Source organism: Candidatus Hydrogenedentota bacterium (assembly GCA_012730045.1).
Taxonomy (GTDB): Bacteria; Hydrogenedentota; Hydrogenedentia; order Hydrogenedentales; family CAITNO01; genus JAAYBR01.
The window spans coordinates 57,672-114,428 of record JAAYBR010000143.1 but is presented as its reverse complement, the minus strand read 5'-3'; the positions used below and the strand labels follow the sequence as shown (position 1 = coordinate 114,428).

The following is a 56,757-nucleotide window of genomic DNA, read 5'->3' as shown; positions in this document are numbered from 1 at the left end:
GACGGCCTCGACGGCCCGGCCGCCGACCTCGCGCAGCTCTTTCAGGTCGTCCCCGACCAGCTGCACCTCGATGGCCGTGTTGAAACTGAAAAGGCTCGGGAGGGTGAACGTGACCTGCTCCTCGACCCCCGCCGCCATGACCCGGCCGCGGAGCTCCTCCACAATCCGGTCCTGCAGCGCCGCCGTCTCCTCCGGGTTTCGGAGCAGCACGTTGAAGACCGCGATGTTCTCCCCCCGGTTGGACTCGGTGCTGGATTTCTCCCGGCCGATCTCCACCGTCACGGTCTCGACCTCCGGGGCCGAGCGCAGTATCTCCTCGTACACCCGGGCGCGCTGGTTCATGTCCTCCAGGCGCGTGCCCGCGCGCGCCTCCACCCGCACACCGAACTCGCCCTGCTTCATGGGGGGGATCAGCTCGCTGCCCAGCCGGCTGGCGACCGTGCCCGCGTGGATGGCAACCCCGAGCGTGAGCAGGAGGATGACGGCGCTGTACTGGAGCATGTGGCGGATCGTCACCCGGTACAGGGCGAGCATGCCCCGGAACCCCCACTCCCACAGCGTGAGAAAGGGCCAGAGCGCCGTCATGACGACAAGCCGGACCGCCGCCATCACCACCAGCAGCGCCAGGGCCGACACGTGCAGCGCGGAGGAGAAGACCACGTAGGAGAGGGCCAGCGCGAACTGGCAGGCGAAGAGCAGCAGCGACAGGGGCAGAAGCAGCAGCCCGGCGGCGCACACCAGCCAGGACGCCGCGAAATGCCCGAAGCCCCTCCAGGCGAGAAGGGCGGTGAACGGCGCGGCAGCGCGGCGCAGGGAAACCCCGACGGTGTCCCGCCAGATGGCCGCGACGCCGCGGCCCGCGTCCAGGAGCCCCAGGGGAATCACCGCCGCCAGCGCCGCCGGGCGGGACCAGCCGCGCCGGTCGCGGGCTTCGCGCCACGCGCGGACGGTCCACACCACCTGCCGGGTCGCCTCGAGATTCATGCGGCGGCGCGAGGCGAGCAGGGGAACCAGGTACAGGGCCGTGAGCAGGGAGGCCAGCAGGGAGTAGGTGACCGTGAGCGCGAGGTCGCGGAAAAGCTGCCCCGCGATACCTTCGACAAAGGTGATCGGCAGGAAGACGCACACGGTGGTCATGGTGGACGAGAACACGGCGCCCGCCACCTCGCGGGTGCCCCGCTCGGAGGCGTCCAGTATGCCGTCGCCCTCCTCGCGGCACCGGAAGATGCTCTCCAGCACGACGATCGAGTTGTCCACCAGCATGCCCACGCCCAGGGCCAGGCCGCCCAGGGACATGATGTTCAGGGAGACGTTCTGGATGAACATTGGCACAAAGGTCGCCACCACGGAGATGGGGATCGCGATGCCGATGATGAGCGTGGACTTGGCCTCGCGCAGGAACAGGAACAGGATGGCGAGGGCCAGCAGACCGCCCAGCCACGTGGCCCCCTGCACCTCCTCGATGGAGGCCACGATGAAGCGCGACTGGTCGCTCATGACGGAAAGGCGCACCTCGCCCGGCAGGCGCGCCAGCAGGTTCCGTTTCCCCTTCATGGACTCCTTCAGCCGCTCCGCGTCGTTGCTCCCGACCAGGGATTCGCGCGCCTGCCGCTGCACCCGGTCCATCGCCTCCCGGACCGCCTGCACCGCGCGCTCGCTGACGCTGAGCTTCCGGGAAATGTTGAAGAGGTCCTTCACCCGGTTGCACACGCGCACCGTGTTCGCGTCACCCTCCTTGAATATCTCGACGGCGACCGCCTCGCGGCCGTTGACATGCACGATGGTCTCGCGGTCCTTCGCGCCCATGAACACCTGCGCGAGGTCCGAAAGGCGGAACTGGCCGCCCGGCGTGGGCACCAGGCTCGCGGCGATGTCCTCCACGGACTCGAACTCGTTGTTCGTCCGGACCATGTACTCCGTCTTCCCCTCGCGGAGCTGGCCCCCGGAAAGATTGATGTTCTGCTGGGCGAGGCTCGTGACCACGGTGTCCAGGGACACGCCGAGCCCCTTGATCTTCTCGGCGTCCACCAGGACCTGGATCTCCTCCTTCTGCCCGCCCTTGATCGCCGCCTGGGCGATGCCGGACTCCGCCTCCAGATCCGCCTTGAGATGGCGCTCCGCGGCGTCGCGGATGCCCGTCAGGGTCCGCGCCTCCTCCTGCGCGTCCGAAAAGGTGCGGTCCGGAACGATGGCGAAGCGCATGACGGGGTCGCGCGAGGGGTCGTAGCGGAGGATGACGGGCTTCTTCGTCACCTCCTTTGGCGGCTCGAACACGTCCAGCCGGTCCCGAACGTCCGTCTGGGCGATGGTCATGTCGGTGCCCCAGGAGAACTCCAGGAGAATCTCCGAAAGGCCCGGCTTGGAGATGCTGCTGATCTCGACCAGGCCGCCCACGATGCTGAGCATCTCCTCCAGCGGCCGCGTGACGAGCTTCTCCACATCCTCCGGCGCCGCCCCCTCGTACTCCGTCCGGACCGTGAGGCTCGGGTAGGAGATGTTCGGCATCAGGTTGATCGGGAGCTGCTGGTAGGAGCGCAGGCCGAACACGGCGATGGTGAGGAAGATCATCACCATGGTCACCGGGCGGCGGATGGCGATGCGGTAGTTGGTGCTGGGGGTCTCTTCGGGGTGGGTCATTGCCGCCTTCCGCCGCCGTCAACCCGCCGGAGCCGGGTGACCGGTCTGTCTTGCACGCCGTGTCCGCCTGGGCGGGATTAGTTCTGACTCTCCTTGCGGGCCTTCTCCTCCTCCGCCCTCTTGCGCGCCGCCTCCAGCGCGTCGCCCACCTCCATGTCCTTCCGCGACTCAATCTCCCGGGCCGCGGTGGTGACCGAGATCTCCGCGTCCGGCTTCAGCGCGTGCTGCCCCATCACCACCACCAGGGACTCGTCGGACACGCCGGAGAGGATCTGCACCACCTCGCTGTCCTCCAGCCCCTTCTCCACCTCCACCCGGCGCGCCACATGCGCGGACTCCGCGCCCGCCTCCGCCGCCGGGGGTTCGGCGACCATGAGGAAACTGCGGGCGTTCTCCTCCACAATCGCGTCCTTGGGGACGACCAGCGCGTCCTTGATGGTCTGCATCACCAGCCGCACCCTCGCGAAGGCGGAGTCGCGCAGGCGCGCGCGGTCGGCCTCCCCGAACTCCAGCACCACCTTGACCGTGCCGCTCAGGGGGTCCATGCTCGGGTTGATGCGCCGTATGGAGGCCCTCAGCTCCTCGCCCTCCAGGGAGTCCACCCGCACGAGCGCCTCCTGGCCGACGGCCAGCTTGGCCAGCTCCTTCTCCGGCACGCTGATCGGCAGGGCGTAGGAGTCGGGGTCCATGATGGTGAACGCCGGCATTCCCGGCGAGACCAGCATGCCCTCCTGGAGCGAGCGCCGCGTGATGATGCCGCCGATGGGCGCCCTCACCGTCTGATGCGCCAGGCGCGCCTCGTTCATCTCCAGCGCCGCCTGCGCCTGCTCATAGGCAAAGCGGGCGTTGTCGCGCTCCACCGGGGCGCCGATCCCCTCGGCGAGGCTCTTCTCCGCAATCTCGAAGGTCGTCTTCTGCTGGCGCAGCGTCACCTGCGCCTGCCGCACCTGCGCGGCCAGCTCCGTCTTGTCCAGCTCCGCCAGCACCGCCTCCGCCGCCACCCGGTCGCCCTCCTCGAAAAAGACCCGGTCGCAAATCCCGGCCCCCTTGGCCAGCACCTCCACACGCCGTTCCGCCTGGACCCGGGTGGTCGTCTCGAAGTACGAGGAAATGTCCTTGCGGGCCGGCTTCTGGACCTCCACGGGAACCAGAATCCGCTCCGTCTGCGCCGCGGCCTCGGGCGCGTCCGGCGCCTTGCCCTCCACCGGCGCGGAGCACCCCGCACCCAGCACTCCAAACACCGCAAGGGAGACAAAGGCCAGACGTTCACATGTGCGCATGATGTTCCTATCCGTTCCGTGTGCCGGGCGCTTCCCAGATGTGCGGGCACCGCGTCCAGCCCGCACTCCTGCCCGCAGAAACCAACCCGACTCATCGCCTTGTGACACAATACCCCTTTGACCGCCCAGCGTCACGGGAAAGTTTCGCGGAGCCAAAAAGAACCTGATAATTTGTCCATTATACACATTTTCAGCCGTTCCGTCACAGGGAGCACGGCATTATCCCGCCCACCGCCGCCGTTCCAGCCAATACCCGGCCGTCTGCGCGGCGACGGACAGCCCAATCAGGGCCAAGACCGCCGGCGCCCTCAGGACACCCGCCCGCGCGAGACTGTTCCGAAAGGTCCAAACGCGCAACCGCAAATAGCCTCCCACGGAGGAAACACGCCGGCGAATGTGAAAATTGCCCCGGCCCCGGATGACCTGCCACCGCAGAAACCCGGCCAAGTCCGGCTTCTCCACATGAAAAACACGCTGCCTCTTTTCATACCAAATTGCGCCGCCGCCGTCAACAACACGGCGGGCCAGGACCGTGTCCTCGCCGCCGGCCACGGGAAAAGACTCATCGAAACCGCCCATCTCCCTGAAAAACGCGCTCCGGAACGCCACGTTGCAGCTGCTGAAACTCCTCGCAAAGCCGTCGGCGTCCACCCGCCACACCTTTTCAAACCCCAGAATACCGCCGCCGGGAAACCCCAACGCCGCCACCAGCCCGCCGAAAGCGGTTTTCACGTCCGTGATGGTGTCCCCGACGGACACCGGGGCCCGTTCCAGCCCCTCCAGCGCCCGGGTCAGCGTGTCCCTCTCCAAACGGCAGTCCGTGTCCGTGAAGAAGAGGGCCTCTGCGGCGGCCTCGGCCGCCCCCGCGTTGCGGCAGGCCGCCGGACCGCGCCGCTGGTCCCTGCGCACCAGCCGAAAACGCGCGTCGGGAAACACATAGTCCGGGTCGGGCGATCCATCATCCACCACGATGACCTCGAAATCTGACAGGGACTGCTCCGCCAGCGACGCAAACAGCTGGCCGAGCAGTTCTTCCTGGGGAGCAAACGACGGAACAACAACAGAAATCCGCGGCATGGCGCACCACCTCTGGCGAAAGAGTATACTGTATCGCCGCGTGGCAGTGCCGCCAGCGCCCGGGCGCGCCCGGGGCGCGGCGCAAGAAGGGCTGTCCTTCCGTTTGACTGGACCCGCGTGGTTTTTCTATCCTATCCTTGATTTGCCGCGCCCCATCCGGATCAAGCCGCCGCAACGCGGAGGCGGACCGGACAGCCGGCCACACCTGAAGGAGGTTTTCGATCATGAAGCGGACGCTGATTCCCCTCGTTCTGTGTTGCGCGTTTCTTGCGGGATGCGAGACCATGCCCTGGCAGAAGAACGACGACCTGCCCCCCGTGGAACTGCTTGAAGACTCCCAGCCCGCGCCGGCGGAACCTGCGGCGGCGGATCCCGCCGTGGCGGCGCCCGCCGAGACCGGGCAGTCGCTGGCCATGTCGCCCAACCAGCGGTTCAAGGACGTGCCCCTTCCGGAGAAGGCCAAGGAGGACCTGGACCGCTCGTACATCTACGAGTCCCCGACCCTTCAGATTGGGCGCATGGTCTACACGATCCGCGCGGACCAGAACGAGGTCGCGCAGTTCTACATCAGCCAGTGCCCGGCCAGCGGCTGGAACATGGAGAGTGTCCAGCAGGCCAATGGCAATGCCTACATGCTCTTCAAGCAGCCCGGCAAGCGCCTGGAGGTCACCGTGCAGCCCCTGGGCATGGGGCGCGGCCAGCGCCTGATCCTTCACATGGTTCCCGACGGCGGGGTGTGAGATGAAATGCCTGCTGCTTTCCACGGTCGCGGCGGCGTGCCTCCTGGGCATGCAGGCCTGCCAGACCAGCGGCTTCCCGGTAAGCCTGCCCGGTTTCTCCGCGGGGAAGTCCTCCGAGGAGGAAAAGGTCGCGCGGGTGCTCAAGGATGTCTGCAACGGCATGGAAAGCCAGCGCGTGTACCAGGTTTTGGCCCATGTGTCGCCCAACTATCGCGACAGCGAGGGCCGCGACTACGCGGCCATACGGGAGTATTTGACAACGGTTATGAGCAGTTACCGGGGGTTCCGGATCGTACGCACCCCCCCAAAAATACGGGTTCAGGGAGACCAGGCGCGGGCCGTCGAGTCGTTTGGAACCACCGCCGAGCCCGTCAACGCAAGCCAATATCCGCCGATCAACCTGCAGGGACAGATGGCGGTGTTGCTGGAGAAGTATCAGGGCGCCTGGAAAATTGTGGAGTGGGGGCCCCTCAGCTGACCCGACCCACAGGCGCGAAACCGCAGAGAAATGAGCCGGATTTTCCGCAGGCAGGGGGGTGTCCCCCCCGGACGGAGCGCCCGGTAAACACCGCACAGGAGTGTTGAAGCAGTCATGGCAAGACCCCGGAAGACACAGGCCGCAGAACATGAGGAACTGATCCACACCCCGAAGTCGGAGTGGGAAAAACTTCTGATCCATGTGATCGAAAACCCGTGGATGTACGCCGGAGGCGCGGTCTTCGTGGTGCTGTGCGTCGTCGCGGGGCTGGCGGTCCGCGCCACGTCCAGCGCCGCCGCCGAGAAGACGGACTCCGCCTACGCCGCGGCCCTCACTGAAGAGGACCCCGCCAAGCGCCTGGAACAGCTTGAGGCGTTCGCCCCCGAGGCCGGCCGCTGGACCGCCGAGGCGGTCTATCTCGCCGCGGAAACCGCCGTGGAGGCCGGCCAGCCGGACAAGGCACGGGAGCTGTTTGAGCGCGTGGGCAAGGAGTTCGGAAAATCCCCCTATGCGGGCCGCGCCCTCGACGGGCTGGCCTTTCTCGCCGAAGGCGGGGGCGATTACCAGAAGGCCCTTGAGCTCTACCAGCGCGTTGCCAATGAGTTCCCCGGGGAGTTCCTCGCGCGCCGCAAGCCCTATGACATCGGCCGCATGCAGGAAAAGCTGGGCATGCTGAAGGAGGCCGCCGAGTCCTACGAGCAGCAGCAAAATGCGTTCCCCGACTCCATCGTGGCGGGCAAGGCCGATCAGGCCCTCGCCGCGCTCAAGACGGCCAACCCCGACCTGTTCCCGCCGGAACAGACGGCGGCAGAAGCCGCCGCCCCGGCGGAAACCGCTGCCCCGGCAGAAGCCGCCGCCCCGGCAGAAGCCGCCGCTCCGGCGGCCGAAGCGCCCGCCGCGCCTGCGGAGACCGCCCCCCCGGCCGCGGAAGCGCCCGCCGCACAGTAGTAGCCCCTGCGGGCCGCGTTGGCGTATACTTGCCCCGGCAAGCGGGCCGGACGGTCGCGGCGGGCTTCGGCGCGTCGAGGAAAGTCCGGGCTCCACAGGGCAGGGTGCTTCGTAACGCGAAGGCGGAGCGATCCGACGGAAAGTGGCACAGAAAACATACGGCCTGCGGGTTTCCCGCCGGCAAAGGTGAAAAGGTGCGGTAAGAGCGCACCAGCGTCATGGTGACATGGCGGCTAGCCAAACCCCACCCGGAGCAAGTCCAAATAGGGGACCCATGGTGTGGCCCGCACCGGTCCCGGGTTGGACGCTGGAGGTCCGCGGCGACGCGGATCCAAGAGGAATGACCGTCACGGAGGGCCCCGCGTCCTCCGGACAGAACCCGGCTTACAGGCCCGCTTGCCCTTTTCCCCCGCCGAAGGGGGGGCGGAAAATTGACATAATTCCGCGCGTTTGGTAAACTTCCGGCCCGTTGTGTCCACAGGAAGGCTGACTCAAGTGACCGCAAAGTTGCAGATCCCGGTGCTGTCCATCGGGGACGACGGGTTGGACCTTGACGTCCGCCTCTCCGTGGCCGAGGTTCAGCCCCCGGAAACCGACCCCGTCCCCCTGGACGAGGTTCAGGTCACCGGATGCCTGACCGATCTCGGCGGCGGCGAGTACCTTTTCCGCGGCCGTGTGCGCGGGGAGTACGCGCAGCCCTGCGACCGGTGCCTCGAAGAGGCCCGCGCGGCGCTGGACAGCGCGGTGGCCTGGGTCTATGTGGAGGCCAGGAACGGGGAGGCGCTTTCCGAAATGGGGGGCGATGACGACGACGACGGCGACGGAGCGGAGCGTGAAAAGCTTATGATCGCGGGCCGGGAGGTCAATCTTGCCCCACAGGTGTGGGAGGAGATTGTGCTTTCGGCGCCGCTAAAACTAGTCTGCAAGGATTCGTGTCTCGGGCTTTGCCCCCGTTGCGGGGCAAATCTCAACGGCGGACCCTGCGGGTGTCCGGCCGCCGAGGGCGGCGGGGAACCGCAAAACACCCCGTTGAGCGTGCTGGCCTCCCTGTTTCCCGATCTTGCCGACGACAAAAATCGCAAGGAGTAACCAAGATGCCCGTACCAAAGAGACGCACCGGACAGGCCAAGAAGCGCATGCGGCGTTCCCACCACGCGCTGACCGCCCCGAACGTGATCGAGAATCCGGATTCCGGGGCGCCCGTTCTGCCGCACCGGGTCTGCCTCAAGACCGGTTTCTACAAGGGCCGTGTCGTTATCAAGCCCAAGAACGCCTGACGTTCCCCGTGAGGGACATTCCATGAGAATCGCGCTCGATGCCATGGGCTCGGACAACGCGCCCGATGTCGAGGTGGAAGGCGCCGTTCAGGCCAGCCTGCGCGACGACGTGCATGTCGTGCTGGTGGGCGACGAGGCCCTCCTCACCGAGCGCCTGAAGGCCCACCCGAAACGCGGGCAGATCTCCGTGCACCACGCCGCCGAGGCGATCGGCATGCACGAGTCCCCCGTGTCGGCCGTGCGCAACAAGCGGAACAGCTCCCTCATGGCGGCCATGCGGCTCGCCAAGGAGGGCGAGGTCGCCGCCGTGGTCAGCGCGGGCAACACGGGCGCGGTCATGGTCGGCGCGCGCACGGTCCTCGGCCCCATCAAGGGCGTGGCCCGCTCCGCCATCAGCCAGACCCTGCCCACCGTCGGCGGAAAAGTGGTCATGCTCGACCTCGGCGCGAACGTGGACTGCACCACGCGCCAGCTCTGCGAGTTTGCCGAGATGGGCGTCGCCTACTCCCGGTACGCCCTCGGCATCGAGAATCCCCGCGTCGGCCTGCTCAACATCGGCGAGGAGGGCCAGAAGGGCGGCGCGGTCATGCGCGAGGTCCACCGGAACCTCACCGGCGCGAGGCACCTCAACTTCGTCGGCAACATCGAGCCCCGCGCCCTCTACGAGGGCCGGGCCGACGTGGTCGTCTGCGACGGCGTCATTGGAAACCTCTTCCTGAAGACCAGCGAGGCGGCCGCCCTCTTCATGGGCAGAATGCTGCGCGAGCAGTTTGAGCAGTCCAGCATGAGCAAGCTGGGCGCCATGCTGGCCCACAAGGCCCTGCGCGAGCTCAAGACGCGCGTGGACCCCAATGAGCACCCCGGCGCCCCCCTGCTCGGCATCAACGGCGTGGTCATTATCCTCCACGGCGCCTCCACGGCCCGCGGCGTGGAAAACGCCGTCATCGGCGCCAAGGTCGCCGTGGACAACCAGCTCAACAGCCGCATCCGCGAGAACATCCAGCGCCTGCGCCAGCACGAGATCGAAATGCTGACACGGGAACAACAGGAGGCGGGCGACGACACGCCCTGACCCCCCGAACGGAGGGCGCCGACATGGGCCGTTTTGACGGAAAGAGGGTGCTGGTGACCGGGGGAACCCGCGGCATAGGCCGCGCCTGCGTGGAGGGATTCCTGGCCGAGGGCGGGCGGGTCGCCTTCTGCGGAACCAACCCGGACGCCGTCCGGAACGCCGCCCGCGAGCTGGGGCCGGACGCCGCGGGGCTGGCCTGCGACGTGTCCGATCCGGACGCCGTGAACCGCATGGTGGGGGAGGCCGCCGCCTGGCTGGGCGGACTGGACGCGCTGGTCTGCAACGCCGGCGTGTCCGGGGACGGACTGCTGCCCCGCATGAAAGACCGGGACTGGGACGCCGTGCTCCGGACCAATCTCAACGGCGTCTTCTTCTGCTGCCGCGCCGCCTCGGAGATCATGATCCGCCAGCGGTCCGGACGCATCGTCAATGTCAGCTCCGTGCTCGGGCTGCACGGCCAGGGGGGCATGTCAAGCTACTGCGCCTCCAAGGGGGGCGTCATCGCCTTCACCAAGTCCATCGCCCAGGAACTCGCCCGCCGCAACATCACCGCCAACGTCGTCGCACCGGGACTCACCAGGACCGACATGACCGCCCCGATGTCCGAGGAAAACATCCGCCTGCTGGAAAGCCGGATTCCCCTGGGCCGCGCCGGCCTGCCGGAGGAAATCGCCAGGGCCGTCCTCTTCCTCGCCTCCGACGACGCGTCGTTCATCACGGGCGGGGTTCTCTGCGTGGACGGCGGGCTGGCAATGTAAAGGGGGGGAGCCCCCCGTCATTCGCCCAGCGCCGCCGCAATCCGGTCCACCGCCGTCTGGAGCACCTGCATGCGCGCGTGCCGCTTGTCGTTCCCCTCGATGAGGGTCCACGGGGCCTGCGCGCTTGACGTCTGCTCGATCATGGCGGACACGGCCGCCTCGTAGGCGTCCCACTTCTCCCGGTTGCGCCAGTCCTCCTCCGTGATCTTCCACTGCTTTTCCGGGTCCTCCTGACGGGCCTCGAACCGGCGCAGCTGCTCGTCCCGGCTGATGTGCAGCCAGAACTTCAGGACCACCATGCCGGCCTCCACGAGTTCGGCCTCAAACTCGTTGATCTCCCGGTACGCCCGCTGCCATTCCTCCGGGCGCGCGTAGCCCTCCACCCGCTCCACCAGCACCCGGCCGTACCAGGTGCGGTCAAACACCGTGAAATGCCCCGCCTTCGGCAGGCTGCGCCAGAACCGCCACAGATGATGGTGCGTCTTCTCCACCCCGTCCGGCGCGGCCACGGGGATCACCTCGTACCCCCGGGGATCCAGCTCGCGGGTGAGGCGCTTGATCGCGCCGCCCTTGCCCGCCGCGTCCCACCCCTCAAAGGCCATCACCACCGGCCGCCGCCGCAGATAGCACAGATGCTGCAGGCGGCGCAGCTCCTGCTGAAGTTTCGGAAGGCGCTTTGCATACACCTCCCTGTCGAGGGACTGGTCCGGGTTCACGCGGTCCAGCGGGCCGCTCCGGCGCGGCGGCAGGGCGGGCGCGGACGCCCTGGGCGGCGCGGGGCGCTCCAGGGCATTCTCCAGGGCCGCCGCCAGCGTCTCGGCGACGCGCGTGTTCCGGTGCCGTTCGTCCGTGGCGGCCACCATGGTCCACGGGGCGAAGGGGGTGGAGGTCTCGCGGAGCATGTCCTCGGCCAGGGACAGATACTTGTCGTAGCGCTTGTGCCGTTCCTTCTCGGCCGGCCCCACCTTCCAGGCGAAGGCCGGATCCTTCTTCAGCGCCTTGAACCGGCGCGCCTGCTCGTCGCGGCCGATATGCAGGAAGAACTTCACAATCACCGCCCCGGCGTCCGCGAGCTGGCGCTCAAACACCCGGATTTCCTCATACGCCGCGCGCACCGTTCCCAAATCCGCGCCGCCCTCCAGCGGCTCGTTCCACACCCTGCGGTACCAGCTGTGGTTGTAGACCGCCAGGGCCCCGCGCGCGGGCAGCAGGTTCCAGAAACGCCACATGGGCGGGAACATCCCCTCCAGCGGCGTGGCGGGCCCCACATGGTGCACCTTGAACCCCCGCGGATCCAGGGGCTGCAGAAGCCTCCCCAGTGTGGAACCCTTGCCCGCCGCGTCCCACCCCTCCACCACCACCAGCACCGGCACCCCCGCCTCCCGGAGTCCGCGCTGCATCCGGCCCAGCCGGAGGTCCAGGGCCTCCTGCAGCGACCGGTACTCCTCCTTGTCCAACGAGGCCGAAAGGTTGACCGTCTCCAGCATGGGGCTTGCCCTTCCTCCCGCGCAGCGGGTATGCTAACGGGCGGGTTTTGGCGGCGCGGCCGCCTTCCGCCATCATAGCAGAATCTCCGGCGCGCCGGGGCCGCCACCGGACTCCGCAGCCGCAACACGCCGCAAAAAGGAACACACCCCATGAAGGTTGGCATTATCGGGTTTGCCCGGTCGGGAAAGACCACCGTCTTCAATGCCCTCACCGGGGCAAAGGCCGCCGTGGGCGCCTATGGAAGCCGCGAGGCGAATGTGGCCGTCATCAAGGTGCCCGACGCCCGCGTGGACGCCCTCTCGGAGATTTTCAAGCCGAAGAAGCGGACCTACGCCGAGGTCGAGTTTCTGGACATCGCCCCCAACGAGGCGGCGGGGGAGGAGAAGGCGCTGGACGCGAACGCCCTGACGGTGCTGAAGAATGTGGACGCCCTGGTCCATGTCGTCCGCGCCTTCGCAAACCAGGCCGTCAGCCACCCCATGAACTCCGTGGACGCCGCGCGGGACACACGGGCCATGGAGGATGAGCTGGTCCTCACGGACCTCATCGTCATCGAGCGCCGCATCGAGCGCCTGGAAAAGGAAAACCGCCGGGACCGGGAGCATGAGCTGATGGTGCGCTGCCGGGCGCATCTGGAGGAGGGGCGCCCCCTGCTGACGCTGGAGCTGGACCCGCAGGAGGACTCCCTGCTCCGCAGTTTCACGTTCCTCTCCCGGAAGCCCATGATGCTTCTCGCCAACTACGGCGAGGACGGCATCGGCGCGGAGAACCCCAGCGGCCTGGACTCCATCGCCCGAGACCTCGGGCTGGTGCTGATCGAACTGTGCGGCGCCATGGAAATGGAGGTCTCGCAGCTGCCCGAGGAGGACCGCGCGTCCTTCCGCGAGGAGCTGGGGCTGGGCGGGGAGTCCCGCACGCGCTTCATCCAGACCGCCTACAGCCTCCTCGGCCTCATGAGTTTCCTCACCGCCGGCGAGCCCGAGGTCCGCGCGTGGACCATCCGCAGGGGCACCCACGCCGTGGACGCCGCCGGGGTCATCCATTCGGACATCCAGCGGGGCTTCATCCGGGCGGAGACCGTCGCCTATGACGACTTCATGGCCGCCGGGTCCATGGCCAAAGCCAAGGAGAAGGGAAAGGTGCGGCTGGAAGGCAAGGACTACGTGATACAGGACGGGGACATCCTGCATTTCCGTTTCAACGTGTGAAAACCCAAGGCCGACGGCGTGTCGAAACCCGCCGTCGGCCTGCCACCTAATACCCGCAGACGCCCTCCCGCGTCCACACGCACTAACGCAAGTCCTGTTTCCTGCTCACCCGAGACGCAAAACAACTCACACAACAGTACATGCGCTCCCTAGCAATAAAGACTTGCGCCTTGGTGACCTGCATATTTTGTGCCAACCCCGACACAAGAAAACGATCGGTTCGTTTTTCGCCGCACACATCCAAAAATATCGTTATTTGTCTGTTTGTAAAAATGGCGGCGTGACGTGGCATGATTACCAAGAACAATTATTGTCAAAGCGCGGAGGGGCAACGCCCGTTGAAGGAGGGAAAACCCCAGCAAGAGGGGGGAGGAGAGGGCACCCCTCACAGGCTGCCAGCACCACGCCGGGGGGCAGGGCCAATGTCAGAGGCGGCTCCTAGTCTCTGAGACGCTTCTCCAGGCGGGGATGGTCAGGGGCCCCGGCGGCGAGGGCCGCCTCGTAATGCGTGCGGGCCTCCGCCTCCTCCCCCTCTTTCTCGGACAGCCACCAGGCCAGATTGAAGTGCGCCTCCGCATGGTTGGCGTCGCGTGCCAGGGCCTCCCGCACCATGCCCATGGCCTCCTCCACATTCTTGGCGTGGCCAAGATTGACCGCCATCACGTTCAGGATGTCCGCGCGGTCCGGGGCCATCTGCTGCCCCTGCCGCAGCAGGTCGTTCGCCTCCGCGTGCCGCTTGCGGCACATGGCGTTCCAGCCCAGTGTCAGATACCCGTCCGCCGTCTCCTCCAGCTCCAGCGCCGTCATCACCCCCTCCACCGTGCGGCGGACGTTCCGCTCGAAGGACTCCCGAAGATGGTCCCCGCCGTCCGTGGTCCACTGGCCGATGGCGTTCTCCTTGATGGTAAGCCGCGGCGCGGCGATGTTGGGGGTAAGCCGGTTGGTCGGGTCGCTCAGACGCCGGCTGGCGAGCACGGGGCCGCTGTGCACCGTCACGGTGTCCCGCCAAAGGAGTTTCCCGCCGGGCAGGGCGCGCAGTTCCCCCGCGATGCGCGTGACCAGCGTGCCCTCGGGTCCGAAAACGCCGCAGGACAGGTCGAGGTCGAGCACCTGCGAGTGGCCGGACCGCGCCAGCCCCTCCCAGCGCGCCTTCTTTGCCTCCTGCGGGTTGTTGTAGCCGGCCGCAGTGCCCACGGGGGCCACCCGGCGCGCGCCTTCGCCCAGATGGGCCGCCAGCGCGTCCGCGAGCCGCTGCTCAAACACCGTGCCGGGGCTGTACTCGCCCAGGGCGTCGGAGATGGCCTTCGCATACGCCGCGTCCTGCGCCGCAGAGATGCCGAATCCAAGCACCGTGCCCGCGCTCCCCAGTATCTGGAGGGTTTGGCGCACGGGGGAGGCCGCAACCGTCAGTTCCTCCCGCGGATTGTTGATGGACCAGGCGATCTTCTCCGCCCCCGTCAGGGCGGAGAAGTCCGCCTGACGATCCTTCGCACAGCCCGGGGCCAGGAGAAGGCCGGCGGCGGCAAGGGCGAAAACGCGGATGTTTTTGCGCATGTCATGGTTCCTTCCAGAATCGTCGCGGAGCGGCCGCACCACAGCCTCCGCAATCACCGCCGGTATTCTACCCGGATCGGGGGGCAAACCCATAATGTCCGGCGGCGGATGAACCGGGGGCCGGGTTGCGGCGCGCCTGACAGCCCCGGGCAGGCCCGCCCGGGGATCGCGTTTCCTTCGGCAACCGGAAGAAACCTATTGCGGGAAAGCGGGGCAATACGGTATAGTTAACCGACAACGGGTGCGGCGCACAGGGGCATGTCTTGCAAGTGCCTGTAAACAACGGGGATCGTTATCATGAGCCGGATTTTAATCGTTGACGATGAAGTGGATCTCACCGGGTTGATCCAGACGAAACTGGTCGCCGAGGGGCACCAGGTGTTCGTGATCAACACGGGGGAGGGCGCGTTTGAATACGCCAAGCAGGTCAAGCCGGAAGTCTGCCTGCTGGACATCATGCTGCCCGGCGCGACGGGCTATCAGATATGCCGCCGCATGCGCAAGGACCCGGAACTCTACCGGATCGCCATCCTGATGCTGACGGCGCTGGGCGAGGAGCCGGAGATCATCCACGGGCTGGAGCAGGGCGCGGACGACTATCTCTCCAAGCCCTTCACCCTGGAGCGGCTGATGGACAAGATCGGCTCCCTGGCCGCCCTGCTGACCACGCTGGACTACCGCAACCGCGTCTCGAACCTTCCCGGCACGGACGCCCTCAAGCGCGAGATCAACCACAAGCTCGCGCGCGGAGAGGCCATCGCCTGCGTGTACATGGACATTGTCGGCTTTGAGGGCTACTGCAAGAACCGCGGCCAGGAGAGCCAGGGAGAGGTCATCCAGTCCTTCTCCCGCACCCTGCTCTCCCTCACCCGTTCCCTGGGCATCTACGAGTGCTTCCCCGCCCACATGGGGCGCCAGCATTTCATCGTCCTGCTGAAGCTGGAGGACCGCGACCGCTTCTGCGAGGGGCTGGCCGAGACCTTCGACAAGGAAAGCCGGTCGTTCTACACGCCCGAGGAGCTGAAAAACGGCTACGTCCTCACCACGGACGCCCAGGGCCGCGAGGTCCGCTGCCCCCTGATGGCCCTCTCCATCGGCGTTGCCCACACCCAGTACCGCCAGTTCAAGAGCGCCAAGAAAATCTTCGAGGCCCTCGCCCAGGTCCGCCAGAAGGCCCAGCCCACCGAGGGCAAGAGCGTCATCTTCATGGACCGGCGCAGAACGGAGCGGTAGCCCGCTCCCGGGTCACCGGGGACGGATCAGCAGCTCCTCCCCGGACACCTCCCAGCCGACCTTGTCCGTCGGCCACTGGCGCAGCATGAGGTCCATCACCTCGGCCACGCGCGCCCCCTTGAACACGCAGGGCGACACCGGCACCTCCGCGAAAACGGACTTCGCCGACACCACCACGCCCAGCTGCCGGCTCAGGGGGGTGAGCACGTTCTTCAGGGGCTTCGGACGCGCCGAAAAGGCCGTTTCCGCCGGGTCGCCGCCCGGCTCCGGAAGCACCGCGTCCACCACACGGTCCACCACGGCCCGCTGCTCCGGGGTGAGCGCGTCCGCGTTCAGCAGGAGGGAGGGCGGCGTCACGTTCCGGACGGACCGGAAGAACAGCGCATTCCCGACGGCCTCCACAGCGTAGGCCTCCCGGGGGACCCGCGCGGAAATCCACACCGCCTCCAGGATCCCGGACAGGGGGGCGGGCCCCAGGAACAGCTCGCCGCACCGGGTCTCGGAGAGCTGGTTGTCCGCCACCAACGTGACCCCCAGATTCTGCGAAAGCACCGAAAGCACGTTGTACATCGGGGTCTTTCCCCCAAACGCGACCGTGCCGGTCAGGGCGGCTGTCTCCGGAGGCAGGCTGCCGGACAGGTCGGTCTCCAGCAGGGGGGCATATTCGGACGGCAAAATCACCCAGACGTGGGGGAGGGGAAGAGCCTCGCACTGGACCGCCTCCGCCACACGGCCCGCCAGTTCCCCGTAGGGGGCGTTCTTCACCGAGAACGCCGGGACGGAACGCTCCTCCAAACCGTTGATCAGCACCAGCCCGCCGCCGACCTCCTCGCCAATCCGGCGGACCAAGTCCCCTGCGGGCATCGTCTCCGGCGCGAAGGAGACGGCGGGAAAGGCCGGCTGCGCCGCCGCCGGGCCGCCCTCCTTCGATGGGGGCGCCTTGTCGGCGTTCTTCCCTGAGGAGGCGCAACCCCAGAGGCACGCCAGGACGCAGAGAAGCGCGGCCATCCCGGCCAGAAGCGGAAAAGACGGGTGTCGTGCGGTGTTCATCATGAAAGTCTCTATATCCCGGGGACGCCCCGGAGTTCCCCCCGGCCCGGTCCGGCGCGGAGACCGCAGCCATTCTGACACCCCCCCGGTGTTGCCGTCAACCGCGCCGGGCCGTATAATGGAAGCATGACTTGGCTCCTGTTCATGCTTCTGGCGCAGACTTCCCAGGCGGACGCCCTCTTCGCGGGGGCGGTGCCGCAGGATGTCCCCACGTTTCGCGTGAGCGAGAAGGGCGGGACGCCCCTGTACGCGGGGCTGAAGGTGGACGGTGCCTGGGTGCGCGAGTCCGGCACGGATTTCGCGCCCACCCAGGAAATCGAGGTGTACCCCGACACGCCCTGGGGGGCCCAGGAACCCTACCGCACCCTGGGCCGCCGTTTGGAGATCACCTACGAGACCGGCGCCATGCGCCGTGAGCGCCTCCGCAAGTCGTGGGAAGACCTGGGCTATGTCTTCCGGGAGACCCCCGGCGGATGGCGGCCCATCCTCAAGGACGACGCGGACCACGCGGACCGTGCGCGGGCCCTGGTGGAGGCCGTCCGCAGACAGCCCGCCGCGGCGGCCGAGAGCGGCGCAGGCACCGCGCCCGTCGCGCCACAGGAAGCGGCGCCCGGCGGCGGCAGGGGCCGCATCCTCGCGCAGGGCGCCTTCCTCCTCGCCGTGGGCGGGGTGCTGCTGTGGCTGGTGGTGAAGAAGCTCATCCTCGGGGAAAAGCCTTGGACGCCGGTTCAGTGAGACACTGAAACGGCACGACCCGCCCGCCGGGCGGACAGGAAGCATGCATGCTCTACACAACGTTTGGACAGACCGGAGAGACTGTTTCCCGCCTGGGTTTCGGCGGGATGCGCTTTGAAAGCTCCACCGACCTGGACACCATGGCGGAGGTGGTGGTTCACGCCCACGAGCGGGGCATCACCTATTTCGACACCGCGCCCGTCTACTGCGACGACAAGAGCGAGGAAATTTTCGGCATCGCCCTGAAGCAGATGCGGAAGAGCGGAAAACCGCATTACATCACCTCGAAGACCATGATGGCCAAGCCGGACGACGTGCGCGCCCAGTGCGAGCGCTCCCTGGAGCGCCTGGGCGTGGACGCCATTGACTTCTACCACGTCTGGTGCCTCGTGCAGCCGGAGGACCTGCCCGCCCGCAAGGCCGAGGGCGTGCTGGACGCCTTCCGCAAGCTGAAAGAGGAGGGGCTCATCCGCCACATCAGCGTCTCGACGCACCTCGAACACGACAAGGTGGCTGCCATGCTCGACCAGGGCGAGGGCCTCTTCGAGGGCATGCTCATCGGCCTCAACGCCCTGAACCATTTCCTGCGCTATCCCGGCGCCCGCGCCGCCCACGAGCGCGGCCTGGGCGTCGTCACCATGAACTCCCTCGGCGGCGGCCTCCTCACCCGGCACGCCGACCGCTTTCCCGCCCTAAGACGGCCCGGCGACCCCTCCATGGTGTACGCCGCCCTCCGGTTCAACCTCTCCCTGCCCGCTGTCACGGTGGCCCTGGTCGGCTTCCGCAACAGGCAGGACGTGGACGAGGCGGTGGACGCGGTGGAGCGCGTGTCCCTCCTGTCGGAGGCCGAGGTCGAGGCGACGCAGCTCGCCCTGCGCGACGCCTACCGCGACTTCTGCACCCAGTGCGGCTACTGCGCCGACTGCCCGGCGGACGTGCCGGTGGTCCGCCTCATGGAGGCCTACAACCGCCGCCTCCTCGACGGCCCCCAGGCGGCCCTCGACCAGATGCGCTGGCACTGGTGGACCCCCGACGTGGAGAAGCTGCTGGAGCCCTGTGTCCGCTGCGGCCGCTGCGAGGAGGAATGCACGCAGCAGCTTCCCATTCTCAAGCGTTTTGACGACCTGCTGGCCGACTACCAGGCCGCCCAGAAGTAACCCAATAGACTGACCGAAACACCCCAGACAAAGGAACCCGCCCCATGCATCTCATGGCCAACATGTACCAGGAATCCGGATCGTTTCAGGAGTACTCGCGCCGCTACTTCGCCCGCGTGATGGAGGTATGCGCCTCCGCCGACGCCGACCGCCTCGCCGCCGTCGCGGAACTCCTCGACAACGCCCGCACCAGCGGCAGCGCCCTCTACTTCATCGCCAACGGCGGCAGCGCCGCCACGGCCTCCCACTGGGTCAACGACCTGGTCGTCGGTGCCACCCTGGAGGGCAAGCCCGCCTTCCGCGCCTACTGCCTCACGGACAACGCCTCATCCGTCACCGCCCTTGGCAACGACAGCTGCTTCGAGAACATCTTCGCGAACCAGCTCAAGGTCCTCCTTCGCCCCGGCGACGTGGTCTTCGCCATGTCCGTCAGCGGCAACAGCGAAAACATCATCCGCGGCGTCGCGGCGGCCCGCGAATGCGGCGCGAAGACCGTCGGCATCGCCGGCATGGGCGGCGGCCGCCTCATCGAGGCCGTGGACATCGGCGTCCTGCTGCCCAGCACGGCGGACGAGTACGGCCCCGTCGAGGACGCCTTCGGCGTCATCGAGCACCTGCTCGCCACCTGGCTCACCATGAAGGGCGGCAAGTGGATGCACCACTGAGGCGCGGGGAGGGGCGCACAGCGCTCACCCGAAAGGTCAAGAGTCCCCCTGTGCCATAACCCCGCTGGTGCACAGCGCGAAGCGCCTTGGAGTGCGGCAGCTTGCTGCCGCCTTTCTTCGCGGGGGCTTGCCCGCGCGCGGAGTTTCGGGACGAACCAGGGCAAACCGTTGCCACACGGGTTTCGTGACCGCCCGGTCTGGAAGGCGGCAGCAAGCTGCCGCACTCCAAGGCGCGCTCCGCGCGCGTGTCGGTGCGCCCCCATCCCGTCCATTCCGTCCATCCCGTCCATCCCGTCCATTCCGTCCACTTCGTCCACTCCGTCTACCCTGTCCACCGGCCGGTACTTGTTGCACCCCTGCGGCGGCTTTGCTGTACCATGTGGGCGGAGAACTCTGAACCTCATGGTGCCGCTTATGAAAACTCATTTCGTTGCGTGTGTGCTGGGGCTGGCCGGGGTGCTGTGCGCCGGGGGCGCGCTGGGCCAGACGTCGGTGGTGTCCGGCACGGTGGTCACGCCGGAGGGCGGGCCGGTGGCGGGGGCGCGGGTCTCTGTGGAGCCGGGGCTGGCGGGGGATCTGCTTTCCACCGAGGCGGACGCGTCGGGGGCCTTCCGGTTTGAGGGGGCCTTCTCGGGCGAGACGGGGGTCTTCGCGTTCGCCGAGGGGCGGGCCTTTGGCGGACAGCATCTGAACCTCGCCCTGGGAGAGGAGGTGGGCGGGCTGCGCATCGTGCTGGACCCGCCTGCGGCCGTGTCGGGAAAGGTGACAGACGAGAAGAACGCGCCGCTCGCGGGCGCGCGGATCACCCGCATCGCCCTGACGCACGGGGCGAAGGTCGGCATTCCGCTGTCAAAGCTCGCACCGTTCGGCGTGCGCGAGCCCGTGACGGACAAGGACGGGCGCTTCACCGTGACGGGCCTGCCCGCGGGCGGGCGCGTCGCCCTGAAGGCCGGCCATCCGGACCACGCGCAGGAGGCGGTGGAGGACATCGTGCCCGGGGACACGAATGTGACCGTGCGCCTGTCGCGGGGCATCCTGGTGCGGGGCATGGTGCGCCTGCGGCGCGACCAGTCGCCCGTGTCGGGGGCGCTGGTGCTGGCGCGCAGCGGCCTGCCGCCCCATGACACCTCCCTGGCAACCACCGACGGCTTCGGCGCCTTCACCCTGCGGCTGCGTCCGGGCGCGTATCTTGCGCAGGCGACGGCCAGCGGCCAGTCCACGCCGGGCTGGCAGCTCTTCACCGTGACGGGCGAAACGCCCGAGGTGTCGGTGAACCTGGGCCTCGCGGGCACGGGCACCATCCGCGGCGCCATCGCCGACGCCGCGGGCGGCAAGGGAATCCCGGGCGCGCGCATCCGCCTGGAGAGCCACGGCAACATCGCGGCGGTCGTGCGCTCCGGCGCGGACGGAACGTTTTCGGTGGCGGCGGCGGAGGGGGAGAACACGCTGTTTTTCGAGTCCACGCCGGGCTACCTCCCGCCCGAGCCGCGCGCGGTGCGCGTGGCCGTCGTGGCGGGCGGCGACCTGGAGCTGCCGGGCGTGTGGCTGGCGCCGCTGCCGGTCTTCCGGGTGCAGGTGCTGGACGAGGACGAGGAGACGCCGGTGCCCGGCGCGGTGGTGTCGCTGCTGCGGCCGCGCCAGTTCGGCTGGCTGGCCGCCGACGCCGAAGGCTGGGTCGAAATCCGGATCGGGGGCCTGCCGGAGGACGGCCGCATCTACGGGACCGTGCAGCACCCCCGCGCGCCGAAGGGCGCGGTGTTCGCGCTGGACCGGGCCGCGGCCCGCGACACGGCGGTGAAGCTGCTGCCCCTGGCCTCCCTGAGCGGGCGGCTCGTGGACGGCAAAGGAAAACCCCTGGCGAACACGCTGGTCGGCGCGGCCTTCGCCGACGCGTCCCCCGGCGACCCCCTGCTGCTCTGGCGCACGGCCACGGACAAGAAGGGGGCCTTCCGCTGGAACGCCCTCGTGCCCGGCGTGCCCCAGCGCCTCGCCGTCGCAGGCGCGGGCGATGTGCCCCCCGAAAAGGCGGTGCAGAACCCCGCCCCGGGGGCGGACACAGACCTGGGCGACCTGACCGTGTCGGGCGCGCCCGCCGTCGGCGGGGCGGCCCCCGTCGGGCGGGACGCCCTTGGCGCGTTCCAGAAGGTCTGCGGCCCGGCGGTCGCGGACGACAAACCGCTGGTCGTGGTGTTCTGCGAGGCAGGGGAGGCGCAGGCGGTGGTCGAGGGCCTGCAGAACGCCCTCTCCACCGCGGACCTTCTCAAGAAATGGCAGCCGGCCGTCGTGGTCCGGGGGGGCCACGCCTGCGACAGCAGCGTCGTCTCCGTCCACGCGGGCGGCCCCGGCGAAACGGGCGGCACCGTGCTGTATGACGCGAAAGGCCGGGTGCTTCTCCGCACTTCGGGGTTGCCGCCCCTTTCCAGCCTGACCGCACTGCCCTAGGTATTCGCACCTTGAAGGAATCCCGGATGCGCACACTTCGCGCCCTGTCCATCCTGCTGCCGGCACTGATCGCGGTCCTCTCCCCGCAGGCGATGGCTGGGGTGTCGCTGGGCGGCACCGTCGTTGATGCGGAGCAGAAACCCGTTGAGGGGGCGGATGTCTGGGTCGTCCAGGGGGCCGCGGTGGGGCGCACCCGCACGGAGTCCTCGGGCCGTTTCGGCTTTGCGGACCTGTCCGTGGCCCACACCCAGCTCGTGGTGCGCAAGGAGGGCCTCGCCCTCGGCGGCAGCACGGGCCTGCTGACGGCGGACGAAACCGTGGCCATCACCCTCGGCCCCGCCGCCTCGCTGTCCCTGCGGGTCACAAACCGCGACTTCCTGCCCGTGCCCGGCGCGCGGGTGCGCAGCATGGTGGTGTCGGACCAGTTTGCCGTGCCCGTGGAGCAATTGTCCGAAAACGGCTTCCCGGCCCTCCGCAGTGACGACGGCGGCGAACTGGCCATCCCCGGGCTCCCCCCCGGGGGCTTCGTGAAACTGGTGGCCGCCCACCGCAAATACGCCGACTCCAGCGTGGCCTATCTGCCCGTCCAGGAAAAGCGGCGGGACATCCAGCTCTACGAGGGCACCGCCGTGCGCGGCCGGGTCACAGACCCCAAGGGCGGTGGCGTGCCCCGGGCGTGGGTCTCCGTGCTCCAGACGGGCATCGGGGGCCAGCGTGAGGAGGCGGGCGCCTGGACCGATCCCGAGGGATTCTACGCCCTCCGCGTGGCCGAGGGGGGCTACCTCATCACCGCGCGGCACCCGGACCACGCGTCGCCCCTCCCTGCGGGGCTCGACGTGAAGGGGGAGGAGGTCACGCACGACCTGGCCCTTCCGGAGACCCGCATCCTCTCGGGGCGCGTGCTGCTCCCCGGCAAGAAACCCTGCCCCGGCACCCGCGCCGGGTTCCGCGTGGAGGGCGTCCTCTGCGAGGAGGGCCTCACAGACGACCAGGGGGTGTTCCGCCTGCGCGTGGGCGTGCCGGAGGGCGACCTGCTCATCGCCCCGCCGCCGGGATACCGGACCCGGGCCCTGCCGCGGATTCCCGTGAACCTCGGCGACAAGCAGGAGCTGCGCCTGGAGGACATCCAGCTCGCGGAACTGCCCCGGATCACCGGCACCGTCCAGCCCCCCAGGGACACCGAGAGCGACGGGCGCATCGTGATCACCTCCCTCGACCTGCCCCAGCCCATCCGGCTGCTCGCCGGCCCGGAGGGCGGTTTTGACATCCAGCTCGACTACCAGCCGGAGCAGAACGAGGTGACCTTCCGGGCGGAGCACGCCCTGCGCTTCCTGCGAAAGGATTTCAAGGTGTCGCTGGATGACCCGGCGGCGCGGAAGGTGGTCCTGGAGCCCTTCGAGCCGGACCTCAAAAAGCGCCCGGCCGACGAGGCCCGGAACAACCTCTCCGCCCTCGTGGGCAAGGAGGCGCCGGACATCAAGTGCTCCGACTGGTTCAATACCCAGCCGCTCACCAACGAGTCCCTCAAGGGCAAGATCACCATCCTGGTCTTCTGGGGCGGCTTCGACAACAGCCCCTTCGCCGTGAACCAGCTCGGGGAGCTGCGCGCGCTTCATGACGCCTTCCAGGGCGTGGAGGACGTGCTGGTGCTGGGCATCCACGATGCCAGCAGCACGGCGGACGAGATCAAGGCCTTTCTGGGCCGCCACGACGTCCGCTTCGCCGTCGGCAAGGACGCCGACCCCTTCTTCACCTTCGTGAAGTACGGGATCAACGCCATCCCGCAGGTGGTGCTGCTGGACAAAAAGGGCGTGGTCCGGTATTATCAGCCCGAGTCCCGCCTGTTGGAACTGGTCAAGACACTGCGCCGCGAGTAGGCGGCCTGGAAGGAGAAAAACCATGGGTATTCTCACCGTTGCCGCGTGTTTGCTTGCCGTCGGCCAGACGTCCGCTCCGCATCCGGAGGGGGAACTGGCGGCCCGCATCGCCCTGGTCTTCAACCGGATCACCGTCGTGGACGAGCCGGCCTTTTCGGACGATTTCATTCTGGCGGATGTTCTGGTGGACAAGAGCCGCCCGCGGCGCTTCATGGAGTTCAGCGGCGACGTCTCCGGCCGCTTCCTCAGCGCCCTGGCCATGCTCTCCCGCGGCGGCGAGGACGACGCGCGCCTCCACCGCCTGGTCGCGGAGACGCTGAAACACCAGCGGAAGGACGGCCGTTTCGGCTATGAGAGCCTTTCTTTCAAGGCGGCGGACGTCGGGCCCGACCAGATGGCCCTGCTCTGGGGCAACGGCCGGCTGCTCGTGGGACTCCTGGAGTACGCGCAGCGGTTCCCCGAACAGAAGGAGGCCCTGGAGGCCGCCGAGCGGCTGGGCGTCTTCCTGCTGGCGGTCTTTGACGACTGCGCGAAACCGGAGGTTATGGACCGGCTGCGCGGCAAGGCCGCCAACGGCTTCATCTGCTTCACCCAGCTCAACGAGGGGCTGGAACTGCTGGCCCGCGCCACGGGGAAGGAGGCCTACCGCGACGCCGCGCGGAAGATGGAGCCCATCCTGGAGGGCAGGGGAGACCAGCACACCCACGGCTATCTCACGACCCTGCGCGGCGCGATGATGATTTACGAGACCACCGGCGACGCCGCCATCCTGAAGGCGGTGGAGGCCCGCTATCAGGACCTGTTGGATGCCGGCGCCGTGATGCCCAACGGCGGCATCCTGGAGTACTTCAAGCCCGACTACGACCGCGACGAGGGGTGCTCCGTCGCCGACCTGCTCCGGTTGTCGCTGCAGCTCTGGAAGGCCACGGGGAACGGGGCCTATCTCGAGCGCGCGGAGACCTGCCTCTACAATGCCTTTTACGCCAACCAGTTTGACACGGGCGATTTCGGACACCGCTGCTTCGCCTACAAGGGCTACAAGCCCCATCCCGGGTCCGGCCGCGCCTGGTGGTGCTGCACCATGCACGGCATGCGGGCCTTCCGCGATGTGCTGGATTCGGTCGTCACCGCGGACAAGGGCGGGGACGCGCTGCGCCTGAACCTCTGGGAGGAGGGGCGCTGGTCGGCCGGCGGCTGCACCCTGGCCGTGGCCCGGAAGGCGCACGGAAACGGCGCGGGCGCCTCGTATGAGGTGACGCTGGAAGAGGGCCCGGCGGCGGGCGTGCGCGTCCTGCTGCGCCGTCCCGCATGGGCGGCCGGGTTCTCGGTTTCGCCCGCCCCGGCGGACGGGGACAATGCGGCGGTGCCGCTGAAGCCCGGCGAAAAGGTGACGGTGGCCCTCGAATACGCCTTCCGTTTCGTGAATCCCAAAAACGAGGCGGTGGCCTGCGAGGCTCTCCCGGCGGACAAGCCGGAGCTGCTGGCGCTCTTCCTCGGCCCCTGGCTCATGGGCGTGGACGAGCGGCGCAACCCCATGTTCCACGGCGAGCCCTGGGATGAGAACGTGCTCCTGTTCCCCGAAGAGGCCGCCCTGCGCGCGGCGGCGGGGGAGCTGGAAGGGAAGGGGGCGGCCGCCTCCGGGCCGGTCCTCGGGGTCACGTACAACCACTCCGGGTTCATGGGGGAGTATGCCGTGCCCCTGACCCCCGTCGCCTCGCAGACGGCCCACGACCAGGCCACCTTCTCCTACCGCCACCTGATCCGGCGCGCGCCGTGACGGAAACGGGGGCCGGTCAGGACTCGTCGTCCGTGTAAAATGCCAGCAGGAGCCACAGGAACATCGTGACGGCCAGCAGGCCCATGAAAGCCAGATACACGTGCATGGGACAACCTCCCGGCGCGGCGGGCCGCGCGAAAAACGCCTCGCAAGGATCATAGCATGATGCAGGGAACAAAGGTGAAGATGCTGGCCGCGGCGGCCCTGCTGGCGGTGCTGGCGGCGGGCTGCGGGCGGATTGTGGACAAGGACCGCATCCGCGTGGCGAAGATGGGGGACAAGTACATCACCCGGGGCGACCTGTTCCGGCTGATCCGGGAAATGCCCGACACGGACCGGCCCAAAATCCGGACCCGCGGCGACCTCCTGCGCGTGCTGAACCACCACATTGACCAGCAGATCAAGCTGCCCCTCGGGAAGAAGCTGAAGGAGGAGGGCAAGATTGACGTGGACCGCGAGCAGGCCCGCGAGGTCTATTTTCAGGAACGGGGGGACGAGGCGGACTACCTGCGCGCCATGTGGCAGGCCGAAATCCCCGTCAACAATGAAATCACCCCCCTCATGAAGATTTACGAGCTCACACCGGACCGCCTCCGAAACCTCAAGCAGAACATCGAGGACGGGACCGACGCCGTGGTCGCCCGGCTCCTCGGCGAGAGCGCCGTCCAGTATCTCGCCGTGGAGGCCTTCAAGGAGAAGCGCATCACCATCTCAGACGAGGAGTTCGAACGCGAGTACCGCTTCTCCGGCGAAACCCTCGATGTCTTCGAGGAGATCGCCTTCCGCGCCGTGCGCTTCCCGGCCGCGCTTCCCGACGCGTCCGCCCGGGCCTCGGCGGTCCGCGCCCGCCTGGACGCCGGGGAGGGCTTTGACGCGCTGGTGGACGAATTTCTGCGGCGGGGCGCGGAGGAGAAGGTTGAGTACGTGATCGAATCGGGGATCCAGAACAACCCCGCGCTGGAGCGCTTCCGGGGGTTCTGGGAGGTGGCCTCGGGCACCGCCGTGGACACCGTCATCGGGCCCGTGTACCTGCCCGCCTACCGGCAGGTGGCCACGGACGCCCAGGGCCGCGCACGCGCCATCAACATGCCCGACGCCTACCTGGTCCTCAAGGTGCTGGAATGCAAACCCGCCCGGAAACTGACGCTGGAGGAGGCGAAACCCACCCTCGCCGCGCCCCTCATTATCGGCAAGATGATGCAGATGCTCCGGGACGAGAGCGGCGTGGAAATCTACCAGGAAAGCCTGCCCGACGTGGGCGACACGACCATGCAGGGCACCCAGCTCCTCTAAAGGGGCGGGTCACGCCTCCCTTCGGGCCGGGGGGTCTTCGCCATCCCCCGCCCCCCATGCCGACAGGAGCCCCTCCGCGAAGGCCAGCGCCAGCAGAAGCAGGCACACGGCCATCAGCTCCACGGAGAGCCAGTAGTAGGTCCCGTACTGCTGCTTCCACAGGCCGTAAAAGAAGTAGCCCGACGCCCCCGAAAGCAGCAGCAGCGACGCCCCCAGGGCGTGGGGCGGCGACTCCGCCTTTTCCGCGAAAAACAGCATGGGCACCAGCAGCATGATGTAGTAGTAGTAGGTGGCCGCCGACAGGAAGAACAGGGGCGCGAACCCCAGCATGAGGGCGCGGTGGTCCTTCAGGAAGAAGGCCGCCAGGAACGCCGCCAGCAGCACCGTGGCCTGCGTGTTCCACCAGGTGTGAAGGTGCTCCTGGTACCGCGCCGACCGGAGCTGGGGGGCCCACTGCCGGGGCGGCGTGTCCAGCGCGCGGAACCCCTCCGGCCACTCCGCCATGAGGACGTATTTGTAGCCCACCCGCCACTCGCTCACCCCCTGGTTGTGGTCACCGATCTTCTTCACGTACTCCGGCCAGAGGCCCGTGCCCCGCCAGTGCGCCGCCGATGCCAGCCCGAACCCCGCCGTCACCACCGCGAACACCGCGAAAAAGCGCAGCCACCGCCGGTCCATGCCCCCGGTCCACCATCCCTGGACCGCCGTCATGCCCAGCGTGGCCGCCAGCGCGGCCAGCACCAGCACCGCGAACCCGTTGGCCGCCGCCGCCACCATCCCCGCGCCCGCAGGCCGGAACAGGGCGGCCACCCCGTGTTCGGGGGCCGACAGCCACGGCACCAGCGCCCCCCGGACCCAGAACAGCACGCACACCGCAGCCAGAAACGCCGCCGTCCCTGCGGTCAGGCGGAGAACCGCGCCCCGGCGGCCGGGAAAGCGCCGTCCGACCGCCTCAAACAGGGGGCCGCTCCGGCGTCGGCGGAATTCCCAGGCCTGCTCGGCAAGCTTGACGCCCGGCCCGAACAAAAGCACCACGGGAAAAATGCGCGACAGGACGGACCAGGCGAGCAGCCCGCCCGCCAGGCCGTGCCGCCCCTTCTTCATCAGGCACACCGAGGCCACCATCGCCGCAACCCAGTCGGTCCGCAGAAAGGCCCCCTTCATGTGCCACCATTTCATCATATAGTTCGTGCCCAGCAGCACCACCAGCAGCGCCATGGCGCGGAACCCGAAGGCCCACCAGACCAGCCCCATCGCCGCGGCGAGCAGCAGGGGGTCCAACAGGGACAGCGCGCCCATGCCCCGGGCCGACGAAGTCGGCACCCGGTTCGCCAGCAGCCCCCCCACCACCATGCCCCACACCGGCGTGCCGTTGTACCCCTTGTCCCGCAGCACGCTCGCCCACCGCGCCCCGTTCAGACGGCTGTCATCCTTGAACCAGGCCACGTCCCCCTTGAACGCCTCCCAGCGCTCCGGGGAAAAACAGGCCTTCACCGCCTCCCGGTCCGCCAGCACCGCCTCCGCCGCGACATACCCCCCCGTTTCCAGGTTCCGGATCATCTTCGACGGGTGGGCCCACTTCCGCCCCGTCTCGTCGTCCGCGATCAGCGCGGCGGCGTACAGCCGCGTGTACCCCAGCTCCGGGGCGTATTTCGAGCCCAGGTAGTAGTGGAAGAACTCATAGGCGTTCAGGTGCGACCCGTACCGGAAATAGTCGGTCTTCACATAGTTTTCCACCGCCAACACCGCCGTGACCGCCAGCACCGCCCCGAGAAACCCCGAGGCAAACGCATGCCCCGGGCCGCCCAGCCGCCGCCGCACCGCCCCCGAGGACACCACCGCCCCGGCGGCCAGCACCCCGACCGCCGCCAGCACCAGCGGCAGGTACAGCGGCGCGCCAAACGCGCCCCGCACCTGCTCTGCCATCCAATCCACCATCCGAAAGACTCCCGAGACCCCGCAAAGTCCCCCCAGTCTACCCGAAACCGCCGCACAATGCCATCCTTCGCAGCTCCTCCGTCCACCTCGTCCACGCGGTCCACCGCGTCCACCCCATTCCGCCTGAGCCCAACTCCCCCCAAAAAACGCCCCCTTGCCCCCCTGTTTCGCCCTCCTTTCCGGAACCTTTCCCCGCCATTGGGAATACACAAGTTGTGGGTGCCGTTTGCCTTTCAACGGGCGTTCAAGGCACAATAGGTGGGGATGGCCAGCCATCCGGCCACAATTTATTGTTGACACGCATTCTTGAAAGTGCTATTATTGCGCGTGGGATTGCCCCAAGAACGAGGGCAGTCGTTGGATTCATGGAGACCCGTCAATGGCGCCTCAGCAACGTTCCAGAATCTCCGGCCCGACCTGCTCCTTTTGCGGGAAACGGCACGATGAGGTGAACAAGCTCATCGCGGGGCCGGACGTGAACATCTGCGATGACTGCGTGCGTCTGTGCAGCGAGATCATCGCGGAGGAGAAGACCCGCAAGCGCCGCACCCTCCAGAAGCGGGTGCCCGCGCCCAAGGAAATCAAGGAATTCCTGGACCAGTATGTGGTCGGGCAGGACTATGCCAAGCGGGTGATGGCCGTGGCGGTGCACAACCACTACAAGCGGATCACCACGGGTTCCGAGGTCGAGGGGGTGGAGCTCCAGAAGTCCAATGTCCTGCTGATCGGCCCGTCGGGTTGCGGCAAGACCCTGCTGGCGGAGAGCCTGGCCCGGATGCTGGACGTGCCGCTGGCCATTGTGGACGCGACCACGCTGACCGAGGCGGGGTATGTGGGCGACGACGTGGAGAATGTGGTGCTGAAGCTCCTCCAGGCGTCGGATTTCGACATTGGCCGGGCGGAGATGGGCATTGTCTACATTGACGAGGTGGACAAGATTTCGCGCAAGAGCGACAGCCCGTCCATCACGCGCGACGTGTCGGGCGAGGGCGTGCAGCAGGCCCTGCTGAAGATTCTCGAGGGCACGGTGGCCAATGTGCCGCCGCAGGGCGGCCGCAAGCACCCGCAGCAGGAATGCGTCCAGGTGGACACCCGGAACATCCTGTTCATCTGCGGCGGCGCCTTCAACGGTCTGGAGCAGGTCATCCGCAAGCGGACCGGCACCAACACGGCCGGGTTCACCTCGGACATCAAGACAAAGAAGACGGCCCGCCTCGGCGAAATCCTGGCCCAGGTGCGCCCGGAAGACCTGATCAAGTACGGCATGATCCCCGAGTTTGTCGGGCGGCTGCCCGTGGTGGCCACGCTGAACGACCTGACGCGGGACGACCTTGCGCGCATCCTGCGCGAGCCGAAAAACGCGCTGACCCGCCAGTACGAGAAGCTCTTCCAGATGGAGAACGTCAAGCTCGTCTTCCAGGAGGAGACCATCACCGCGGTGGCGGAGCGGGCCATGCAGCATGACACCGGGGCGCGCGGCCTGCGCGGCATCCTGGAGATCGTCATGCTCGACCTCATGTACGACATCCCCTCGCGCACAGACGTCAAGGAGTGCGTCATCACTCCCGGGGTCATCCTGAACGGGGAGGACCCCATCATCGTGTACGAGAACGAGGGACGCCTCAAGGACCTCAAGGAGCCTCCGGAAAAGCGCGCCGGCAACGCCTCGGCATGACGCGCGCGGCCGGAAAGGCTGTCCGCCGCCCCCTCAGGGGCGGGGCCGTGCTGGCGGCCGTGTGCGTCGCTGCGCTGCTGTGCGCCTGCTCCTGCGACACCCTGCCGTCCGGCCCCGCCGCGCGGTACACCCACACCGTGGTCCAGAAGCACCCCCACGACCCGGAGGCCTACACCCAGGGCCTGCTCTGGCACGACGGCCTGCTCTACGAAAGCACGGGCATCAAGGGGGAATCCACCGTGCGCGAGGTCTCCCTGGAGGACGGCAAGGTCCTGCGGAGCCGCGGGCTGGGCGACCAGTTCTTCGGCGAGGGCCTGGCCTGCGACGGTGACCGGCTGGTCCAGCTGACCTGGCAGAACGGCAAGGGCTTCGTGTACGACCGGAAGACCTTTGAACCGCTGGCGGAGTTCCACTACATCGGCGAGGGCTGGGGCCTCACTTTTGACGGAAAGCAGTTCATCCTGAGCGACGGGACCGCCAACCTGCGCTTTCTGGACCCCGACACCTTCGCCGTCACGAGGACGGTCCGGGTGACCAGCGGGGGCCAGCCCGTGGGGCGGCTGAACGAGCTGGAATGGGTCGAGGGCCGCGTCTACGCCAACATCTGGAAAAAGGACGTGGTCGCCGTGATCGCGCCGGACACGGGAACGGTGGAGGCCTGGATTGACCTGTCGGGCCTCCTCACCCCCGAGGACCGCGCGGGACACCGGGTGGACGTGCTGAACGGCATCGCCTATGACCCGGCCACGAAACGGCTCTGGGTGACGGGGAAGAAGTGGCCCATGCTCTACGAGATCACGCTGACCGAGCTTCCCGCCGCCGCGGAATGACGCCGCCCCCCCGGCGCCTGATACAATGCCCCGCGTGACAAGAACAAGGAGTTTTCCGTGCGCGACGACCTGGGAATGATGATCCTCCAGTACCTGTGCCTGCTGTTCTCGCTCAGCGCCCACGAGGCGGCCCACGCCGCCATGGCCAACTGGTGCGGCGATCCCTCGGCGCGCCTGCTCGGGCGCATGACCCTGAACCCCGTCAAGCACATTGACCCCCTGGGCACCGTGGTGCTGCCGCTGTTCGCCATATTCAGCACATCTCCCTTCCTTATCGGGTGGGCCAAACCCGTCCCCTACAACCCCCGCAATCTCCACAACATCCGCCGGGACTCCGTGCTGATCGGCCTGGCGGGCCCCGGTGCCAATCTGCTCCTGATCCTCTCGACGGTGGTGGTTCTGCGCCTTGTGGCGATGGCCGTGGGCGTGGTGGGCGCGAATCCGGTCGTTCTCCTCCTCCTTCAGACCTTCGTCTATCTGGCGCTCATCAACGCGCTGCTCATGCTGTTCAACCTGATCCCGCTGCCGCCCCTCGACGGCCACCACCTGCTCGAGGCCGTGCTGCCCCCCAGGGCCGCGGAGCAGTTCGAAAAACTGGGCCCGTTCAGCCTCATCATCCTCTTCGTCCTGGTCTTCCAGTTCCACATCCTGGACGTGCCCATGGCCCTGCTGTCCAGGGGGGTGTTCGCCCTCGCCTTCTACGGAACCCCCCTGTACGATGTGATGCAGGGGTAGGGGAGGGCCTCGGGCGCATGAACGGAGAGATTTCCTTTGAGCGCCTGCCCGGGTTGATCCCCTATGGGGACGCCTTTGAAATGCAGCGCGCGCGGCGGGACGCTGTGGAGCGCGGGGAGGCCCCCGACACGGTCTTCCTCCTGGAGCACGCCCCGGTGGTCACCCTGGGCAGGAAGGCGGACGCCGCGCATGTGCTGGCGCCGCCGGAGAAACTCGCAGAACTCGGTGTGGCGCTCTGCCCCTCGGACCGGGGCGGCGACGTCACCTACCACGGCCCCGGCCAGTTGGTGGCGTATCCCATCCTGGACCTGCGCCGCCGGCGCTGCTCAGTGCAATGGTACCTGCGCTCCCTGGAGGGGGCGCTTATCCGCCTGCTCGCGGACTATGGCATCCCGGCGGAGCGTCTGGAGGGGCACACCGGCGTCTGGGTCGGCGGGGAAAAAATCGCCGCCGTCGGCGTGGGCATCCGCCAGTGGGTCACCTTTCACGGGCTGGCGCTCAACGTGGCCCCCGACTGGGGCCACTGGTCCCTCATTGTCCCCTGCGGCATCCGCGACCGGGGGCTGACCTCGATGGCGCGCCTGCTCGGCCACACTCCCCCGATTTCGGAGGTGATGGACCGGTTTGAGCGGGCCTTTCTGGACGTGTTTTCGGAGAGCGCCGGCGCTGCGGAGCCGGCGGGAAAGGGAAAGGAGTGCAGCCATGGCGGTTGAATCAGTGGCCTATGCCCGGGCGGGGCTCATGGGAAACCCGTCGGACGGGTATTTCGGCAAGACCATCAGCATCATCATCCGCGACTTCTCGGCCAAGGTGAGCCTGTACGAGAGCCCGGAGGTCGAGATCATCCCCAGTTTCCAGGACCGGTCGAAGTATCCGGGCATCCGCGAGCTGGTGGAGGACGTCAAGAGCAACGGCTACTACGGCGGCATCCGGCTGATGAAGGCCGCCGTCAAGAAGTTCTTTGACCACTGCGAGACCCAGGGCATCCGGCTTCCCGACCGGAACTTCTCCCTGCGCTACCGGTCCACGATCCCGCGCCGCCTCGGGCTGGCGGGATCGAGCGCCCTGGTCACCGCGACGATCCAGTGCCTCACGGAGTTCTACGAGGTGGAGATCCCCAAGCCCCTGCTGCCCAATCTCATCCTGAGCGTGGAAATGGACGAGCTGGGCATCACCGCGGGGCTCCAGGACCGCGTCATCCAGGTTTACGAGGGCGTGGTCTACATGGACTTCGACCGCGACCTCATGGAGGGCCGGGGATACGGCGAGTATGAGGAACTGGACCCGGCGCTGTTGCCGCCGCTCTTCATCGCCTACCGGACCGATCTGGGCGAGGGCTCGGAGACCATCCACAACAACGTGCGCCAGCGCTGGCTTGCCGGGGATCCGGACGTTGTCCAGGCGATGAAGGACTTCGCCGCCTACGCCGAAGAGGCCCGCGCCCTTCTGAAGGCCGGCAAAGGCCTGGAAATCGGGCCGCTCATGGACAAAAACTTCGCCCGCCGCCGCTCAATCTTCAACCTCGATCCCGGCACCGTGGAGATGGTGGAGTGCGCCCGCAGTCTCGGCGCCCATGCCAAGTACGCCGGGTCCGGCGGTGCCGTCGTGGGCATGTACTACGACGAGGAGATGTACGGGAGGCTGGTGCATGCCATGGGTGAAAAGGGCATCGCGGTCATGAAGCCCCGCGTGGAGGCGTCATGAGCTTGGAACCGGGAACCCTCTACCTCGTCGCCACCCCCATCGGCAACCTGGAGGACATCACCCTGCGCGCCCTGCGCGTGCTGTCCGGGGCCGACGCCCTCGCCTGCGAGGACACCCGCACCACCCGCATCATCTTCGAGCGCCACGGCATCACCGCGCCCGCCCACCGCTTCTCGTACCACGAGCACAACGAGGAGCACGCCGCACGCCGCATCGCGGGCCTGCTGGAGGAGGGCAAGAGCGTCGCCCTCTGCACCGACGGGGGCTGCCCGGGCATCAGCGACCCGGGCTACCGGATCGCCGCGCTCTGCCACGAAAAGGGGTACCGCATCGAGGTGGTGCCCGGACCCAGCGCCGTGACCACGGCCCTGCTGGCCTCCGGACTCTCCACGGCGAGCTTCTCCTTCAAGGGCTTCCCGCCCCGTAAACCCGGGCCGCGCCGCCGCTTCTTCGAGATGGAGAAGGACCTGCCCCATTCCCTCGTGGTCTTCGAGTCCCCCTACCGCGTGGGAGCCTGCCTCGCCGACGCCCACGCCGCCCTCGGCAACCGCCTCGCCGCCGTGTGCCTGGAGCTGACCAAAAAGTTCGAGAGCGTCCGGCGCGGGTTTCTTGCGGACCTCGCCGCCGAATTCGCCGGAAGACAGGTCAAGGGCGAGGTCACCATTGTGATTTCCGGGAACAACCCGAAATTCGCGGTCGAAGAGGACGATGACGGGGGGGAGGGGGAGTAACCCCCGCCCGGAATGCCATTCCCCGCAGACATGTTGCTACTATAAACGCAACAGCGGCAACGGGAAAGGGATGTCTCATGACACGTTCCAAGAGAGGAAAAGGAATCGGCGCGTCATGCCTGGGGGTGCTGGTTCTTCTGGCCGGATACGCGGCTTCCGCGCAGCCCGCCGGCCCGGCGGTGTCCCACTCGGCGCTGGTGGAGACCTCCGCCGTCGCGCCGGGGCAGACCTTCCGCGCCGCCGTCACGTTCTCCGTGGACAAGCCGTGGCATGTGAACGCGCGTCATCCCCTGGACGAGTTCCTGATTCCCACGCTGGTCACGTTCCCTGCGGACAGCCCGTTCCGCGTGCTGCGGGCGGCCTATCCCGAGGCCGTCATGATGACGCTGTCCTTCTCCCCGGAGCCTCTGGCCCTGTACGAGGGCACCTTCGCCGTCGGCATCGAGGCGGAAGCCCCGGCAGGCCTCGCGCAGGGAACGTACCCCCTGAAGGGCACGCTCCAGTACCAGGCCTGCAATGACAAGATGTGCGCGCCCCCGGCGGAGGCCGAATTCGCCGTGGAGGTCACGGTGGCGGCGGCGGCGGGGGAGAAGACCGCCGGGTTCCCCGAACTGAACTGGGACCAGGCGGAGAATCTTGCGGAGCGTGTTGAGTCGGAAGCAGGGGAGACCGCCACACCGGCGGAGCCCGTCGCCGCATCGGACGACTGGCGCGCCCTTGCGGAGCGCTTCACGGTGTCGGGCCGTCTGGACGGCTATGCGGACAAGGCGGGGTTCCTGGCCTTTGTGGAGGCCGCCGAAACCGGGGAACCCGCCGGAGGCGGGTTTGCGGGAAGGGGCTTCCTGCCCATGCTGCTGCTGGTGGTGTTCGGCGGACTCCTGCTGAACCTGACCCCCTGCGTGCTGCCGCTGATCCCCATCAACGTCGCCATCATCGGCGCCGGGGCGCGGGCGGGCAGCAAGACGCGGGGTTTCCTGCTGGGCGCGGCCTACGGCGCGGGCATCGCCCTTGTCTACGGCGGCCTCGGGCTTGCGGTGGTGCTGGGGGTCAGTTCCGCCTTCGGCGCGATCAACTCCACCGTGTGGTTCAACGCCGCCATCGCGGCCCTCTTCGTGGTGCTCGGCGTCGCCATGTTCGACCTGATCCAGATAGACTTCTCGCGGTTCCAGGCGCGGCTGGGGGTGCGGCGCAACGAGAACGGCAGTTTCCCTGCGGCGCTCTTCATGGGCGGGGTCTCCGCGCTGCTCGCCGGGGCCTGCGTCGCCCCGGTCGTCATCTACACCATCCTGCACGCGCAGGACCTGTACAGCCAGGGACACCGGGCCGCCGTGCTGCTGCCCTTCCTCTTGGGCGCGGGCATGGCCCTGCCGTGGCCCTTCCTGGGCGCGGGCCTCTCCTTCCTGCCCAAGCCGGGCAAGTGGATGACCTGGGTGAAGTACGCCTTCGGCTTTTTCATCCTGGGGTTCGCCGCATACTACGGGCAGTTGGCGTGGTCCCTCTCCGGCGCGCCGCAGGCGGCGGACGCGTCCGCCGGCGGCTGGACGCCCAGCCTGGAGGAGGGGTTCCGGCGGGCGCTGGACGAGAAAAAGCCGGTCATCGTGGACTTCTGGGCCACCTGGTGCAAGAACTGCTCCCTCATGGACAAGACCATTCTGAAAGACGACGAGGTGCTCTCGCGTCTGGAGGGGTACGTCAAGGTCAAGTACCAGGCCGAGAACCTGACGCAGTCCCCGGCCCGCGAGGTGACGGGGCATTTCCAGGTGCTGGGCCTGCCCACCTTCATCGTCCTGACCCCGAAGGAGTGAGGTGTCCATGGCGCAGCTGGCGCTTGAGCATCTGCTGACCATCAGCGGCTTTCTGCTCGCCGTGGTGCTTGCCGTGCGCGTGCTGCAGGAGCGCCGCCAGCCCGGCGGCACCCTCGCCTGGCTCATGGCCATCATCCTCATCCCCTATGTGGGCGTGCCGCTCTACCTCCTTATCGGCGGCAGAAAGGTACGCCGGGCCGCCCGCAAGAAGGCGGTCCTCTACACCGGCGACCCGCCCGCCCCCTCCGGCGGGGAGGGGGAATCCGGCGCCGGGGGCGTGTGGGGGCCAGGGGTGCCGCCCCCGCGTTCCGGGAACACCGTGGACATGCACTTCAACGGGGAGACCGCCTTCTGGCGGCTCATGGGCATGATCGAGGAGGCGGAAAAGTCCCTCCACGTCATGACCTTCATCCTCGGCCGGGAGGAAACCGGCAAGGCGCTGACCCGCGTCCTCGCGCGGAAGGCCGCCGAGGGGGTGGAGGTCCGCCTGCTGCTGGACTCCCTCGGGAGCATCTGGGCGAGCGGGGCCTTCCTCCGGCCCGTGATCGAGGCGGGCGGGCGCGTGGCCACCTTCATGCCCGTGCTGCCCGTGCAGCGCCGGTGGTCGGCCAACCTCCGCAACCACCGCAAAATCGTCGTGGCGGACCACCGCGTCGCCATGGTGGGCGGCATGAACCTCGCCTCGGCCTTCATGGGCCCCACGCCCGACCCGCGCCGCTTCGTGGACATGGCCTCCTTCCTGGAGGGGCCCGCCGTCGCGGACATCGAGCGGGTCTTCTTGAGCGACTGGTACTACGCCACCAACGAGGAGTTGGAGTTGCCCGACGCGGCGGACGCCGCCGAGGGACCCGGACCGTCCCGCATCCAGGTGGTGGCCAGCGGGCCGGACGTGCCGGAGGACACGTTCAACGACGCGCTCCTGGGCGCGGTCATGGACGCCCGCCGGCGGATCTGGCTGGTCACGCCCTATTTCATCCCCGATGAGGCGTTTCTCAAGCCGCTCGAGGTGAAGGCGCGGGGGGGAAAGGACGTGCGGGTCGTGGTGCCGCTGCGGTCCAACCACCGCCTCGCCGACATCGCCCGCGGCCCCTCGCTGCGCGCCCTCGTCCGCGCGGGCGGAAAGGTCTACGGGTACCCGGGCCGCATGGTGCACGCCAAGGCCATGATCTTCGACCACACCCTCGCCATCACCGGAACCCCCAACCTCGACATGCGCAGCCTCTACCTCAACTACGAGATCGCCCTGTTCCACCACACGCGCGGCGAGGTGGACCGCGTGGCGTCGTTCTTCTCCGGCCTGGAGAAGGGGAGTGTGCCGCTGGGGGAAAAGCCCGTAAGCCCCAGCCGCGCCTGGGCGGAGCAGCTCTGCCACCTCATTTCGCCGCTGCTGTGAAGACCTGTGTCAGAAGACCGGCCATTGGTTCCCCCTTGAGAAGACCGGCCATTGGTTCCCCCTTGAGGGTGGGTTTCAGAGCGCTGAAAGCGCGGCATTCAATAGCCCGGGGCGCAAGCCCCGGGAAACGCCCCCCCCGCCGCCGGAGCCCCGAAGGGGCGGCACAAAGACCTTCCGCCTATGTGCCGCGCTTTCAGCGCTCTCTTAGAACCCAGGCTTGTCTCCCTCCCCGGGGCTCACGCCCCGGGCTATTGTATGGCGCGCCTTCGGCGCTCCGGAGCGCTCGGGAAGGAAAAACGAAGAAGCCCCTGTGCGTGCTGAAGGTATTGTTGTCGGGCTTTTTGTTCAGGTGATGCCATATGCCCGCTCACAGAATGAGCATCACGTCCCCGTAGGAGTAGAAGCGGAAACGGTTGCGGACGGCGTGGGCGTAGGCGTCCATGGTCAGGTCGCGCCCCGCGAAGGCGCAGACCAGCGCCAGCAGGCTCGACTTGGGCAGGTGGAAGTTGGTCTGGAGGATGTCCACGCCCCGAAAGGTGTGCGGGGGATGGATGTAGGTGGTGGTCTGGCCGGCCCCGGCGTGGAAGCGCCCGTCGCGCCACTGCGTCTCCAGCACGCGGGTGGCCGTGGTGCCTACCGCCATTACCCGGCCGCCCGCCGCGCGGGTTGCGTTCAGAAGCTCCGCCGTGTCCTCCGGAAACTCGAAGTCCTCCGGGTCCACCCGGTGGTCCTCCAGCCGCTCCGCCGTGATGGGCTTGAAGGTGCCGTAGCCCACATGCAGCGTGAGATGCGCCCGCCGCACCCCCTTCGCGTCGAGGGCGGCGAAGACCTCGGGGGTCAGGTGGAGCCCCGCCGTCGGCGCGGCCACCGCGCCGGGCGTCCGCGCGAACACGGTCTGGTAGCGGACCGCGTCGCCCGCCTCCTGCGTGTCCCGGTGGATGTAGGGGGGCAGGGGAATCTCGCCGATCCGCTCCAGGGTCTCCACCACGTCGGGCCGGTCAAAGCGGACCCGGCGCTGCCCGTTGGGGAGCGGCTCCAGCACCTCGGCGCGGATGCCCCCCGGAAGCAGGACCGCAGCCCCGGGGCGCACCTTGGCCGACGGGCGCACGAGGGCGGCCCATACGCCGGGGGCCTCCTCCCGCAGCAGGAATATCTCCACCGCGCCGCCGCTCTCCTTGTGGCCGTGCAGCCGCGCGCGGATGACCCGGGTGTCGTTGAGGGTCATGCAGTCGCCGGGACGAAGCCACGCGGCGACATTGCGGTAGACATCCTCGGTGAGGGTTCCCGTGGCGCGGTCCACCACCAGCAGGCGCGATCCGTCCCGGTCCGGGCAGGGATGCTGCGCGATCAGCTCCTCGGGAAGGGCATAATCCAAGTCGGCGACGTTCATGCGGCCCCTACCACTCACAGCCGCAGTCGCGGCAGACGTGGGCCTTGTCCCCGTCGTCGGGAATCTCCCGCGCGACCGCGAGGAGGATGACGTCCTTCACCAGCCCCAAAAGAAATCCGAGGAAGTCCTTGGGTTTCGCCGGGACGGGGGGGAGGGTCTCGATGTCCTTGCCGCCGCATTCGGGGCAGACCGTCCCCGCCTCCACGGCGTCATAGTAGCTTTCCAAATCCGCGTCGGGCTCGATGCCCAGCTCCTCCAGATCACTCCGCTGCTGGCCGGCCTCCACCCAGGCCACCGCCCATGCCAAGAAAGGTTCCGGTACGAACACACGCAGACCACGTTCTGGGCCTTTTCCATAGAAGTACGCGCGGGGGATAATGCTCGGAACCGAAAAGCGGTAAGGGACGCTGTGGCTTTCGAGAACCCCGGCAAAGACGTCCGCCTCACCCCTGTCCGCGAAAAAGGTCACCTCGTGCCACGGCGTCTCGGACCAGTCGGCGTCCACCCCCCCGAGGGCGGCACCGTCAAAAGCCTCCAGTTCCGCGACACGCGCCTCGACATGCCGCCGGAGCACTTCCGCCGCCGCAGGGACATCGGAAGGGCCCACGCACACCCCCACGGGCGCCTCGTTCTCCCCGCCCTCGGTCCAGGCGCGGACACCCACGGCGGCCAGCGCCTCCAAGAAGGGCGCGGCGGCCCGCTCATGGCAGAAACTGGTCAGAAGGACGCTTTGGGTGCCGACTGGCCGGGAGGTTGGGCTCATGAACGGCCCCGTTCCGGGTATTTGCCCAGGGCGCGCAGGGTCTCAATGCACAGGTCCGGACGGTTGGTGATGAGGGCGTCCACGCCGCAGTCCACGCAGCGCGTCATCTCCGCCGGGTCGTCCACCGTCCAGGCGGCGCTGGTCTTGCCCGCCGCGTGGAAGGCCGCGATGCGTTCCGCCGTCACCGAATCCTTGCTGACGTTGAACCCCGCCACCCCGATGCGCGAACCGAACATCACGAAGCGCTCCCACTGCCCCGGCTTCTCGGGGTCGTCCGCGCCGAGAAATTCCGTGCGCAGTTCGGGCATCTCCGCCAGGGCGATCACGCAGACCACAGGGGAGAAGGACTGAAGAACCACCTGGTCCTTCATGCGCCGGGCTTTCACCGCCTTCAGGACTTCCCGCGTCAGCAGGAGGTTACGGGTGCCGTCCGCCTCGATTTCACGCATCATCGCCCGGCGCAGGGACGCCTCATCCCCCTGCCAGTCCTGCGCAAGGGCCACGAGCTTCTCCGTGAGTTTGGCGTCCGGCCAGTCGCTTTTCACCTCCAGATAGACGCCGATCTTCCCCCTGGCGAAGTCCAGCGCCTGCTCCAGCGAGGGGATGCGCTCCCCGGTGAACTCCGCGCCCTTCCACGCGCCGACATCCGCCTGTTGGAGGGACTCCAGGGTGCTCAGGGGCACCACCCGCGGGTTTTCGTTGGCCACCCGCTTGAGGTCGGCGTCGTGGATGACCGCCAGCTTGCCGTCCTTGGTGAGGTGGCAGTCCAGCTCAAACCAGTCGGCCCCCATCTCAAGAGCCTTGGAGAACGCCGCGAGGGTGTTCTCCGGGGCATAGGCGCTGGCGCCCCGGTGGGCGATGACCGCCACGGCCCCCTCGGGCGGCCCCGCGTGGAAGGTGGTGGCGCAACCCGCCAGGGTCAGCAGGGCGACGGGGGAGAGGTACATGCATGGTCTCATCTGAATACTCCTTGTGCGGCCGTCGGGAACGGCGTTTACTCCACCGGGCCCAGGGTGTAGGTCATGCGCACCCGGGCGGTGCATTTGATCTGGGGAACCTCCCCGGGCTCCACGGCCGGCTCGTCCTCCCAGGCGACTTCCAGAATCTCCGCGGAGCCCACGGCGTAGATGGCGCTGCGCACCGCGGTGGCCACCGCCTCCGCCTGCGAGTAGGCCACTTCCACCGCCTTGGCCACCGCCGCGTCGGCAGTGAGGTCACGGTCCGGGGGCAGAAGCTTGGGCTGTACCAGTGTGGCCCCCTGCGCCGCCGCCAGGGCGGACATTTTGTCGCAGAGCAGCCCGTACTGCACCGGGCCCGTGCTGGGCGTGTTCATGGTGGTCATGAGAAACTCGGCGCGCACCTGTGCCCAGACACACGCGGAGTCGAGGTTGGTCAGCAGCGGCGGCACGGAGGACACCACGGCGGGCTGCACCTCCCCAGAGCGCAGCAGTTGCTGCATTTCCGCAATGAAGGCGCCGGCGGACTCCACCGCGCTTTTAACATCCGGGCCCTCGAAGCGTTTTTGAAACGTGAACAGGACAGAGCCGGGCACGGTCAGGGCGGTGCCGACCCCGGTGTTGATGACCACGGGCGTGTCCGCCGCGCGGCCCGCCGCGGGCAGCAGCAGGAGGGTCAGCACCATCACGAACCGGAACAGGGGGGACTTCATGGCGGGTCTCCTTGAAGAGTGGGTCATGCCGGAGGGGCGCCGCACAGGCACAGTGCCCGCACTTCCTCGTCGCCCGGGCTCCGGCCGTAACCGCAGACACCGAACACCTCGAAACGCCGCACCCCCGCGGCCGCGGCGCCGTGGATCCGCTCCAGAACGGCGCGGTGGGGGGCGAACATCTCGTCAAGCACAGGGCCGTGGAACTGCTGAAGCCAGGCGAAGCGCGCCTCCGGCGCGTTGGCCGGGGGCACCTCGTCCAGCCGGTGCTCCAGCCAGGGAAGCCACTCGTAGAACTGCGACGGCATGGCATCCAGCAGACGCCACTTGGCCTCGTCCACGCAGTCTATGGGCACTGCCAGGTCCGCCTGAAACGGCGCCTCCCGCGAGAAGGGGTCGGTCATGTAGAGGAACACCGGGTTGGTCTCCAGCGCGGGCTCCTCGGGGCACACATGGGGCACCGTGACCATGAACGCCGCGTCCTGAACCAGGACGCCCGTGTAGCGGTGGTCCGGATGGTAGTCGTAGGGCCGGTGGCAGAGCACCACGTCCGCGCGGCAGCGCCGGATCAGCCGCACCATTTCCCGGCGCAGCTCCAGGGTGGGCATGAGCTCCCCGTCATGCACGTCCCACGTCACGGCCTCATAGCCGCCCCTGCGCGCGGCCTCCAGCGCCTCCGCACGGCGGCGGACGGCCAGCTCCGGAAGGGGGGTCTCGTGGTGGCCCGCGTCGCCGTTGGTCAGCGAAACCGCCGTCACCCGGTGCCCGGCGGCGGCCCACCGGATCATGGACCCGCCCGCGTAGAACTCGGCGTCGTCCGGATGCGCGCCCGCGCACAGGATGTTCATTGCGCCGCGCCCTCGCGGACGAAGTTCACCCGCACGGGGTTGCTTTGCAGCACGGTGCGGCTGGCGGAGGTCGCCGTCGCGGGGTCCAGCCCCGCCTCCGGCGCGCCCGCATCCATCAGAAACGCGTCCAGTTTCCCCACGACGAGCATCGTGTCGGGAACAGGGGTCAGTCCCTGCATCAGGTCCACGTCCACCGTGAGGGGACGGGCGGCGGCGGGGGCCGCCGGCGCCGCCGGCCCTTGTGCGCCCACGACCGTCTCCAACGCGGGGGCAAGGGGGGCATCGTCCCGGTACACCGCGCCGCGCAGCACCACGGGGCGCTCCGCGAAACCCCGCTGCGGCTCCAGCGTCATGCGAAGCGTGAGACTGGCAGGGTAGGGGGGGCGGACCGTCACGGTGCAGAGGGCCAGCCGGTCCCGCGCCGTCTTCATCTCCTCCACCGTCACCTCCGCGGGCAGACCCTCGGGGGGCACCGTGGCCGCCACCACGATGCTGCTTTCAACGTCCCCGATGTCTATCACTGCGGGGCCGGGCGCCGCCTCCGGAGCCTGCGGCGCGGCGGGCGGCGCATCCGTCCGCCTGGGCCCCGCAGAGGGGGGCGCGCCGCCCTGGGAGCATCCGACCGGCAACAGCACGCAGGCCGCCAGGGCCAGAAAAACGATCAACCGCATGGTGTTCTCCTTCCAGCGCGGCGGGCGTCCGAACCGGATGCCCGCCTGCGCCGCGCATTCCATCAAACCACAACCGCGGCGGTTGGGGCAAGCATTGCCCGCCCGGGTGGCCGCCGCGCGCATGGGTATGATACGCTTTTCGGGCAAAGGAGTCCCGCGGGATGGACGACACGCGCGCATACGTGAAGGTCAATGTCGAGGAACAGGACCAGGAGCGCAGCATCTGCGGGTTCCGGCAGCGCATTCTCAAGAAGGAGGACGGGGCCCCTGCAAGCATCACCCGCCTGCGGACGGACCACGCGCAGCCCCACTGGCACCGCCGCACGGACGAGTATTACTTCATTCTGAATGGGGAGGGCGTGATCATCATTGACGGCGAGGAGGTTCCGGTGCGCCAGGGGGACTGCGTGTGGATACGGCCGGGGCATGTGCACCAGTCCGTCGGCGACCTGGAGTCGCTGATTATCGGGGTGCCGCCGTTTGATTATGATGACGTGGTGACGGATCCCCCCTCCGGCGCGGACCGCTGAGACGGCCCCCGCCGAAAACGCGCCCCAAAAACGGCACGGTCCCGCCCGGGCGCATTCTGGAAGGCACGCATGAAGAAAGAGAAGTCTGAGAAGAGGAAACCCGGCGGCGCGGAACCCGAAAGGGAGCGCGTCTTTGTGCCCGCCTGGATGACCTACGCGGGCGTCGCCGCCGTGGCCGCCGGCCTCTGGCTGATGCAGCGGGGCAACACGGGCGTTCCGGGCACCTCCGAGGGCATGTGGTATTCCGGGGCCGTGGTCACCGCCCTGGGCGCGGTCGGCTGGCTGACGGCGGGCATGACCTGGCGGCAGACCGTTGAATGGACCCGCGGCGGCCTGATCGCCCTCGCGCTGGCCCTGGCCTTCCGCTGGGCCGTCGCCGAGCCCTACCGCATCCCCTCGGGTTCCATGGAAACCACCCTGCTCGGCGATCCGGGCTTCGGCAAGGGTGACCGGGTCTGGGTCAACAAGTGGGTCTACGGCATCCGCGTGCCCTTCATGAACAAGCGCCTCTATTACGGCAGCCCCCCGCAGCGCTGGGACATCGTCGTCTTCAAGACTGTCGAGAAGGACGCCGTTTTTAAAACGCTGGTCAAACGCATCGTCGGCATGCCCGGCGAGCGCATCCAAATCCGCAACGGGACGGTGTATGCCGATGGAAAACCGCTGACGCCGCCTCCGGGCATGCCGGAGGACCTTTTCTACACCGCGCCGTTTGAGGGGCGCTACGGCGTCCTCCCCGGCGACGAGTATTCCATGGTCCCGGAGGGGCACTACCTGCTGCTGGGCGACAACAGCGCGCACAGCCGCGACGGACGCTGGTTCGGATGGGTCCCCAATGAGCACCTCGTGGGGCGCGTCGCCTGCATCTGGTGGCCGCCCCCCCGCTGGCGCGATTTCACGGGCTTCTCCGGCACCCTCTGGTGGCGCGTCTCCGCGACGCTGGTCGTGCTGCTGACCCTGGTTCGCCTGCTGGTGGGCCGCCCCGTGACCGCTCCGACGGCCGGCGGGGGGCAGCGGTGGCGCTTTGCCCTCGCCCTGGCCTATGGGTTCCGGGTGCCGCTCAGCCGCCTCTGGCTGCTGCGGTGGGCGCGCCCCCGGCGGGGCGACCTGGTGCTGGCGTCGGCGGTGGCCGACAAGAGCCAGGAGGTCTCCTTCACCGGATGGGTCGCCGCGCTGCCCGGCGAGCGGGTCGCCCTGGAGGACGGCCGTCTGCTGGTGAACGGAAAAGAGCGTCCGCTCCCCGTGCCGGCCCTGACGGCCGAGGACGCCGCGGCGGCCCCCTACGGGCGGCTGCGCGCCCCGGAGTACGCCCAGGTTCCCGAGGGGCACTACTTCCTGCTCGCACCCGTCAAGGCCGGGGAGCAGGGCGACAGCAGGTCCCTGGGCTGGGTGGCGGAGCGGGACATTGTCGGCCGGGTCGGCGGGTCCGCCTCCGGCGGGGCGGAGGGATAGGCGCGCATCCGGGGAGCCCGGACATGTTCGGTGTCTACATACACATTCCCTTCTGCAGGACGAAGTGCCCCTACTGCGATTTCGTGAGCCTGCCGGTGAAAGGCGACCCGCCGGATGCGTTCGTGGAGGCGCTGTGCCGCGAAATCATGGCGTTTGACGGGCCCGACCGGGCGGACACCCTCTTCTTCGGCGGGGGAACCCCCTCCCTGGTCCCGCCCGCCGGCTTGGAGCGCGTGCTGGACGCCGTGGCGCGCCGCTTCCTTGTCGCGCCCGACGCCGAAATCACCCTGGAGGCCAACCCCGACGACGTGACGGCGGACAAGGTCTCCGCCTGGCGGGGGCTGGGCTTCAACCGCCTGAGCCTGGGGGTGCAGAGTTTTGACGACCGGGTGCTCGCCTGGCTCGGACGGCGCCATGACGCGGAAGGCGCGCGCCGGGCCGTCGCGCGGACGGCGGCGGTGTTCGACAACTGGAGCATGGACCTCATCTTCGGCGGCAGGCCGCATGACGCGTGGGGGGAAACCCTGCGGGAGACGGCAGCCCTGGCCCCGCCCCATGTGTCGGCCTACGGCCTGACCTTTGAGGAGGGCACGCCCTTCGCCGCGCGGCGGGACCAGGCGGTGGACGAGGACACCGCCCTGGCCCTCTACCGGGCGGCGCGCCGGGCGCTGGCGGCCCATGACCGCTATGAAATCTCCAACTTCTGCCTGTCCGGCCGGGCCTGCCGCCATAATCTTGTCTACTGGCGCAACGGGGAGTACGCGGGGTTCGGCCCGGGGGCGTACTGTTTCACTGGAGGGGTGCGGGCGCAGAATCCGTCGGACTTGGACGGGTATCTGCGCGCTCCCGGAGAAAAGTCCGAAGCGCTGGCGCTGACGCCTCCGGAAATCAAAGTGGAGACCCTGATCCAGCATTTCCGGCTGCGGGAGGGGCTGACGGCGGACAGCTACCGGGAACGCTTTGGCGCGTCCCTGGAGGCGGATTTCGGCGCGGTGCTGGCGGGCCTGAAGGGAAGGGGGCTCCTGGAATGGGACGGGCGCGCCGCGCGCCCCACCGTTGCGGGCTTCGAGCTGAACAACGAGATCGGGCTGGCGCTGGTGGGGGAGGGGGCGGAATGACCCTCTACCGCCTCTCCCTGCGCTCCCTGCGGTTTCCCCCAGCCGAACATGCGGACGGGGACGGCCTCCTGGCAGTGGGCGGGGATCTCAGCCCGGAAAGGCTGTTGGAGGCGTACCGCCGCGGCATCTTCCCCTGGTACAGCGAGGACACGCCCATCCTCTGGTGGTCGCCCGACCCGCGCCTGGTTTTCTTTCCCGGCCGGGTACATGTGTCCCGGCGGCTGGCGCGCACCCTGCGTTCGGGCCGCTTCGAGGTGACGGTGGACACGGCCTTCGCCGAGGTGATCCGCGCCTGCGCCGAGACGCCCCGGGAAGGGCAGGACGGGACGTGGATCCTTCCGGAGATGGCCGCAGCCTACATCCGGCTCCATGAGGAGGGGCACGCGCATTCCATCGAGTGCCGCGAGAACGGCGCGCTGGTGGGCGGACTCTACGGCATCTCCATCGGGGGGTGCTTCTTCGCGGAATCCATGTTCCACCTGGCACGCGACGCGAGCAAGGCGGCGCTCGCGGCGCTCTCGGCGCTGTGCCTGCGGAGGGGGCACACCCTGATTGACGCGCAGATGCCGACGGCCCATCTGGCGTCCATGGGCGGGGTGGTCATGCCGCGGCGGGAATACCTGGGGCGGGTGCGCGCCGCGACCGCCGAACCGGCCGCGGCGGGGGCCTGGGTTCTGCCCCCGGACTGGGTGGCCGCGGCGGGGGTCAGGGAATAGCGAGCTGCGGCTGCATTTCCTTCGTGAGCCGCTCGATCTCGGCGGCGTGGGCCTTGTCCGCCATCTCCGCGAGCGCCTCCTGCTCCAACCCCTTCATGCCCGCCTGCACGGCGCTGTTCAGGTCCTCGGTGAAGCCGCGCCCGCTGTAGGTCGGCGCGCTCCCCTTGAGGGACTGTTTCCACTGGTTCAGCAGGTCGCGCACGTCGCGGAGGCCGCGGGTCCGCTGCTGCGCCTCCGAGGGAAACTCGTCCGTCACCTCCTGGTAGGCGGCCTCGGCCTGCTGCAGGAAGCTGATGGCCTCCGCGTAGTACGACCGCGCGGCCTCCTGCTCGGCCATGGCCCGCAGCTCGTCCGCCCGGCTGAGGGCGTCCCGGTGGGCCGCCTGGCGGCCGTCGCGGGCGGTGATCTGCGCCTCGGCCTCCAGCCGTTTGGCCTCGGCCTCGGGGTGCAGCGGGTTGGCCTTGGCGGCGGCGGCAAACGCGTCGCGGGCGTCCTCCAGCCGCCCGTCCTGCAGCAGCCCGTTCCCCTTGCCGACATAATAGTCCGCCACCTTCTTGGCGACATCCTTGCGGTCCGGGGCGGCCGCCAGCACGGTCTCATAGGCGGCGATGGCGCGGTCCTCGTACCCGGCGGCCAGCAGCATGTCGCCGACGCGGGCGTCCATGTCCGCCGTGAAGGGGGTCAGCTGCCTGTGGGCGGCCACGGCGGCCTCCAGCTCCTGCAGGTTCCCCCGCTGGATGAGGTAGTCCTGCGCGGCGAGGACGTATTCCTGGAGCTGGGCCTCGGAGACGCCGCCCGGCACGGTGCGGGAGGTGAGCACGGTCCACCAGACATCCGCCACGGCGGCCACAGAGCGGCTCGCATCGGCCGGGAAGGTGGTCGCGGCCACATCCTTGAAGCCCACCCCGTCCTTGTACTGCTTCTCGATCAGTTCGGAGTTCAGCGTCATCTCGCCCTGCAGGCGGACGAAATAGCTCTTCGGGTCCACCTCCTTGCGGGGAAACTCCTTGAGCCGCAGGCCGGCAATGGCGTTGTCCGCGTCGGCGTAGTACATGTTGCGCCAGGTAACCTCGGCCCCCGCCAGGGGCGCCGTGACGGCGCAGATCATCTTGCCCAGAATGCCGAGCCGGTGCGCGAAATACACGTCCACCCGCCCGCGCCGGGCCGCCGACAGGAGGGCCATTTCCTGCTCGATCACCGAGACGGGGTCGGTGGCGAACTCCGGATGGCGCGCCGTGATCTCCGACAGCGGCAGGGCGACGCCCGCGAGGATGTGCTCATCCATTTTCGAAATGGGGGCGTTGCCCGCCTTGGAGACCAGTTTGGCCGCCGTGGTCACAATGGCCGTCTGCGTGCGGGGGCCCCAGGCGTTCGCCGCCGGGGCCGCCAGCACCAGCGCGGCGGCAAGGACCGTCAGAAACGGTGTGGTTCGTCGCATGTCTTCTCTTCTCCTGAAGGAAATCCGGCCGCTCAGGAAGCCTGCATCGTCTGCTTCAACTGGCTGACCAGCACTTCGATCTCATTCACATTCCCGTCCGACCCGGCCGCCCGCCGAAGCTCCAGAAAGCGCTCCAGCTCGCGGACCCCCTCGTCCAGGGCGTTCCGCCCCACCTGCAGGAGGCCCAGTTCCAGATGCGCCGCCGCATAGTCCGGATCGGCCTGGATGGCGCGGCGGTAGGCGTTCTCCGCCTCGCCGGGATTCTCCTGTTTCGCGTGGATAATGCCCTGGATGGTCATCATGCGGGCCGATGCAAGGCCCTGCTCCGAGGCGCGCCGCATCGCGGCCGCCGCCCGGTCCACGTTGTCCGTCTTGAGCAGGAGGGTGGCCATCTGGACGGCGGCCTCCGCCGCGTACGGCCCGGACCCGGACGACACGCGCTCAAACTCCGTGAGCGCCTCATCGCCCAGCCCCGCCTGCTGGAGGGCGAGGGCGAAGAAAAACGCCACGCGGGAATCCTCGGGAATATCCTTTCGGGCCTGCCGGAGCAGCGAAAGGGCCTGCTCATAGGCCCCGTTGCGAAGCTGGTACAGGGACAGCAGGAACCGCACCCGGCCGGGCGCCGTGGGGTTCTTGTCCAGCGACGCCTGCAGCGCCTGCGCCGCCTGTTCGCCCTGCCCCTGGAGACTGAGCACCAGACCGAGCGCCGCGTGGGCGTCCCCGTTGTCCGGCGCGGCGGCCGCCAGCTCGCGCAGAGCCTTCTCGGCGGCCGGCAGGTCGTTCCCCAGGGCCCGGGCCACCCCCGGCATCACGCCCATGGAAATGCCTGTGGCCATTCCCGCGGAGCCCGCGTCATAGATGGCAGACACCTGGTTCCCGTAGTCGTGCGCCGCGCCGAGCGCCGTGACCAGCAGGCGCCAGGCCTTCTGCTCGCCGGGGTGCAGCTGGACCAGTTCCCGCAGCGCGGCGATCTGCCGGCGCAGCCCCTCTTCCCCGCCCATCTTGGCCGCGGCCAGCACCGCCAGATACCCCGGCGCCGGGTCCTTCGCGTCCAGCTTGAGGGCGGCCTCAAACGCGTCGGCGGCCCGCGCGGGCTGCCCCGCCTGCATCAGCAGTTTTCCCTGAAGAATCCGGGCGTCCCGGCTGTTGGGCCGGCTCTCCACCGCCTTCTGCACCGTGGCGAGCGCCTCGGGAATGTTCCCCGCCGCCGCCTGCGACCGCGCCTTGGCCACGGGGTCCCCCAGCAGCCACGCGGCGCCCAGTACCAGTCCGGCCACCAGTGCCGTCACGCAGACCCCGACAGCCAGCCACTTCAGCACGGCCATCACCGGGAAGGGGGACCTGGCGCCCCGGTCCTTTTTCTCCCCCGTGGCCGCCACGCGCTGGCCCGTGAGCAGATTCGTGCCGCAGGCCACGCAGATAATGTCCCCCCCCTGCACCTCGGCGCGGCAGTTGGGGCATTGCTTTCCGGGGGAGGGGGCGATGGCCCCCTGCTTCAGGGGCCCCCCGCAATGGGGACAGTTGCGGTTTCCCGCCGGCGCCTCTTTTCCGCAAAATGGACACTGTGTCAATTCAGCCACGGTTCGTCCGCCTTCCATGTTGTCGCCCGCCGCGGGCGGCTTACAGATCGTCCGGGGGAAGCTCCACTCCGCACCCGGGGCAGCGCCGCGCGTCCACCCGGTTCCGCTTCCCGCATCCGGGGCATTTTCTGGCAAAGAGGGACGGAACGCTCACGAGCATCACCACGGCGATGATGCCCGTCATCACCACGAGATAGCCCGTATAGTGCATGGCGCACGCCTCTAGGTCACGGCCCCGAAACCTTCGGTCCGCTCTCATTACGGGTATTATACACGGAAGCCCCGTTTTCGCCAACCCCCCTGTCAAGAAAAAATCCGGTGACCGGGCATTCTTCCATCGGTTCAACTTGTTCTTTATGAGCATGTTAGGGAAGTCATGAAACACTGGCCGGGCGCGACGGCAATTGCGGCAATTGCGCAAGATGCGAACATGCAAACAAACAATCTCCGCCTGGGAAGAACCGACACCCGGCACAGCCGTCCAACCCTGCCGGGACGGTGAACTGGGACGGCGCCCCCGCGTCTACTTGCGGCGCTGGTTTTCCAACCGCTTCAGCCGCTCATCCTCCGCGCGCACCTCATCCGCGTATTTCCTGCGGCGGTACTTGTGGAGGTAGTCCTCCGCGCCCTGTTTCTTGTCCTTCTTGGCAATCGGGGTGCCGTCGGGGTTGTACCTCGGCTTGGGCTTGTGCTGGGTGGACATGGGACGGTACCGGAAGACCACCACCAGGACAATGACCACAAAGCACGCCTCCATGTAGAGAAGCCAGGCAGGCTCGTACAGGGAGCGGTCCCAGAACGAAAAGAGGGGGGTCGTCCAGTCAACCTGTTCGGAAGGCGTCCCGTCGGGACGGAGCGCCTTCATGGAGGAGGTGACCTTGAACCAGGCCGTCACCAGGACAAGCAGATGGACCACCCCGTGCATCAGGGAAAGGTAGACGGAAATCTCGAGCAGATACAGAATCAGCGGCACGGTGTACTTGCGGCTGAAGTACAGGAAGGGGAGCCCGATAGCGGCGCCGCCGATGTACTGGATCTTGTACTCCGCGAGGTGCTCAAACACCGGGTTAAGCAGCTCCAGATAAAATTCCATGAACACCTCCACAGGCGGAGCCCCGACACGGGGACACCTGCCGCCTTGTTTCCGCACTCCGGTTATTCTAACATGTGGAAAAGAAAAAACAACGCGCCGGCGCGCACGATTCCATCCCGAGCCGCCGTCAAAGGAACCCGACACATGAGAGACATGGCGCGCAGAACGTTTCTGGGGGCGGCCGTGGCGGCCGCCGCCGCCAACCTGGCCGCGGCGCAGGAGGGCGCGGGGAGCCCCCCCGCGCGCATCGGCATCATCGGCACAGGCAGCCGCGGGCAGAGCCTGCTGGGAACCCTGCTCTCTTTGCCGTCCGTGGACGTCCCGGCGGTGTGCGACGTGGACCCCGCCGCCGCCGACGCCGCCGCGGCCCTGCTGGCCGCCGCGGGGCGCCCCGCCCCAGAGAAGTACACCGGCGGACCGGAGGACTACCGGCGGTTGCTGGCGCGGGACGATCTCGATGCGGTGATCATCGCGACGCCCTGGGACTCCCACGCCGCCATGGCGGTGGACACGATGCGGGCGGGGAAGTACGCGGGGGTCGAGGTGCCCGCGGCACTCACGGTGGACGAGTGCTGGGCGCTGGTGAACACCAGCGCGGAGACGGGCGTCCCCTGCATGATGCTGGAGAACTGGTCGTTCCGCCGGGACAACCTGGCCCTGCTCCAGATGCGCCGCGCGGGCCTCTTCGGCCACCCGGTCCACGCGCACTGCGCCTACGCCCACGACTGCGTGGAGTGGTTCTGCACGCCGGACGGAAAACAGTCCTGGCGGGGCGCCTTTCTGGAGAAACGGAACTGCGACCAGTACCCCACGCACAGCCTGGGCCCCGTGCTGAGCTGGCTGGACATCGGCTGCGGCGACATGTTCGCCTCCCTCACCTCCACAGCGACAGGCGCCTTCGGCATCAACGCGCATTTCGCGCGGAAGCAGGGCCCGGACCACCCCAACGCCGCGCGGAAGATCATGCAGGGCGACGTGGTCACCACCGTCATCCGCACGCACGGGGGGAAGACGATTGTTGTAAACAACGACATGACCCTGCCGCGCCCCTACGACAACCGCTGGGTGCTCCAGGGAACCCTCGGCATCTACGACCAGCACCGGACCTCGGTCTACCTGGAGGGAAGAAGCCCCGTGTCCCACGAGTGGGAGCCCTTCGAGCCCTACGAAAAGGAGTTTGACCATCCCTGGTGGCGGGAAATGGGGGAGGCCGCCCTGCAGGCGGGCCACGCGGGCACCGACTACCTGGTGCTGGCCTTTTTCGCAAAAGCCGTCCGCGAAAAAAGCGCGCCCCCGCTGGACGCGTGCGACGCCGCCCTGATGAGCTGTGTGGTCGGACTCTCGGAGCAGAGCATCGCGCGCGGGTCCGCCCCCGTGGAATGCCCCGACTTCACCAAAGGGGCCTGGAAAACCCGGAAGCCGTACTTCGGCGTGGTGGAGGGCGCCTAGTCGTTCTGCGGCATTGTGCCGGGTTCCACCAGCGGAACCACCCGGTCGGGGAAGTACGCTGCGGGCACGGACGCGGCCTGCTGCTCCCAGTACGCCGCCCATTCCTCGGCCTTCTCAAAGCGCACCGCCGCCTCCGGCGTGGACCACGCAGCGGCAAGGGCGTCCCGGGAAAGGTTCTGGATCCGCATGTCAGACCCGCGCAGGGCCTGTATGAGCATGGGCGAGGCCTCCCGGCTCCGCGCGGCGGCCAGCCCGCGGCAGGCCGCCATGCGCACCGCGCCCTTCTCGTCCGCAAGCCCCCTCACCAGCAGTTCCACCTCGGCGGGGCTGTGCCCCGCCACCTTGCCCATAAGTTCCAGGCAGGCTTCGCGCAGGGTCTCCTCGGGGTCGCAGGCATGCTGGGACAGCAGGGGACGCACCTTCCCGGGGTCGAACTCAAAGATGAGCCGGATCAGCCGCGCGCGCTTCTGCGGGTACATGTCGGAGAAAAAGAGCAGCATGTAGGGAAGGAGGTCGCTGGTTTTTTGCATTTCGATGAGCTTGCGCCGGCCTTCCGCGCTCAGGTCCTCCAGGTCGGAAAAGAGCTTCTCCAGCGCCGCGTCCACCGCCCCGCGCTGCTGGTAGTTCAGGCCGGTCTGCGCAAGAAGCTCCTCGTCGCGACGTTTCGCCTCCTCCCGCGCCGCGTCCAGATTGCGGCTTCCGTCGCGGTCGTTTTCCTCAATCAGCTGGATCTCGTCCTCCCGCAGCCGGACACGCCGTTTTCCGACCCGGACCGTCAGCATCCCCTCGCTTTTTGACTCCACCACCCCGTCAACGGGCGTGCCGTTTTTCATGTGGATGGTGTCCGCGGGGGACGGGACGGCGACCGCGGCGCACAGCGCCGCCAGGACAACAAACCTGCTCATGCTCACGGTTTCTCCCTTCTGAAAAGAGACAATGGAGGGCCATCACAGGCCGGGGCCGGGTGTCCGGGGCGTGCTCAGCCGCCGTCGCGGAGAACGCTGTAGACCGTGCGGGCAAAGAAGACCTGGGTGCGGTCCTGGGGCGCCCAGAACTCCTTCACGCGCCCGTCATAGAGCAACGTGAACGACTCCTGCCCCGATGTGTCCGAACCGGCCACCAGCACGCCGAGATCGGGGCAGATGATCGCGCCGCGCACCTGCATCTTGCCCTCGGTGTAAGACTTGTGGCGGGCCTTGCTCCGCGTGATGGCGAAGATGGCGTTGTTGCTGTACAGCAGCCCGTCAAACTTCCACTTCGACTTGTCCGGCCGGGCCATCTCGTCGTTGTACCAGATCCGGCGCAGGATGTCCTCGCTGATCCAGTTGCCCTCCGGATTCATGTAGTGGTACGCCGCCCGGTCCAGAATGTCCAGCGGGTAGCCCTTGGAAATCATGTAGTCCTGGAGCAGCTTCACAGTGTTGTCCGTCCGGTCGTACTTCACCGAGTGCTCGTCGCTCAGCTTGGTGAACACCCAGATGTTGTCCGGCTGGCTCTCCCGCATGCCGTAGAAACGGGGGGTGTAACTGGAATCGGCCACGGCCTTCTCCAACTCATAGAAATTGAACAGTTGAAGCTCCGACTGGGTGAAGGAGAACTGCTGGCCCTGCCGGGCCACGGTCTTTCCGCTGTTGTCCACCATGGTGGGAAAAATCCCGCCGGCATCTATGACTCCCGGATCAAAGTACCCGTAGTTAAGCGTCTCCTTCTTTTTGCTGATGGTCTGGGTCGCCGACCTGTTCGCGGTTCGTACATCAATGCTGTAGGCGCTGCTCGGAACGTGCGCGGTGTCCAGCGAGTGGTTCTTCCCCCGCACGGTGAGGTAGTCGCCCATAAGCACGCTGCCCCCGGTGATGAGGGCCATGGCGTTTTGGGTGCCGTCGTCCGCCTGCCCGAATCTTCCGGGCGCGTCGGCATAGGTGACATCGCCCGTGAGATACGTGTTGCCGCGCACAAAAATCTGCCCCGTGCCCCTCACCTTGCCCGTCATCACCAGGTCGCCGTTCACGGCAACGGTCCCGTTAAGTTGGATGGGGTTGGCTTCCGTGCCGACCAGAATCAGGTTGCCATTAAACTGGCCCGTGGCCGCAAGGGTGGCCAGGGCTGAGTTGGAGGTGGTCGGCAGTGCGTTCGTGTTATACGTGGACCCCTGCGGCACGCCAAAAGCGACGCCGCCATTTATGCTTCCCTCCAGCACCCCGGCGATCTCCTCAAACTCGTCGGTGTCCACATACCGGTCGCCGTCGTTGTCCGGGAACGGCGCGGGAAAGTCGGTGGGCAGCGGCCCGTCGGTCATGAGGTCGGGGTCGCTGGGATAGTTGCGGTAGAGATTGCCGAACTGTGTCGGGCGGCCCTGGGCGTCGTTGCCCGCGGCAACCATGGGAGTGGTGATCATGGCGCCGTTTGTCGGGTTCTGGGTGATCTTTCCGTTGGTGGTGTCAAACTGGCGGCTCTTCAGGCCGCTCGACGACTGGATCTGCGCGTCCGAAAGGAGGCTGTAGTTGGTGTTGTAAACATTTCCGCGGGTGTACAGGGTCCCCGCGATATGGGAGTCGGCGGCGTCCTTGCGGTAAAGAAGCGCCTGCAGCGTGGCGACTTTCACGCGGTCAAAGGTGCCCCGCAGGTCTTCATCGGTGTTGAGTTCCTGGTCCAGGTTGCGGATGCCCGCGTGGCAGAGGATGCAGTTGATCTGGTTGGCGAGCACGGCGTACTCGAAGCCCGTGAAGGGGGTGCCGGAGATGCGGACCGTCTGCTGGGCGGTCAGCGTGGCGGGCTCCCCGGCGGCGGCGCCCTTGGTCCGGCTGGCGGTGGAGGTGATGGTCACGTCCACGCCGAACAGCGTGTCCTCGCGCGCCAGTGTCAGGCCCGTCACGGCCAGCCCCGACGCCTCGTCCAGCACGATCGGGGACGCGGCGCTGGCCAGGGTGGCCTGGCCGCCCTCCTCGACCACCTCGTCCACGAAGACCTTGTAGGAGGCCAGATTGCCCGTGGTGTTGCCGTTGCCGGTGACGTACTGGTTCCAGAGCCGCTCAATGCCCGTGTCTATCCCGGCCTTGCAGGCCTCCTCCAGGTCCATCTGGGACATGAGCATCTCGGTCTGCGCGGCGGCCCGCGTCGCCTGCTGGGAGACGAGCAGCACCGCCCCCAGGATCAGCACCATGGCAATGAGCGCCAGCACCAGCGCCATGCCCCGCTGCGAACCGTTGTTCTTCGCTTCCATCCCCGTGGTCTCCTTGCTCTGTTCTGCCCGCCGTCCGGGCGGCCCACGTCACGTCAGTTCATCAGGTAAATGGTGCTTTCGGTGTCCACGCGCAGCATCCGGGCGCTGTCCTGGGCGATTGGGGTGACGGCGGTCATGGTGACCACCAGGCAGCTGCCGTCGGCCGAAAGGTCAAAGGCGACATTTGCCAGCGTGGTGGCGCTGCCCAGCACCCGCCGCTGAATCCCGTTAATCAGGACCAGCTGGCGCGTGAGACGCCCGTTGCCGTCCGTGTCCTCGCCCGGGTCCAGCCGCCCGTTGCCAAACTCGCCGTTTTCCAGCCCGGCGGCGGGCAGGTCTTCCGACTCAAACCGGATGGTCCGCACGGGGGAGAAAGCCGTCCCGTCGTTCGCGGTTGGAACAACATAGGTGATTTCGCGCGGATTTCCGGGGTTCACCCGCAGATCCTGGGCGCCGGCCGGCAGCACCTGCCCGGGGGCCGCCCGCTTGACGGCCATCTGCGCCTCGTCGCTCAGGGCGCGCATGGCGTCCCGGCAGTCCGCCTGGAGGGCGCCCATGCGCTGGTTCAGGTCTATGGCCTCGTAACTGGAGGAGAAGGCGATGTAGCCGAGCATGCTGACCACCAGCACGATGGCCACCGAAATCATCATTTCTATGAGGGTGAATCCCGCCTGTCTCATGGGTTTCTCCGGGGGGCAGCCCTATCGGTTGGTGATTATGGTGCGCAGTCCGGCCTGGAACACCCGCCCGCGCGCGCCGGTCCAGCGCGTGATGACCTGGACATGCACCGGGTTGGTGTTGCCGCTCTCCACCAGGGAAGTGACTGCGGGGTTCCCGTCCGCGTCAAGCAGCAGCACCTGAATCTCCTGGTCCCGCAGCACAAACAGGCCCCGGTACGGTTCCCGCTCCGCCTCGGACAGCTCAAGAAACTCCACCGACGTGCCGGGCATGTCGTCCAGCCAGGACATCAACACGCAGGGAAACATGGCCCCCCCCGCTGGGCAGTCCGTGCTTACCGGAAGCGCCCGCGCCACCTGGCGGAGATTGGCAATGACCGCACGGCAGGAGTTCATGGCGTCGTTGCGCTGGTTCTGCAGCCGCATGACCGCATGGCTGGACACCAGCCCCTGTGCGGTGATGCTGAGGATGGTCATCAGTATGGCGATGGCGATGGTCAACTCAAGAAGACTGAACCCCGCCAGGCGCGGGGAACGTCCGCGCACACGCCCCAGCCGCACCGCGCGCGCACACACTCTTCCTTGCAAC

The 56,757-nt window shown here is 68.1% G+C and carries 50 protein-coding genes and 1 other RNA gene (2 of these 51 running past the window's edge); 30 read left to right on the top strand and 21 right to left on the bottom strand.

The genetic code is table 11. From position 1 onward, the window contains the following. The 3 genes from GXY15_15780 to GXY15_15770 form a co-directional block, all read right to left on the bottom strand. A protein-coding gene (locus GXY15_15780) for an efflux RND transporter permease subunit (GenBank protein ID NLV42670.1) crosses the window boundary here: on the bottom strand, positions 1-2,637 show its 5' portion. The gene continues 984 nt to the left of window position 1, outside the view; only the first 2,637 of its 3,621 coding nucleotides appear in the window; it begins with the start codon at positions 2,635-2,637; its stop codon lies off the left edge, out of view. 77 nt (positions 2,638-2,714) lie between these two features. Next, positions 2,715-3,917, bottom strand: a complete 1,203-nt coding sequence (locus GXY15_15775; protein ID NLV42669.1) for an efflux RND transporter periplasmic adaptor subunit — start codon at positions 3,915-3,917, stop codon at positions 2,715-2,717. Positions 3,918-4,136: 219 nt separating this feature from the next. Then, on the bottom strand, positions 4,137-4,994 hold the full coding sequence (locus GXY15_15770) for a glycosyltransferase (GenBank protein ID NLV42668.1): 858 nt from the start codon (positions 4,992-4,994) through the stop codon (positions 4,137-4,139). A 224-nt stretch (positions 4,995-5,218) separates the two neighbouring features. Here GXY15_15770 and GXY15_15765 point away from each other — a divergent pair, with 224 nt between their 5' ends. The 8 genes from GXY15_15765 to fabG all read left to right on the top strand — a co-directional run bounded on the left by GXY15_15765 (position 5,219) and on the right by fabG (position 10,267). After that, the gene (locus GXY15_15765) at positions 5,219-5,734 is read left to right on the top strand and encodes a hypothetical protein (protein NLV42667.1); all 516 of its coding nucleotides are present in this window, start codon (positions 5,219-5,221) and stop codon (positions 5,732-5,734) included. Position 5,735: 1 nt separating this feature from the next. Next, positions 5,736-6,212: a hypothetical protein gene (locus GXY15_15760; GenBank protein ID NLV42666.1), complete on the top strand. Its 477-nt coding sequence runs from the start codon at positions 5,736-5,738 to the stop codon at positions 6,210-6,212. A gap of 114 nt (positions 6,213-6,326) precedes the next feature. Beyond that, complete coding sequence (locus GXY15_15755; GenBank protein ID NLV42665.1) at positions 6,327-7,160, top strand: tetratricopeptide repeat protein; 834 nt, start codon at positions 6,327-6,329, stop codon at positions 7,158-7,160. Between the two features lie 38 nt (positions 7,161-7,198). Beyond that, positions 7,199-7,563: RNase P RNA component class A (gene rnpB / locus GXY15_15750), an RNA gene on the top strand. Between the two features lie 92 nt (positions 7,564-7,655). Further along, complete coding sequence (locus tag GXY15_15745; GenBank protein NLV42664.1) at positions 7,656-8,249, top strand: DUF177 domain-containing protein; 594 nt, start codon at positions 7,656-7,658, stop codon at positions 8,247-8,249. A gap of 5 nt (positions 8,250-8,254) precedes the next feature. Continuing rightward, positions 8,255-8,437 carry a 50S ribosomal protein L32 gene (rpmF, locus tag GXY15_15740; GenBank protein NLV42663.1) on the top strand — a complete coding sequence of 61 codons (183 nt, stop codon included), beginning with the start codon at positions 8,255-8,257 and terminating at the stop codon, positions 8,435-8,437. Positions 8,438-8,459: 22 nt separating this feature from the next. Next, positions 8,460-9,509, top strand: a complete 1,050-nt coding sequence (gene plsX / locus GXY15_15735) for a phosphate acyltransferase PlsX (protein ID NLV42662.1) — start codon at positions 8,460-8,462, stop codon at positions 9,507-9,509. Between the two features lie 23 nt (positions 9,510-9,532). Then, positions 9,533-10,267: a 3-oxoacyl-ACP reductase FabG gene (gene fabG / locus GXY15_15730; protein ID NLV42661.1), complete on the top strand. Its 735-nt coding sequence runs from the start codon at positions 9,533-9,535 to the stop codon at positions 10,265-10,267. Positions 10,268-10,284: 17 nt separating this feature from the next. Here fabG and pap read toward each other — a convergent pair whose 3' ends face one another. Continuing rightward, entirely contained in the window at positions 10,285-11,754 is a 1,470-nt protein-coding gene (gene pap / locus GXY15_15725) for a polyphosphate:AMP phosphotransferase (GenBank protein NLV42660.1), read from the bottom strand. A gap of 150 nt (positions 11,755-11,904) precedes the next feature. Here pap and ychF point away from each other — a divergent pair, with 150 nt between their 5' ends. Continuing rightward, positions 11,905-12,963, top strand: a complete 1,059-nt coding sequence (ychF, locus tag GXY15_15720) for a redox-regulated ATPase YchF (GenBank protein ID NLV42659.1) — start codon at positions 11,905-11,907, stop codon at positions 12,961-12,963. 438 nt (positions 12,964-13,401) lie between these two features. On the opposite strand, the gene GXY15_15715 is transcribed toward ychF, so the two are convergent. Further along, on the bottom strand, positions 13,402-14,517 hold the full coding sequence (locus GXY15_15715; protein NLV42658.1) for a hypothetical protein: 1,116 nt from the start codon (positions 14,515-14,517) through the stop codon (positions 13,402-13,404). A gap of 297 nt (positions 14,518-14,814) precedes the next feature. On the opposite strand from GXY15_15715, the gene GXY15_15710 reads away from it, so the two are divergent. Continuing rightward, positions 14,815-15,750: a response regulator gene (locus tag GXY15_15710; GenBank protein NLV42657.1), complete on the top strand. Its 936-nt coding sequence runs from the start codon at positions 14,815-14,817 to the stop codon at positions 15,748-15,750. 12 nt (positions 15,751-15,762) lie between these two features. On the opposite strand, the gene GXY15_15705 is transcribed toward GXY15_15710, so the two are convergent. After that, positions 15,763-16,803, bottom strand: coding sequence for a hypothetical protein (locus GXY15_15705; protein NLV42656.1), 1,041 nt, complete (start codon positions 16,801-16,803; stop codon positions 15,763-15,765). 123 nt (positions 16,804-16,926) lie between these two features. Here GXY15_15705 and GXY15_15700 point away from each other — a divergent pair, with 123 nt between their 5' ends. From GXY15_15700 to GXY15_15670, 7 genes are all read left to right on the top strand, one after another. Further along, the gene (locus GXY15_15700; GenBank protein NLV42655.1) at positions 16,927-17,535 is read left to right on the top strand and encodes a hypothetical protein; all 609 of its coding nucleotides are present in this window, start codon (positions 16,927-16,929) and stop codon (positions 17,533-17,535) included. Between the two features lie 47 nt (positions 17,536-17,582). Beyond that, positions 17,583-18,692: an aldo/keto reductase gene (locus GXY15_15695; GenBank protein ID NLV42654.1), complete on the top strand. Its 1,110-nt coding sequence runs from the start codon at positions 17,583-17,585 to the stop codon at positions 18,690-18,692. A gap of 44 nt (positions 18,693-18,736) precedes the next feature. Beyond that, complete coding sequence (locus GXY15_15690) at positions 18,737-19,357, top strand: SIS domain-containing protein (protein ID NLV42653.1); 621 nt, start codon at positions 18,737-18,739, stop codon at positions 19,355-19,357. A gap of 414 nt (positions 19,358-19,771) precedes the next feature. Continuing rightward, entirely contained in the window at positions 19,772-21,799 is a 2,028-nt protein-coding gene (locus GXY15_15685) for a hypothetical protein (protein NLV42652.1), read from the top strand. A 26-nt stretch (positions 21,800-21,825) separates the two neighbouring features. Continuing rightward, the gene (locus GXY15_15680) at positions 21,826-23,676 is read left to right on the top strand and encodes a redoxin domain-containing protein (protein ID NLV42651.1); all 1,851 of its coding nucleotides are present in this window, start codon (positions 21,826-21,828) and stop codon (positions 23,674-23,676) included. 22 nt (positions 23,677-23,698) lie between these two features. Beyond that, the gene (locus GXY15_15675; protein NLV42650.1) at positions 23,699-25,453 is read left to right on the top strand and encodes a hypothetical protein; all 1,755 of its coding nucleotides are present in this window, start codon (positions 23,699-23,701) and stop codon (positions 25,451-25,453) included. A gap of 162 nt (positions 25,454-25,615) precedes the next feature. After that, on the top strand, positions 25,616-26,746 hold the full coding sequence (locus GXY15_15670; protein ID NLV42649.1) for a hypothetical protein: 1,131 nt from the start codon (positions 25,616-25,618) through the stop codon (positions 26,744-26,746). 9 nt (positions 26,747-26,755) lie between these two features. On the opposite strand, the gene GXY15_15665 is transcribed toward GXY15_15670, so the two are convergent. Next, positions 26,756-28,684 (bottom strand): hypothetical protein, encoded by a 1,929-nt coding sequence (locus GXY15_15665; GenBank protein ID NLV42648.1) that lies wholly within the window; start codon positions 28,682-28,684, stop codon positions 26,756-26,758. 379 nt (positions 28,685-29,063) lie between these two features. On the opposite strand from GXY15_15665, the gene clpX reads away from it, so the two are divergent. The 8 genes from clpX (at position 29,064) to GXY15_15625 (ending at position 37,557) form a co-directional block, all read left to right on the top strand. Beyond that, complete coding sequence (gene clpX, locus GXY15_15660) at positions 29,064-30,359, top strand: ATP-dependent Clp protease ATP-binding subunit ClpX (GenBank protein ID NLV42647.1); 1,296 nt, start codon at positions 29,064-29,066, stop codon at positions 30,357-30,359. Then, positions 30,356-31,189, top strand: coding sequence for a glutaminyl-peptide cyclotransferase (locus GXY15_15655; protein ID NLV42646.1), 834 nt, complete (start codon positions 30,356-30,358; stop codon positions 31,187-31,189). Before clpX ends, GXY15_15655 begins: the two co-directional genes overlap by 4 nt. Before the next feature lie 57 nt (positions 31,190-31,246). Then, positions 31,247-31,924: a site-2 protease family protein gene (locus GXY15_15650; GenBank protein ID NLV42645.1), complete on the top strand. Its 678-nt coding sequence runs from the start codon at positions 31,247-31,249 to the stop codon at positions 31,922-31,924. 17 nt (positions 31,925-31,941) lie between these two features. Then, positions 31,942-32,637, top strand: a complete 696-nt coding sequence (gene lipB, locus GXY15_15645; protein ID NLV42644.1) for a lipoyl(octanoyl) transferase LipB — start codon at positions 31,942-31,944, stop codon at positions 32,635-32,637. After that, the gene (locus GXY15_15640; protein ID NLV42643.1) at positions 32,627-33,628 is read left to right on the top strand and encodes a GHMP kinase; all 1,002 of its coding nucleotides are present in this window, start codon (positions 32,627-32,629) and stop codon (positions 33,626-33,628) included. The genes lipB and GXY15_15640 overlap by 11 nt, the downstream gene beginning before the upstream one ends. After that, positions 33,625-34,359, top strand: a complete 735-nt coding sequence (rsmI, locus tag GXY15_15635; GenBank protein ID NLV42642.1) for a 16S rRNA (cytidine(1402)-2'-O)-methyltransferase — start codon at positions 33,625-33,627, stop codon at positions 34,357-34,359. The genes GXY15_15640 and rsmI overlap by 4 nt, the downstream gene beginning before the upstream one ends. A gap of 77 nt (positions 34,360-34,436) precedes the next feature. Beyond that, positions 34,437-36,164 carry a thioredoxin fold domain-containing protein gene (locus tag GXY15_15630; GenBank protein NLV42641.1) on the top strand — a complete coding sequence of 576 codons (1,728 nt, stop codon included), beginning with the start codon at positions 34,437-34,439 and terminating at the stop codon, positions 36,162-36,164. A 7-nt stretch (positions 36,165-36,171) separates the two neighbouring features. Continuing rightward, complete coding sequence (locus GXY15_15625; GenBank protein NLV42640.1) at positions 36,172-37,557, top strand: cardiolipin synthase; 1,386 nt, start codon at positions 36,172-36,174, stop codon at positions 37,555-37,557. A 367-nt stretch (positions 37,558-37,924) separates the two neighbouring features. Here the strand turns inward: GXY15_15625 and queA are convergent, their stop codons facing one another. From queA to GXY15_15595, 6 genes are read right to left on the bottom strand one after another with little or no spacing between them, the layout of a single operon-like run. Further along, on the bottom strand, positions 37,925-38,947 hold the full coding sequence (gene queA / locus GXY15_15620; protein ID NLV42639.1) for a tRNA preQ1(34) S-adenosylmethionine ribosyltransferase-isomerase QueA: 1,023 nt from the start codon (positions 38,945-38,947) through the stop codon (positions 37,925-37,927). A gap of 7 nt (positions 38,948-38,954) precedes the next feature. Next, entirely contained in the window at positions 38,955-39,710 is a 756-nt protein-coding gene (locus GXY15_15615; protein ID NLV42638.1) for a hypothetical protein, read from the bottom strand. Continuing rightward, the gene (locus GXY15_15610) at positions 39,707-40,669 is read right to left on the bottom strand and encodes a hypothetical protein (GenBank protein ID NLV42637.1); all 963 of its coding nucleotides are present in this window, start codon (positions 40,667-40,669) and stop codon (positions 39,707-39,709) included. Before GXY15_15610 ends, GXY15_15615 begins: the two co-directional genes overlap by 4 nt. 35 nt (positions 40,670-40,704) lie before the next feature. Further along, on the bottom strand, positions 40,705-41,379 hold the full coding sequence (locus GXY15_15605; protein ID NLV42636.1) for a hypothetical protein: 675 nt from the start codon (positions 41,377-41,379) through the stop codon (positions 40,705-40,707). Positions 41,380-41,402: 23 nt separating this feature from the next. Then, complete coding sequence (locus GXY15_15600) at positions 41,403-42,224, bottom strand: PIG-L family deacetylase (protein ID NLV42635.1); 822 nt, start codon at positions 42,222-42,224, stop codon at positions 41,403-41,405. Then, positions 42,221-42,895, bottom strand: coding sequence for a hypothetical protein (locus tag GXY15_15595; protein NLV42634.1), 675 nt, complete (start codon positions 42,893-42,895; stop codon positions 42,221-42,223). Before GXY15_15595 ends, GXY15_15600 begins: the two co-directional genes overlap by 4 nt. A 161-nt stretch (positions 42,896-43,056) precedes the next feature. Here GXY15_15595 and GXY15_15590 point away from each other — a divergent pair, with 161 nt between their 5' ends. From GXY15_15590 to GXY15_15575, 4 genes are all read left to right on the top strand, one after another. Then, complete coding sequence (locus tag GXY15_15590) at positions 43,057-43,425, top strand: cupin domain-containing protein (protein NLV42633.1); 369 nt, start codon at positions 43,057-43,059, stop codon at positions 43,423-43,425. A 69-nt stretch (positions 43,426-43,494) separates the two neighbouring features. Next, positions 43,495-44,877, top strand: a complete 1,383-nt coding sequence (gene lepB, locus GXY15_15585) for a signal peptidase I (GenBank protein ID NLV42632.1) — start codon at positions 43,495-43,497, stop codon at positions 44,875-44,877. 23 nt (positions 44,878-44,900) lie between these two features. Then, positions 44,901-45,995 (top strand): radical SAM family heme chaperone HemW, encoded by a 1,095-nt coding sequence (hemW, locus tag GXY15_15580; protein NLV42631.1) that lies wholly within the window; start codon positions 44,901-44,903, stop codon positions 45,993-45,995. Then, positions 45,992-46,711, top strand: coding sequence for a leucyl/phenylalanyl-tRNA--protein transferase (locus GXY15_15575; GenBank protein NLV42630.1), 720 nt, complete (start codon positions 45,992-45,994; stop codon positions 46,709-46,711). Before hemW ends, GXY15_15575 begins: the two co-directional genes overlap by 4 nt. Here GXY15_15575 and GXY15_15570 read toward each other — a convergent pair. The 4 genes from GXY15_15570 to GXY15_15555 form a co-directional block, all read right to left on the bottom strand. Next, positions 46,701-48,149, bottom strand: a complete 1,449-nt coding sequence (locus tag GXY15_15570; protein ID NLV42629.1) for a hypothetical protein — start codon at positions 48,147-48,149, stop codon at positions 46,701-46,703. The two genes, GXY15_15575 and GXY15_15570, sit on opposite strands and share 11 nt — an antisense overlap. A gap of 32 nt (positions 48,150-48,181) precedes the next feature. Then, entirely contained in the window at positions 48,182-49,729 is a 1,548-nt protein-coding gene (locus GXY15_15565) for a tetratricopeptide repeat protein (protein ID NLV42628.1), read from the bottom strand. 40 nt (positions 49,730-49,769) lie between these two features. After that, positions 49,770-49,940, bottom strand: a complete 171-nt coding sequence (locus tag GXY15_15560) for a hypothetical protein (GenBank protein NLV42627.1) — start codon at positions 49,938-49,940, stop codon at positions 49,770-49,772. Between the two features lie 312 nt (positions 49,941-50,252). After that, complete coding sequence (locus GXY15_15555; GenBank protein NLV42626.1) at positions 50,253-50,822, bottom strand: hypothetical protein; 570 nt, start codon at positions 50,820-50,822, stop codon at positions 50,253-50,255. Positions 50,823-50,966: 144 nt separating this feature from the next. Here GXY15_15555 and GXY15_15550 point away from each other — a divergent pair, with 144 nt between their 5' ends. Next, positions 50,967-52,271 carry a Gfo/Idh/MocA family oxidoreductase gene (locus GXY15_15550; protein ID NLV42625.1) on the top strand — a complete coding sequence of 435 codons (1,305 nt, stop codon included), beginning with the start codon at positions 50,967-50,969 and terminating at the stop codon, positions 52,269-52,271. Here the strand turns inward: GXY15_15550 and GXY15_15545 are convergent. The 4 genes from GXY15_15545 to GXY15_15530 form a co-directional block, all read right to left on the bottom strand. Continuing rightward, the gene (locus GXY15_15545) at positions 52,268-53,176 is read right to left on the bottom strand and encodes a hypothetical protein (GenBank protein ID NLV42624.1); all 909 of its coding nucleotides are present in this window, start codon (positions 53,174-53,176) and stop codon (positions 52,268-52,270) included. The genes GXY15_15550 and GXY15_15545 overlap by 4 nt on opposite strands. Positions 53,177-53,250: 74 nt before the next feature. Continuing rightward, positions 53,251-55,491 (bottom strand): hypothetical protein, encoded by a 2,241-nt coding sequence (locus GXY15_15540; GenBank protein NLV42623.1) that lies wholly within the window; start codon positions 55,489-55,491, stop codon positions 53,251-53,253. A gap of 53 nt (positions 55,492-55,544) precedes the next feature. Further along, positions 55,545-56,171, bottom strand: a complete 627-nt coding sequence (locus GXY15_15535) for a prepilin-type N-terminal cleavage/methylation domain-containing protein (GenBank protein NLV42622.1) — start codon at positions 56,169-56,171, stop codon at positions 55,545-55,547. Between the two features lie 21 nt (positions 56,172-56,192). After that, positions 56,193-56,757, bottom strand: the 3' portion of a protein-coding gene (locus GXY15_15530; protein ID NLV42621.1) for a hypothetical protein. It continues 2 nt past the right edge of the window; only the last 565 of its 567 coding nucleotides appear in the window; only part of the start codon is in view: it crosses the right edge, with 1 base visible at position 56,757; it ends in the stop codon at positions 56,193-56,195.

Bases quoted from the DNA above. Each gene is read 5' to 3' on its own strand.
- GXY15_15775 (NLV42669.1), bottom strand. From the start codon at position 3,917: ATGCGCACATGTGAACGTCTGGCCTTTGTCTCCCTTGCGGTGTTTGGA.
- GXY15_15770 (NLV42668.1), bottom strand. From the start codon at position 4,994: ATGCCGCGGATTTCTGTTGTTGTTCCGTCGTTTGCTCCCCAGGAAGAA.
- GXY15_15765 (NLV42667.1), top strand. From the start codon at position 5,219: ATGAAGCGGACGCTGATTCCCCTCGTTCTGTGTTGCGCGTTTCTTGCG.
- GXY15_15760 (NLV42666.1), top strand. From the start codon at position 5,736: ATGAAATGCCTGCTGCTTTCCACGGTCGCGGCGGCGTGCCTCCTGGGC.
- GXY15_15755 (NLV42665.1), top strand. From the start codon at position 6,327: ATGGCAAGACCCCGGAAGACACAGGCCGCAGAACATGAGGAACTGATC.
- rpmF (NLV42663.1), top strand. From the start codon at position 8,255: ATGCCCGTACCAAAGAGACGCACCGGACAGGCCAAGAAGCGCATGCGG.
- plsX (NLV42662.1), top strand. From the start codon at position 8,460: ATGAGAATCGCGCTCGATGCCATGGGCTCGGACAACGCGCCCGATGTC.
- fabG (NLV42661.1), top strand. From the start codon at position 9,533: ATGGGCCGTTTTGACGGAAAGAGGGTGCTGGTGACCGGGGGAACCCGC.
- pap (NLV42660.1), bottom strand. From the start codon at position 11,754: ATGCTGGAGACGGTCAACCTTTCGGCCTCGTTGGACAAGGAGGAGTAC.
- ychF (NLV42659.1), top strand. From the start codon at position 11,905: ATGAAGGTTGGCATTATCGGGTTTGCCCGGTCGGGAAAGACCACCGTC.
- GXY15_15715 (NLV42658.1), bottom strand. From the start codon at position 14,517: ATGCGCAAAAACATCCGCGTTTTCGCCCTTGCCGCCGCCGGCCTTCTC.
- GXY15_15710 (NLV42657.1), top strand. From the start codon at position 14,815: ATGAGCCGGATTTTAATCGTTGACGATGAAGTGGATCTCACCGGGTTG.
- GXY15_15705 (NLV42656.1), bottom strand. From the start codon at position 16,803: ATGATGAACACCGCACGACACCCGTCTTTTCCGCTTCTGGCCGGGATG.
- GXY15_15700 (NLV42655.1), top strand. From the start codon at position 16,927: ATGACTTGGCTCCTGTTCATGCTTCTGGCGCAGACTTCCCAGGCGGAC.
- GXY15_15695 (NLV42654.1), top strand. From the start codon at position 17,583: ATGCTCTACACAACGTTTGGACAGACCGGAGAGACTGTTTCCCGCCTG.
- GXY15_15690 (NLV42653.1), top strand. From the start codon at position 18,737: ATGCATCTCATGGCCAACATGTACCAGGAATCCGGATCGTTTCAGGAG.
- GXY15_15685 (NLV42652.1), top strand. From the start codon at position 19,772: ATGAAAACTCATTTCGTTGCGTGTGTGCTGGGGCTGGCCGGGGTGCTG.
- GXY15_15680 (NLV42651.1), top strand. From the start codon at position 21,826: ATGCGCACACTTCGCGCCCTGTCCATCCTGCTGCCGGCACTGATCGCG.
- GXY15_15675 (NLV42650.1), top strand. From the start codon at position 23,699: ATGGGTATTCTCACCGTTGCCGCGTGTTTGCTTGCCGTCGGCCAGACG.
- GXY15_15670 (NLV42649.1), top strand. From the start codon at position 25,616: ATGATGCAGGGAACAAAGGTGAAGATGCTGGCCGCGGCGGCCCTGCTG.
- GXY15_15665 (NLV42648.1), bottom strand. From the start codon at position 28,684: ATGGTGGATTGGATGGCAGAGCAGGTGCGGGGCGCGTTTGGCGCGCCG.
- clpX (NLV42647.1), top strand. From the start codon at position 29,064: ATGGCGCCTCAGCAACGTTCCAGAATCTCCGGCCCGACCTGCTCCTTT.
- GXY15_15655 (NLV42646.1), top strand. From the start codon at position 30,356: ATGACGCGCGCGGCCGGAAAGGCTGTCCGCCGCCCCCTCAGGGGCGGG.
- lipB (NLV42644.1), top strand. From the start codon at position 31,942: ATGAACGGAGAGATTTCCTTTGAGCGCCTGCCCGGGTTGATCCCCTAT.
- GXY15_15640 (NLV42643.1), top strand. From the start codon at position 32,627: ATGGCGGTTGAATCAGTGGCCTATGCCCGGGCGGGGCTCATGGGAAAC.
- rsmI (NLV42642.1), top strand. From the start codon at position 33,625: ATGAGCTTGGAACCGGGAACCCTCTACCTCGTCGCCACCCCCATCGGC.
- GXY15_15630 (NLV42641.1), top strand. From the start codon at position 34,437: ATGACACGTTCCAAGAGAGGAAAAGGAATCGGCGCGTCATGCCTGGGG.
- GXY15_15625 (NLV42640.1), top strand. From the start codon at position 36,172: ATGGCGCAGCTGGCGCTTGAGCATCTGCTGACCATCAGCGGCTTTCTG.
- queA (NLV42639.1), bottom strand. From the start codon at position 38,947: ATGAACGTCGCCGACTTGGATTATGCCCTTCCCGAGGAGCTGATCGCG.
- GXY15_15615 (NLV42638.1), bottom strand. From the start codon at position 39,710: ATGAGCCCAACCTCCCGGCCAGTCGGCACCCAAAGCGTCCTTCTGACC.
- GXY15_15610 (NLV42637.1), bottom strand. From the start codon at position 40,669: ATGAGACCATGCATGTACCTCTCCCCCGTCGCCCTGCTGACCCTGGCG.
- GXY15_15605 (NLV42636.1), bottom strand. From the start codon at position 41,379: ATGAAGTCCCCCCTGTTCCGGTTCGTGATGGTGCTGACCCTCCTGCTG.
- GXY15_15600 (NLV42635.1), bottom strand. From the start codon at position 42,224: ATGAACATCCTGTGCGCGGGCGCGCATCCGGACGACGCCGAGTTCTAC.
- GXY15_15595 (NLV42634.1), bottom strand. From the start codon at position 42,895: ATGCGGTTGATCGTTTTTCTGGCCCTGGCGGCCTGCGTGCTGTTGCCG.
- GXY15_15590 (NLV42633.1), top strand. From the start codon at position 43,057: ATGGACGACACGCGCGCATACGTGAAGGTCAATGTCGAGGAACAGGAC.
- lepB (NLV42632.1), top strand. From the start codon at position 43,495: ATGAAGAAAGAGAAGTCTGAGAAGAGGAAACCCGGCGGCGCGGAACCC.
- hemW (NLV42631.1), top strand. From the start codon at position 44,901: ATGTTCGGTGTCTACATACACATTCCCTTCTGCAGGACGAAGTGCCCC.
- GXY15_15575 (NLV42630.1), top strand. From the start codon at position 45,992: ATGACCCTCTACCGCCTCTCCCTGCGCTCCCTGCGGTTTCCCCCAGCC.
- GXY15_15570 (NLV42629.1), bottom strand. From the start codon at position 48,149: ATGCGACGAACCACACCGTTTCTGACGGTCCTTGCCGCCGCGCTGGTG.
- GXY15_15560 (NLV42627.1), bottom strand. From the start codon at position 49,940: ATGCACTATACGGGCTATCTCGTGGTGATGACGGGCATCATCGCCGTG.
- GXY15_15555 (NLV42626.1), bottom strand. From the start codon at position 50,822: ATGGAATTTTATCTGGAGCTGCTTAACCCGGTGTTTGAGCACCTCGCG.
- GXY15_15550 (NLV42625.1), top strand. From the start codon at position 50,967: ATGAGAGACATGGCGCGCAGAACGTTTCTGGGGGCGGCCGTGGCGGCC.
- GXY15_15545 (NLV42624.1), bottom strand. From the start codon at position 53,176: ATGAGCAGGTTTGTTGTCCTGGCGGCGCTGTGCGCCGCGGTCGCCGTC.
- GXY15_15540 (NLV42623.1), bottom strand. From the start codon at position 55,491: ATGGAAGCGAAGAACAACGGTTCGCAGCGGGGCATGGCGCTGGTGCTG.
- GXY15_15535 (NLV42622.1), bottom strand. From the start codon at position 56,171: ATGAGACAGGCGGGATTCACCCTCATAGAAATGATGATTTCGGTGGCC.